The organism is Rhabdothermincola sp. (assembly GCF_036846205.1).
Taxonomy (GTDB): Bacteria; Actinomycetota; Acidimicrobiia; order Acidimicrobiales; family Acidimicrobilacustridaceae; genus Rhabdothermincola.
Map to the genome: position 1 here is coordinate 1 of NZ_DAIUCK010000002.1, position 57394 is coordinate 57394.

Genomic DNA, 57394 nt, shown 5'->3' on the forward strand with positions numbered 1-57394 from the left:
GAGTGGGGCTCGTCGCCGGGGCCGCGATCGCGGCGGGGGTGGTCGCCGGTCTGCTCCCGGCCTGGCGAGCCGGCCGGCTCGACGTTCTCGCCGCGATCGCTCAGGAGTGATCAGACCTGAGGCGTGGTGGTGGCCCGCCCCGGCGAGCGACGCGCTCGCGGTCAGGCCGCCGTCGGCGAGACGACCGCTCGGCCGGCGATCTCCCCTGCAGCCAGCTTCTCGTAGACCGCCGGCGCCTCGTCCAGAGAGAAGCGGGTGACGTGCGGGCGCAGGTGGCCCGCTTCCGCCAATGCGATCACCTCCACCAGCTCAGTGATCGACCCCCAGTACGTCGTGGCCAGTGACACCTCGTAAGGCTGGCTGAAGAAGCTGAACGGGATGCTCCCACCCGCGATCCCCACCAGGGTCACGTGGCCCAGGGGGCGAGACACCGCGGTGGCGAGGGACAAGGTCTCATCGGAGCCGACGACGTCGAGGATCACGTCGGCGCCGCGACCCCGGGTGAGGTCGCGGATCTGATCGGCGGCGTCGGCCCCTGGTGCGACCGTGTGGTCGGCACCGCTCTCGGACGCGAGCTGCAACGCCTCGTCGCGGGGGTCGACGGCGATGATGCGGGAGGCGGTCAACGCCCGCAGGATCTGCACGGCGAGGTGCCCGAGCCCGCCGATGCCGATGACCACCGCGGTCGAGCCGGGCTCGAGAAGGTGCAGCGATCGCTTGATCGCGTGGTAGGGCGTGAGCCCGGCGTCGGTCAGCGGAGCGGCGTCGACCGGGTCGAGCGTGTCGAGGGGGACCAGCAGGCGGGAGGAGGGCACGAGCATCAACGGTGCCATGCCGCCGTCGAGACCGAGACCGCCACCGAAGACACCGATCTCCCCCTGGCGCTCGCAGTAGTTCTCCATCCCCAGCCGGCAGCGCTTGCACCAACCGCACCCCCACGGTCCGTAGACCGCGACGGGCTGGCCGACCTCGAGCCAGTTCACTCCCGCCCCGATCGCATGCACCCAACCGGCGTTCTCGTGGCCGAGGGTGAACGGCGGGCTGAACGGGAGCATGCCTTCGTCGAAGTCGTGCAGCAGATGCAGGTCTGAATGGCAGGCTCCTGCCCCGCCGATGCGCACGACCACCTGCCCCGGGCCGGGTTCGGGCTCGTCCACCTCGACGATCTCGGGTGATGCCTTCCATCGCGTGATCTGCAAAGCCTTCATCGGGACCTCCCTGTGTTCGCGGCGGAGGGATGCCGGGGTCTCCGTCCAGTGCTAGCACCGCCTGCGCCGCTCACGCTCGCCGGCCTTCACCGGCAACCCTCCGATAGACGAGCAGGGCGATGACCGCACCGATCACCGATCCGATGAGTCCCGACGCCTGGACCGCACCGTGCTTCAGGTCGGCGCCGAAGAGGAGCCAACCGAGGAAGCCGCCGATGTAGGAGCCGACGATGCCGAGCAGCAACGTTCCCCCGACGCCCATCGGATCGGGCCCGGGGACGAGCAGTCGAGCCAGATAGCCAGCCACGAGGCCGATCACGAGCAAGCCGAGCAGGAACCACAACATGGGCGTCTCCCCGATAGGTGTCAGTCGATTCGCCTGCTCCCTACCCACGCTCGGGTCGTTCTCGCGCTCGAAGAGTGGTCGGTCGTGCTTCGATCGGTGCCGGCGAACGTGGGTAGAGGCCTGGACGGACTCGCGGGAGGCGCGAACGAACCGTGGTCAGTGAACGAGATCCCATCGCGGGCCGGCGCTTTCGCGCCGGCGTGAGACGAGGGCGGTCCCGGTGACCGTCTGGGTCGGGACGTCGGGTTGGCAGTACCGCCATTGGCGAGGTCGCTTCTATCCCGAAGGCCTATCCCAACGGCGGTGGTTCGGGCACTACGCCTCCTGCTTCGAGACGGTCGAGGTGAACAACACCTTCTACCGGTTGCCCGAGGCCGCGAGGTTCCAGCAGTGGCACGACGCGGCGCCGGCGGGGTTCGTCTTCGCGCTGAAGATGAGCCGCTTCCTCACGCACGTCAGGCGGTTGCGTGATCCGGACGAGCCTGTCCGCCGATTCCTCGAGAGCACACGACCACTCGGGTCGAAGACCGGGCCGGTGCTCGTCCAGCTCCCACCGGACCTGCCGATCGATCTCGACCGTCTCGAGGGGTTCCTGTCCGGCTGGCCCCGGTCACACCGGGTCGCGGTGGAGTTGCGGCACCGGAGTTGGCTCGTGGGTGACACCTTCGACCTGCTGCGAGCGCACGACGCAGCGCTGGTGCTCACCGATCGCGACGGTCGACCGCAGGAGCCACTGGAGCGCACGGCGGGGTTCGGCTACCTGCGCCTCCACCACGGCACCGCCACGCCGAGGCCCTGTTACGGCGAGGCGGCGTTGCAGTCCTGGGTCGACCGGATCGCGAGCCTCTGGGCGCTCGGCGAGGACGTGTACGTGTACTTCAACAACGATCCCGAAGGCTGCGCGGTGCGCGACGCGGCCTGGTTCGCGGAGCTGTGCAGGCGGGACGGCCTCCACCCCAGCGCGGCACCCGACCGCGGCGCCATCACAGTCGGACCCTGGCCGTCGCGAACCCGGGTACGGTGACCGCTCGTCCGTTCGGTATCCGACAGCTTTCGGGGGAACCATGACCTATCGCGTGATCCAATGGGCGACGGGCACGGTGGGGGTACACGCCGTGCCGGCCATCGCAGCCCATCCGGACCTCGAGCTCGTCGGCTTGTGGGTGCACTCGGACCGCAAGGCCGGTCGTGACGCGGGGGAGATCTGTGGCAGCGACCCGGTGGGGGTGATCGCCACCCAGGATGCCGACACACTGCTCTACGACACCGACGCCGACTGCATCTGCTACATGGCCAACTCCGATCTCCGGCCCGAAGGCGTGATCGACGACCTGTGCCGGATGCTCGAGGCCGGCAAGAACGTGGTGAACACCTCGTACGTACCCCTGCTCTACCCCCAGGCCGCCGGGCCCGGGGTCTACGAGCGGCTGCAGGCGGCCTGCATCGAGGGGGGCAGCTCGATCTACACCTCGGGCATCGACCCGGGCTACGGCAACGCCGGCATCACCGTCGGCGCGCTCGCCTTGTGCAAAGAGGTCCGGACCGTCCGCATGATGGAGATCGTCAACTACGCCACCTGGGACAACCCGTTCACCATGTTCGAGATCATGGGCTTCGGGAAGCCTGACCCGTCGGCGTCGTTGCTGCTGGCACCGGGCTCCACCACCCTGGCGTGGGGGCCGGTGATCGAGATGGTGGCCGCGGCGCTCGACGTCGAGCTCGACGGCATCACGGAGCGGCACGAGGTCATCCACGCCGACGAGGAGTTCGACATCGCCTCCGGCACCATCGAAAAGGGGACCATCTCGGGCATGCGATTCGAGATCAGGGGGATGATCGGTGACGAGCCGCGGATCGTCGTCGAGCACGTCACCCGGCTACGGGACCAGGACGCGCCCAGCTGGCCCCAGGGCAGCGGCTATCGCATCCACATCGACGGTGAGCCCTGCGTGCGGATCGACCTCGAGCTCTCCTCCCACGTCGGTGACCACAACCACGCGGGCTGCCTGGCAACGGCCATGCACGTGATCAACGCCATCCCCCACGTCGTGGAAGCCGATCCGGGGGTGCTGACCTTCCTCGATCTGCCCGTCTACAGCGCCCGGCACCTGATGCCCCGTTGACTCGCAGACGGGTGGGCTCGCCAGCCCGGTCGTGGTCTGCCTCGCGGCCTGGCGAGTGACCGCTACGAGAGGTGCACCCGCACCGGCAAGGTCCGGGGGCCTCGCACCTGGCCACCAGACCAGGTGACGGCAGCCGGGTCGGCCAGCTCGAAGCCGGAACGGCCGAACCGCTCGATCCAGACCTCCAACGCCACCCGCAGTTCCATGCGGGCCAGGTTCGATCCCGCGCAGCGGTGGATGCCCAGACCGAAGGCGGCGTGCCGGTTCTCGGCCCGATCGATGACCACCTCGTCCGGCCGGTCGAACACCTCGGGGTCGCGGTTGGCAGCCGGGAAGGGCAACAGGACCCACTCGTTGCGCCGCATCGGGCACCCGTTGAACTCGAAGTCCTCCTTCACCAGGCGAGCCATCGTCACCGGCGCGTAGGCCCGGAGCAGTTCCTCCACCGCGGTGGGCATCAGTTCCGGTTCCGCCACGAGTCGCCGCAGGTCGTCGGGGTGCTGCGCCAGGTGCCAGATCGATGCGCCGATGGCGCTCCAGGTGGTGTCGATGCCGGCGATCAGCAGGAGCGCGATCGAGCCCCGGACGTGGTCGGCGTTGAGACGCTCACCGTTCAGCTCGGCCTCGAGCAGGAACGTCGTGAGGTCGTCCCGCGGGTTCTCGAGGTGATCGCGGACCTGCTCCTCGAGGTACGCGTCGAGCTTCTCGAAGTTCGCCATGCGCTGCTCCACCGGCAGGTCCACGGCTTCGAGCGCGTTGTGCACGAACTCGCGGAACTGGTCGGCGTCCTCCGGCGGGAAGCCGAGCATCTTGGCGATGACCCGGACCGGGATGTGTTGCGCGTATTCCTTCGCGGCGTCGACCACCTCCTGCCCGTCGACCGCGTCGAGCAGCTCGCGGCAGTAGTCGCGGGTGAACGGCTCGAGCGGTGCGATGGCTCTGGGTGAGAAGGCCGGCAACAGCAGGCGCCTCGCTTCGTGATGGAAGGGCGGGTCGGAGGAGATCGGTGGAGCGATGCCCTGCGGCGCAGGGACCATCGGGCGACCCTCGCTCACGATCACGCTCTGGGAGGTGAAGTGCTCGGTGTCGTAGGCGATGGCGGCCACGTCCTCGTGGCGGGTCGGCAGCCACACGCCGCCGTAGCGATCCGAGTGGGCGATCGGGCAGCGCTCGCGCAGCTCAGCCCAGATGGGATACGGATCGGCAGCCCAGGCCGGGTCGGTGTGGTCGAAGTCGGTCGCCCAGTCGGTGACCGGTGGGTGATGACCGCTCATACGTCTTCCTCGATCGTGATGGCGAACTCAGGGCAGTTCGCAGCCGCCAGCCGGGCCTGCTCCTCCCGCCCCGCAGGCACCACGCCGTCGTTCAGTTCGTGCGCGTAGCCGTAGTCGTCGACGTCGAAGAGATCCGGCGCCAGCGCGTAGCACCGGTTGTGGCCCTGGCACTTGTCACCGTCAACCCTGACTCGCATGTGCCCCCCTGGCGAGTGATCGTCTGGAACGACCTAGCCTCGCTCGGGTAGGCGAGCCCTGCCATTCGGGAAACGGTCCTTTCCCAACTGCCCGCGGCAACCGACCTGGAGAGACGGGTCCATGCACTGTTCGTCCTTCCATCCCGGGACGGGGAGCGGTTCGGATTGTCATCCAGCGCGGCCCTCGGCGTGGGGTCGGCCTCGCGACCGGGCAGGCCGTCTGGGGCTGATGGAGAATGGAGCAGTCCGGTCCGCGCATGTCGGGGACCGGACAACCCATCGAACGCTCTGCCCGCAGCGGGCAGGCGACCACCCTGCCGGGTAGGGGAGAGCGCCGTGAGCCCACCATCAACGGGGAGGTAGAGGAGCGTGACCGAGAGCCTCAGCCTGGGGCGGATCTTCGGGGTGCGAGTCGGGATCAACTGGAGCGTGCTCGTCATCTTCGGCCTGATCACGCTCGGGCTGGCTGGCGGCAGTTTCCCCGAGCTCTACCCCGGCTACAGCGGGTTCGTGTACCTCGCGGCCGGCCTGGGCGCGGGGATCGTCTTCTTCCTGTCGCTGCTGGCGCACGAGCTGTCGCACGCCATCGTCGCCCGGCGCAACGGCGTGGCGGTGGAGGGCATCACGCTCTGGCTCTTCGGGGGGGTGGCCAAGCTGGAGGGCGAGCCTGGCGATCCCGGGGCGGAGCTGCGCATCGCCGGGGTCGGTCCCCTCGTCAGCGTCGCCGCCGCCGGGCTGTTCGGCGTGGTGGCCGCGTTGCTGGCGCTGGCCGGCATCGCCGAGCTCACGGTGGGCATCTTCGTCTGGCTGGCCGGTATCAACGTGATCCTGGCGGTGTTCAACCTGGCTCCGGCGGCACCACTCGATGGAGGGCGCATCCTGCGGGCGGTGCTCTGGCACGTGTGGGGCGACCGCCGGCGTGCCGGCGCCGCGGCCGCGCGCGCCGGCCAGGTGTTCGGGTGGTTCCTCATCGGGCTGGGCATCTTCCTGTTCGTCGGTGGCGCGGGACTGAGTGGGATCTGGCTGGCGTTCATCGGCTGGTTCCTCACCACCGCCGCTCGGGTGGAAGAGGAGCAGGCCGAGGCCCGCGACCTGCTGGCAGGCGTTCGGGTGCGCGACGTGATGACCCCGGACCCGGTCACCGTGCCCGCCGGCATCACCGTCGCGGAGCTGCTCGACGGCTACATCTTCCGCAGCCGGCACTCGACCTTTCCGCTGGTGGACTCCTTTGGCGGGTTCGCAGGTCTGGTGACCCTCAGCCGGGTGAAGCTCGTCCCACCCGACCAGCGCGGGTCGATCCGTGCCCACCAGATCGCCTGCCCTCCCGCCGAGGTCCCGGTCGCGCACCCCGACGAGCTGCTGCTCGAGCTCCTGCCACGGATGGCCGGGTGTTCCGACGGGCGGGCGGTGGTGCTCGTGGGTGACCGGATCGTGGGCATCGTGTCACCGGTGGACGTCGCCCGGCAGTTCGAGGTGGCAGGCCTGCGTTCGACTCCCTCCGGCGAGCCGATCTGAGCGCTGGCGACCTCCGGATTGCGCGACGCGCTCCCGCTTTCGCAGACTGCGACGGTGCGGTCCGGGGGAGTGGCACACATCGCGGGGGTCTTCGAGCACCCGAGGCGTGAGATCCCGGATCGGACCCTCGCCGAGATCCACGCGGAGGTGGCCGCTGGCGCGCTGGCGGACGCCGGGCTGGGTTTCGAGGACGTCGACGGGTTTCTCTGCGACTCGACGGCGCCGGGCTGGAGCCCGTTGTCGATGGCCGAGTACCTGGGGCTCGATCACCTGTCGTACTTCGAGTCGACCGAGTCAGGTGGTTCCTCGTACCTCCAGCACGTCGGCCACGCCGCCGCCATCGCAGCAGGCATGTGTCGGGTGGCGTTGATCACCCTGGCGGGCACGCCTCGCAGCGACCGGGGGCGAGTGGCTGGGCGCGGCACGGAAGGCCCCGAGACCGGCTTCGAATGGCTGTGGGGCTTCACCGGGCCGGTCTCCCAGTACGCCCTGGTGGCCCAGCGCCACATGTACGAGTTCGGGACCACCAGCGAGCAGCTCGCGTGGGTGAAGGTCGCCGCCTCCCGGCATGCCAAGCACAACCCGCACGCCTTCCTTCCCCAGGAAGTGACGGTGGAGGAGGTCCTCGAGTCCCGGCTGATCTGCGACCCGCTTCACCTGCTGGACTGCTGCGTGGTGACCGACGGGGGTGGGGCGGTGGTGGTGGTGAGCCCCGAGGTGGCCCGTGCGCTGCCGCGCCAGACGGTCGAGGTGCTCGGTCACGGTGAGACCGCCAAGCACACCGGCAATGGTCGTGCCGATCTGATCATGACCGGGGCGGTGCGCTCCGGACCGCTCGCCTTCGCCGAGGCCGGTGTCACGCCCCGAGACATCGATTACGCGTCGATCTACGACAGCTTCACCATCACCGTGGTGGTGACCATCGAGGATCTCGGGTTCTGCGAGAAGGGTCGAGGGGGCGCGTTCGTGGCTGACGGGGCACTGGAGGCACCGCACGGCCGGCTGCCGTTCAACACGGACGGCGGTGGCCTGTGCAACAACCATCCCGGGAACCGGGGTGGGATGACCAAGATCATCGAGGCGGTCCGCCAGCTCCGCGGCGAGGCCCACCCCGCGCTGCAGGTGCCGGACTGCGAGCTGGCACTGGTGCACGGGACCGGCGGGTCGCTCGCCACCCGATCGGGTGCGGCGACGCTCATCCTCGGGAGGTCCGGCCGGTGAGCGAGCTGCCCGCGCCCGACCCGGTGACCACCCTCGAAACGGAGCCGTTCTGGCGTGCGACCGCCGAGGGGCGGCTCGTGCTGCCGCGCTGCGACAGCTGTGGCGCGGTGATCTGGTACCCGCGCCGCTTCTGCCCCGAGTGCCACCGCTCGTCCATCTCGTGGTTCGAGGCCAGCGGCCAGGGCACCGTCTACAGCTTCACCGTGGTCCGCCAGGCCCCGGAGCCCTGGCGGAAGGTGGTGCCGTACGTGATCGCGCAGGTGGAGCTCGACGAAGGCCCCAGGGTGCTCACGAACATCGTCGGCTGCGACCCCGGTGAGGTGACCATCGGTCAGCCGGTGGAGGTGGTGTTCGACCGGTCGGCTTCGGGCCGTGGCATCCCCCGCTTCCGGCCTCGGCCCTGAGCGGGGTGGGACGGGAGGTGGCGGCACCTCACGGTCGGGTCTCGGCCCCGAAGCGGACGAGCTCGTCGTGGAGCAGGTCGAGGCCGATCGGTCCCAGGTCGAGCGCGAACCGGTGGAAGGACTTGAGGTCGAAGCCGGCCCCGAGCTGGCGGCGCACCTCGTCCCTGGCTCTGAGCCACACCCGCTCGCCCACCTTGTAGCTGATGGCCTGACCGGGCCAACCGAGGTAGCGCACGATCTCGCTGGCCATGAAGTCGAGCGGGAAGCGGGATCGCTCGTTCACGAAGAGCTGCCCCAGGTCCGGGGTCCACTGCTCGCCCGGATGGAAGTCCTGACCCCTCGGGATCGCCAGCTCCAGGTGCATGCCGATGTCGACGATCACCCGGACGGCTCGCATGGCCTGGGCTCGCAGGTACCCGAGCCGGTACTCCGGCCGATCGAGGTACCCGAGCTCGTCCATCAGGCGCTCGGCGTAGAGCGCCCACCCCTCGGCGTGCCCCGACACCCCCGAGGTGCGCTGGAAGCGATTGAGCCGGTCACGCAGGTACCGCACCTGCCCGATCTGGAGGTGATGGCCGGGCACGCCTTCGTGGTAGGCGATCGACACCTCGCCCCAGAGCGGGAACCGGGTCTTGCCGAGCGTGGGGTACCAGGTGCGGCCCGGGCGGCTGAAGTCCTCCGAGGGCCCGGTGTAGTACATGGCCGCGGCCCCGCCGGGGGGTGCGATCATGGCCTCGACCCGCCTGACGGGACCGGGGATGTCGAAGTGCACCCCGTCGAGCTCGTCGATCGTGCGGTCCATGAGGTCCTGCAGCCAGGCGCGGAGTGCGTCCTCGCCCTCGATGGCCAGATCGCTGCGGGTCTCCAGCCACTCGATCGTCTCGGCGATGGTGGACCCGGCGCCGATCACCCGGCAGACCTCGACCATCTCGGCCTCGAGACGGGCCAGCTCCTCCCAGCCCCACTCGTAGGTCTCGAACAGGTCGATGTCGGCGCCGAGCGACCCGCGGGCGAACAGGGCGTAGCGGTCGGCACCCACCGCGTCGCGCTCCGAAGCCTTAGGGGCATAGGTGTCGCGCAGCCAGCCGGCCATCTCGCCGAAGGCCATGGCCGCCTCGAGCGCTGCCTCATCGAGCTCGGTGCGCAGCTCGGCTGGCAGCCCGAGGTCGGGATCGACCGAGGCGACCAGGCCTTCGAAGAAGGATGACCCGTCGCCGGCGCCGGCCCAGGCCTGCGCCTGCTTCGCAGCTTCGAGAGCCTGCCGCCGGGCCGCGGTGAGACCGCGGGTGAGGCCCTCGGCCAGACTCGCCCGGAGGCTGGCGAGCGCGGCTGGCACGGCTTCCATCCGCCGTGCGATCAGTTCCCAGTCGGTGACCGACGCTCGGCCCATCAGATCGAAGACCTGTCGGATGGACTGCAGCGGGCTGGCGATGTTGCGCAGTGCTCGGAGGTGCTCATTCGCGTCGGCGAAGGCCAGGGAGGTGCCGAGCCGCTCCGTCATGAACGCCGCCGCGATGCGGTCGCGCCCGTCGGCGGGCTCGATCGCCGCCAGCCGGGTGAGGGTGTCGCGGTCGAGCGCCACCCGCTCCTCCACCCCGTCGGGGGAGTAGTCAGTCAGCCGGTCGTCATAGCCCGGCACGCCGATGGCGGTGGCCTTGATGGGGTCCAGCTCGCAGGAGCGCTCGACGTAGGCATCCGCGAGATCCCAGATCGGTGACGCCGGGCCCGCCTGGTCTCTCCTGAGCTCGCTCATCGCGCTCCCCTCGTCACGGCTCAGGTCCCGGCCAGGATCGCTCGGGCGACCGCGGCAGGGGTCTCGATCATCGGCAGGTGGCCGACACCTTCCAACCGGACCAGCGTGGCATCCGGGCGGGCCGCGACCAGGCGCTCGGCCATCGCGTACACCGCGATCGGGTCCTGGTCGCCCCACAGGACGGTGAGGGGTGACGGGTGCTCCTCGATGGCGCCGGTGAACCGCCCCTCGTTCGCCCGGCGCTCCTCGATGTAGCGGATCAGGCGGGGGAGGAGTTGGTCCCCACCTTCGCGGCGGGTGAGCCACCACTGGGCGTCCAGCTCCTCGTCGCTGGCCGGGTGCTCGGCCGAGAACACCCGGGCGAGGCCCGCTCGGAACCCGGTGCCTCCAGGGTCGAAGGGGCTGGCCAGCCGCTCGTCCGGCAGGGCCAGCAGGAACAGTTGACCGTCGGACAGGTTCGCCATCTCGATGTAGATGCTCCCGTTGGTGATCACCCGGCGCAGGATCTGGAACGGCAGGGTGCCCTCCAGTGAGCGGGCGAGCAGCTCACCGCCCACCGTGTCCCCCATGTCGTTGGTGACCAGGCTGACGCCCTCGAGGCCACGCGACTCGACGAACGCCTGGGCGACGTCTGCCTGCAGGGCCATCGTGTAGGCGAGATCCGGCTTGGAGGACAGCCCGTACCCCAGGAAGTCGAGCAGCAGCACCCGCCGGTGGCGGTTGATGGCCGGAAGGACGTGGCGCCAGTCGAACGACGAGGTGGGGAAGCCGTGCAGCACCAGCAGCGGAGGCCCACTCTCGACCTCGGTCGGAGCGGCGTCGATCACGAACACCTCATGGCCGGCGAGCACCTCCCGCCGGCCGCGCGCTTCCCAGTTGCGTACGCTCTTCGGTTCGGTTCCTGCGGCTGCCACGCCTGCATCCTTGCCGATCGGCGGCGCCGGTGTGGCCTCAGCGAGGGTCGGGCAGCAGCCTGGGGTGCGCCAGCGTCGCCGAGGGTGCGCCGATGTGGAGACCCTCCGCGAGGTCGCAGCCCATCTCGCGCAGCCGCCGCAACTGCGACTCGTCCTCCACGGCGGTCGCTCGCGCCAGCAGCGCCCGCTCGTGGGCCGAGCGGACGAGCTCCGCCACCAGCTGGGGCCGGGTGTCGAGGGCCCGGATCCAGCCGGGAGCGAACCGCAGCTCCGAGAAGAGCTCGCTGGAGAGGGCCGGGGCTTCGGGCCGGGTGCCGTGGGGGAGGTGGAGCACCACCCGAGCACCTGCCTCCCGCAGTGCCCCCAGCGTGTCCTGCACGGCGAGCGCCCGGTGCCCGAGCAGCTGCCGGGGCACGACGATCGCCAACCTCCCGGCATCGAGGCCCGCGTGCTGGACCACTTCGGTGACGAAGCGGTCGACGCCCGGCTTGCTCAAGAACCCGGCGGACACGTGCACGTAGAGCGTGGTGGCGAGCCCGCTGGCCGCCAGGTCACGGGCAGCCTGGCGCAGGATGGCCAGGTCCAGCGAGAACGCCACGGCGGAGCCCTCGACCACTCCGATGAAGTCGGGCGCCCCCAGGGGCTCGCCTCGGGTGCGCACCCAGTGGGCCAGCGCCTGGAACCCGGCCAGCGCGCCGGTCGCCGTGCGCACCACCGGCTGGTAGTAGGGCACGATCGCCATCTGGGTCACCGCGACCGCGACGTCGTGCGAGGTGACCGCCCGGAGATCGACGAGGTGGTCGGCGCTGGTGCCGAGCGCGATCGAGCGGCGCTCGCCCTTCTCGTGGTACATGGCGGCATCCGCCTCGCTCAGCAATCGGTCCCCGTCGTCGTCACCCGAGCCGACCGCGACGCCGACGCTGGCCGAGACGTTGACCTGGTGCTCGCCGATCTGCATCGCCTCGGCTTCCAGGCACGCATGGACCCTGGTGGCGAGCGCTCTTGCTTCGTCCTCGTCATCCACACCGTCGAAGAGCACCACGAACTCGTCACCCCCCACCCGGGCGACCGTGTCGATGGCCCGTACGGAGTCGCGGAGCCGTCGAGCCACTTCCTCCAGCACCTGGTCCCCCGCCCGATGCCCCCACCGGTCGTTGACGGCTTTGAGCTCGTCGACGTCGACGAACATCACCCCCACCTGGTTTCCGGTGCGCCTGGCTCGTGCCAGCGCGACGTGAAGGCGGTCCATGAGCAGAGCCCGGGTGGGGAGACCGGTGAGATCGTCATGGGTGGCCCTGCGGCTCAGCTCGTCGCGGACGTGGCGCCATTCGGTCACATCCCGGGCCGAGACGACGAGCCAGGTGATCTCACCCCCGGGACCGGTGCCTCCGACGATCGTCACCCACATCTCCATGGGAGTCCCACGACGTGCCCGCACCGGGAGGTACCCGTTCCACGCCTCACCGCCCAGCAGCCTCGGCCGGATCTGCTCGTAGTAGAGGTCGAACACGGTGCCGGGGAAGAGATCGGCAGTGGTCACGCGACCGGTCGCCGGGTCGAGGCCGAGGCGCTCCCGCGCCGTGCGGTTCAGGTAGACGACCTCCCCCCGCTCGTTGGTCACCCCGACCAGGTCGGTGGTTCGCTCCAGGTACGCGAGGAGGTGCCCAGCCACCTCGGGCGTCGGGTTGCGAGCCCCGGAGGATGCGGTGCTCATCGCCGGCTTCCTACCCCGGACCCGGGGTGATGCGACCGCCCGTTCCCGTGTCGAGCTGAGCGGTGTGCCCCCTGGACGGCCAGCGCCCGGATGGATCACCCGGGCCCCGAGAGGCTGCGGACCCCCTCGAGGAGGAAGGATCGGGGCCGGGTCCCGAGGACCTGCCGTACCCGATCGACCGCCGCGTCGGGGTCGTGGCCGTGATGGCGGACCAGGTAGGCGGCAGCGACCGCCGGGGTGCGGTTCTGGGCCTGCACGCAGTGGAGGAAGACCCGCTTGCGCTCGCCGATGATCACGTCGAGGAGATCCGCGGTGTCGGCGAGCACGAAGTCCACGTTCGGGTTCTCGTCCAGGCTCGTATCGAGGAGGCCGATCACGTGGTGCTCGACCGAGGGTGGCACGTCCTCGCGTCCCATCCGGCACAGCGATACCACGGCATCGACGTCTGCCAACACCTCGGGGAGCGCGTGCACGTTCCCGATCACGAGTCCGTCCACCAGCTCGACCGCCTGCGCGGGAGCGGTCCAATCCTTCCGGTAGGCCGGCAACATGGTGGCCGCAGTGGGCCAACCGTCGCGATCGACCCGTCCCTGGTCGAAGGCCAGCCTGGCCAGCCGATCGAGATCGGCCGGGCCGAGCGCTGGATGGCCGTAGATGAATCGGCCGTGGAGCGGCCGCCGCCAGGACGCCGGCACCGCGGTGGCCCCCCACCGGGCACCGGCCAGCGCCCCGGCGATCGTCGCCACGGTGTCGGTGTCACCGCCCGCCCGCACCGCTCGCTCGATGGCCCGCCGCAGGTGGGTGCAGGCTGGCGCCCCCGGGTCGGGCTCGCTCTGGCTGATGGCGGCCAGAGCTGCCTGCAGCGCGGCCACCACCCACCCGTTGGGCTCGAAGGCCTCGGGTGGCTCGGTCCGGCAGCGCTCGAGCCGAGCGTGCCACGGGCGTCGTCGCGGTTCGGGCAGCGTGTCGATCCCCTCGACCACGAGGTCGACCCAGTCGAGCGCCGCGCCTGGCGGGGTCCACATCGCCCGCCAGATCGCCGCGCTCCACAGCACGCAGGCGTCGACCGCGTCGGGGTGGGGATGAGTGAGCTCGGACACCTGGGCGGCGATGGCCGCGATCGAGCGGAGGCTGCGGGGCGCCAGCAAGGCGGCGACCGGTCCGGTTCGCATGAGGCTGCCGTTGCCGGCGCGTTCGCCGTTCGCCGCCTGCCAGCGGGCGGCGGTCTCGATCAACGCCCTCGCGGTCGGGTCCCCCGTGACGGGGGCGAGGACGGCTCGGGTCTGGCCACCGACATCGCGGGGACGGCTCCGGTACCAGGCCACGAGTGACCCGGCGATGGCATCGACCGGTTCCCGCTCGTCGGACGCAGCGGCATGCAGGACCGCCAGGGCGGTCTGGGTGTCGTCGGTCCACTCGCCCGGCTCCCACCCGAACGGCCCTCCACCGGTCATCCGCAACTCGTACCCCTCGGGAAGCGGTGGCCCGAACTCGTGGGGCGCTCCCAGCGCATCGGCGGCCGCAGCGGCGACGACGACGCCCACGGCGCGGTCACGCACGACCGGTGGGGGTGGGCCTGCGGGGACGTTCATGGTCGCTCCTCGGTCTCGGTGTTCGTCACCGGTGTAGCCGCCCGTCGTGACGCGGGAGTGACCACCGATCGCTACGGTGTCGCCGGTGCACGCCGATGACCCGACGCCGGCGACGCTGGACGTGGACGCGTACCTCGCCGACCCCGAGGACGAGCTGCGGCGGCTCGCCGAGTCCTACTGGTACGCGAAGGGGGTCGACGCGCACGGCCAGCCGGTGCCGTTCGTGCTGAGCATGGACGGGGTGCGCGAGGTGCTGCGCGACCGGCGCCTGTCAGCCCGGTCGTTCGTGGAGGACATGGTGGCCGGTGGCATCTCGCCGGAGACCGCCGCCCAGTTCACCCCGCTGTTCGGCCGCGACGGCGAGGAGCATTGCCGGTTCCGGGCCCTGTTGTCCGCCGCGTTCACCCCACGGCAGGTCGAGCGCCTCCGCCCGGTCGCGGCAGCGACCGCCGACCGTCTCGCCGGCGGTATCGCCGAGGCAGGAGGCGAGTGCGAGTTCGTGGGGTCCTTCGCCGCGCCCCTGCCACCGGAGGTGTTCGCGGTGCTGTTCGGTCTGCCCGTCGAGGACGCCGACCGGCTGGCTCGTTGGGCGACCGTCATCGCTCGGGCGTTCATGCCCCCCCTGGCCCCCGATGACCTCGCGGCGGTCGAGGAGACGGCGGCGTCGATGCGCGACTACGCCCGGGCGCTCATCGAGCAGCGTCGGCGCGCGCCAGCCGATGACCTCGTCACCCACCTGCTGGAGGTGGACCTCGACGGTGACCGGCTCGGCGACACCGACGTCATCGCCGTGATCACCGGCTTCGTGTTCGCCGGATCGGAGACCACCAAGCAGCAGCTCGTGGAGCTGATCCTGGCGTTCGCCGAGCACCCGGAGCTGTGGGAGCGGGTGGAGCGCGACCAGGCGCTCATCCCCGCGGCGGTCGAGGAGGTGCTGCGCCACCGGCCGATCGTGCCGGGCCTCTCCAGGCTGGTGATCGAGCCGGCGAGCCACCGCGAGCTCGAGCTGGCGCCCGGCGACCGGCTCATGGTCTCCTTCGTCACCGCCAACCACGACCCTGCCCAGTTCGCCGAGCCGTGGCGCTTCGACATCTGTCGGTCCAACGCCTCGGACCACGTCACCTTCGGTTGGGGCCCCCACTTCTGCCTCGGTGCCGGCCTGGCCCGGGTCGAACTCCAGGAGGCGCTGCGTGCCCTGGTCGAGCGGTTCGGCCCACCCCGGGTCGAACCGGAGCTGCTGGCATCGTCAGCGGTGCGCGGCTGGTCAACCGAGCTCCCGGTGGCCTTCGAGCTGCGGGCGCGCTGAGCCTCTGAGCTTTCAGCTCACTGGGAGGAAAGGATGGCGGCCAGCTCGGCCCGCAGGTCGTGGTAGGCATCGCCGCCCACGTCGATCACCGCCCGGTGGATGGTGCCGGTGAACCGGAACGGGGCGTCGTAGTCGAGCGAGACCGCAGGGCCGACCTCGTAGCCGCAGGTGAGCCCCGATCCGGCGATCGAGAACCGGGCCGGGGTGGTGAACGGCAGTTCGGCCTCACCAGCGAGCCGGTCGTCGACGTAGAGCCGGCCGATGCCCGCGAACTCGGCGGTCTTGATGTACTCGAAGCCCAGCCGGTGCCGGCCGGGCTGGAGAGGGGGATGGTCGCCGAGCACCCGGTGGCGTTGCGCGCCGGCCACGTTGTGCTCGTAGCGCAGCACGCCGCCGAGCAGGTAGAGCGTCCAACCTCCGAGCACCGACCCCTGGGCCAGCAGCACCCCGCTGGGGTCACGCCCAGGCTCCACGGTCACCTCCACCACCATCACGTGGGTGCGGTTGCGGACCTGCACCGAAACCGCCTCGGGCACCGGCGCGGTGTGGGGGAAGTAGACGTAGCGCCGCCGTTCCCGGATGCGGCTGGGCCGGGGGGCCTCCAGGGCGGCCAGCGGCCGGTTGTCGAGCGGCAGCACCTGGTGGGCCTCGGCCTCGGCCCACCAGCGGTCCACCAGATCCGCCAGCCGGTCGGGCTCCGCCTCGGCCAGGTCGTGCACCTCCGCCGGGTCGACCGCCACGTGGTACAGCTCCCACCGGTCGTCGTTGAAGGGTGCGTCGGGGTCCAGCCCGTCGTCGTAGAGGCCCCCCAGCGGCTTGAACGTCACCGCCTTCCAACCGTCGTGGTAGATGGCCCGGCTGCCCAGCATCTCGTAGTACTGGGTGGTCCGCGTCGGTGGGGCCTGGCCGTCCCGCAGCACCGGCAGGAAGCTCCGGCCTTCGATCGGCGACTGCGGGACCCCACCGAGGGCCTCCGGGGCGTCGACACCGATCGCGTCGAGGATGGTGGGGAGCACGTCGATGGCGTGCGCGTACTGGTGGCGAACCGCCGACGGCTCGGCGTCGAGGCCCCGGGGCCAGCACACGATGCAGGGATCGGCGATGCCTCCCTCGTGGACTTCCCGCTTCCAACGGCGGAAGGGGGTGTTGCCGGCCATGGTCCAGCCCCACGGGTAGTTGTTGTGCGTGCTGGCGGTGCCGATCTCCTCCAGCCGGGCCCGCAGCTCCTTGCGGCCGGCCGGGACGCCGTTCCACGTGCGGGCGTCGTTGATCGAGCCGTTCCGCCCTCCCTCGGAGGACGCGCCGTTGTCCGACACGACGACCACCATCGTGTTCTCGAGCTCACCGAGCCCCTGCTCGATGAACTCGATCACCCGGCCGAGCTGGGCGTCGGCGTGGCTGAGGAAGCCGGCGAAGCACTCCATGAACCGCGCGGCGACCCGCTGGTCCTCGGGATCGAGCTCGTCCCAGGCGGGCACCCACGGCGGACGCGGAGAGAGCTCGGTGCCGGGCGGCACCACCCCGAGCTCGAGCTGCCGGGCGAAGGTGGCCTCCCGCCAGCGGTCCCAGCCGCCGTCGAAGTGGCCCTGGTAGCGCTCGATCCACTCGGGAGGGGCGTGGTGGGGTGAGTGGCAGGCGCCGAAGGCGAGGTAGGCGAAGAACGGGGAGTCGGCGTCCACCGACCGCAACTCGGCCAGGTACGAGATGGTGCGGTCGGCGAGGTCCTCGCTCAGGTGGTAGCCGTCCTCGGGCCCGGCTGGTGGCGGCACCCAGTGGTTGTCCTCGAAGAGGGTGGGGACGAACTGGTGGGTCTCGCCTCCGTGGAAGCCGTACCAACGCTGGAAGCCCCGACCGACCGGCCAGCTGCTGCGGTCGGCCGCCATGTGGGTCTGGTCCTCGGGGGTGAGGTGCCACTTGCCGACGGCGATCGGCAGGTACCCGTTGGCGGCGAGGATCTCGGAGGCGAAGCCGTGCTCGCGACCGATCATCCCGTTGTGGCCCGGGAACCCGATGGCGAGGTCCGCGATGCGGCCCATGCCCACCGTGTGGTGGTTGCGTCCGGTCAGCAGGCACGCTCGGGTCGGTGAGCAGAGCGACGTGGTGTGGAAGTTGGTCAGCCGCACGCCCCCGGCGGCGAGGCGATCCATGACCGGGGTGGCGATGTCCGAGCCGTAGCAGCCGAGCTGGGCGAAGCCCACGTCGTCGAGCACCACCAGCAGCACGTTCGGCGCGCCCGCTGGCGCTCGGACCTCCGGTGGCCACCAGGGCGTGGACTCCCGCCAGCTCGGACCGATCACACCCTCGAAGCTCGTCATGGCCGGAGTCTCGCGGATGCCGGCCGTTCACGCGGCCGGTGATGGCCCGGTGGTCAGCCCCCCGTCATCTCCTGCATGGCCTGTCGCATCTCCTCGGGGGTGACGTCACGGATGTGGGTGTGCAGCATCCACTGATGCCCCCACGGATCCTCGACCAGGCCCGCCCGGTCGCCGTAGAACTGGTCCTCCGGCTCTCGCAGCACGGTGGCGCCAGCGGCCGCGGCTCGCGCCACCGCGGCGTCCACGTCGTCGACGTAGCGGTGCAGCAGCACTGACGTGCCACCCAACTTCTTCGGGTTCGACGCGATGCCGGGCATGTCGTCGGGGGCGTCGGCCAGGTAGACGGCGGCGCCGCCGACCACGATCTCGGCGTGGGCGATCTTGCCGTCGGGGATCTGCAGCCGGTAGCGCTCCTCGGCACCGAACGCCGCGGTGTAGAAGGCGATCGCCTCGGCGGCGCCGTCGATCATGAGATACGGGGTGATGCGGTCTTCGAGACCGGGTGGGATCGGGTTCGTCATCGGGGGCTCTCCTTCTGCCGTGCGACCAGGCTAGAGACCGCTCCCTGCGGTTGCCGCGGGCAGCTGGGATTCGGGCGCTCTCGATCGAGGAGGGGCTCGCCACCAGGCCTCCTGACCGTTGTCACCGGCTCCCCCGTAGCCTGGCGGGTATGGCTGGCGTGCTGCGCGACGCGTTCCCCCTCGGCTTCCAGTGGCGGACCTTCGACCCGTTCCTGTTCTGCGCCCATCACCTCGACGAGTACCCCGCGGGGAACGAGCAGATGGGTCCCGCGGCATCGCTGCAGGGACGTGAGCTGGGTATGGACTTCGCGGGTATCGACGGCTGGCGGATGTACCACGGCACCGTCGTCCCGGGATTCCCCGGCCATCCGCACCGGGGCTTCGAGACCGTCACCTACGTCCGCCGTGGGGTGATCGACCACGCCGACTCGCTCGGTGCCGCGGCCCGGTTCGGCCGCGGTGACGTGCAGTGGATCACCGCCGGCTCCGGACTGGTGCACGCCGAGATGTTCCCCCTGCTGGACCGCGAGGGGCCCAACACCCTCGAGCTGTTCCAGATCTGGCTGAACCTGCCCGCCGAGGACAAGATGGCCGAGCCGTACTTCGCGATGCTGTGGGATCACGACATCCCGCGCCACGTGGTGGAGGAGGCCGGGCGCCGGGCGGAGATCACCGTGATCGCCGGCGCGTTGTACGGCCTTCGCCCCCCGCCGCCTCCCCCTCGCTCATGGGCCGCCAGGCCCGAGGGCGACGTGGCCATCTGGCACGTACACCTCGAACCCGGCGCTCGTATCGACCTGCCCCCGGCAGGGTCCGCGGAGACGACCCGCACCCTGTACCTGTTCGAAGGAGGTCCGCTCGCGGTGGCAGGGGAGGCGGTCGAGCCTGCCACCGGTGCCGTCGTCCAGCCCGACGTCTCCGTCGAGCTCGCCGCGCCCAGCGGGGCGGAGGTGCTCGTGCTGCAGGGCCGACCGATCCGGGAACCGGTGGCGCAGTACGGGCCGTTCGTGATGAACGACCGGGCCGGGGTGCAGCAGGCGCTGGAGGACTACCGGCGCACGGGCTTCGGCGGGTGGCCGTGGCCCACCGACGATCCGGTGCACGGCCGGGAGGAGACCCGCTTCGCCCGGTACCCCGACGGTCGGGTGGAGCGGGCCCCTGCCTGAGCGCCCACGATCGCAGACTCGTACCAGGCGATCTACAGTGCCGCCGGCCCGCATCCGGCGAGAGGACATCGACATGGCTTCCATCCGCTACCACGCCCGCATCAACCGCTCACCCGACGAGGTCTGGGCCCTGGTGTCCGACGCCGGCGGTCTCGACACGTGGTTCCCGGGCGTCGACGCCTGCACGTTCGACGGTGAGGTGCGCACCGTGTCGACGATGGGCATCGAGATCGAGGAGCGGGTCGTCCTGTCCGACCCCGACCTGCGCCGCTTCCAGTACACGATCGTCGGGGGACCGATGGTGCCCGAGCACCACCTGGCCACCATCGACGTGCTCGAGGACGGTGACGGGTCGCTGCTGGTCTACGCCTGCGACGTTCGTCCCGATGACGCGGTGGCCCTGCTCGCCCCGGTCTACGAGAGCGCGACCCGGGCCGTGAAGGACCACCTCGAAGGCACGTCCGGCTGACCGGCCGGCACCTCGGGGCTCACCCCTCGGGGGCCCGTACGATGTCGATGATCGTGAGGTCCTCCGCCACCACGACATCCGGGAAGACCTCGGCTGCTTCCCGCAGGTGGCCCTCCGCGCTCGGGTATCGGGACGAGAGGTGGGTGAGCACGAGCTGACCGACCCCTGCCTCGCGGGCGATCGTCGCGGCCTCCCGAGCCGTGAGGTGCCCGTACTCGACCGCCAGGTCCACCTCCGACTCGAGATAGGTCGCCTCGCACAGCAACAGGTCGGCGCGCTCCGCCAGCGCCACCGCGTTGTCGCAGGCCCGGGTGTCCATGACCACCGCCACGGCCATGCCGCGACGGATCTCGCTCACGTCGTCCACGTTGATCCGGCGCCCATCGTGTTCGACCCATCCCCGCCGTTCCAGCTCGCCGACGGCCGGACCGGCGAGACCGAGCGCCTCGAGTTCGGATCGAAGGAAGTGCCTGCTCGCCGGCTCTTCGAGTCGCCACCCGAGCGTATCGACCCGATGGTCGAGGGGCAGGGCGGTGATGCGCAGCGGCGGTCCCTCCTCGATGAGGCCGCCGGTCACGGGCACGGGATCGAGGCGCACGGCCTGGCGGCGGCCGATGCTCGCGTCGCAGAGTCGCTCGACGTAGGGCGAGCCGCTGGCGGGGAAGTGGATCGGGATCTCATCCGCGCTCGCGTCGAGGGCCAGTCTCTGCAGGATCCCGGGCAGCCCGAGGCAGTGGTCGCCGTGCAGGTGCGTGAGGCAGATCCGGTTGATGCGGCCGGCGGACACGCCGGCGAAGGTGAGCTGGCGCTGGGTTCCCTCACCGGGGTCGAAGAGGATGGCCTCGCGGTCCCACCGCAGGAGGTACCCGTTGTGGTTACGCGATCGGGTCGGCACCTGGCTGGCGGTCCCGAGCACGACAAGGTCACGTCCGCTCATCGTGTGAGTCTGGCCGACCGTGCGTCGTAGGGGTGTTGGGTGGACTGGAGTGCGCCGGGTGATCAGACGGGATGGCCGATCTCGGCCCAGGCCTGCGCCAGCGATGCGGACGGGATCACCGGATCGGCGGCTTCCCCCACGTCGAGGTGCAGGCCGACCAGGTGCGCGGTCGCCACCTCGATGGTGCCGGTGAGTGCCTCCACCCGGGCCCTGAGCGCACGGACCTGTTCGTGGGCTGCGCTGGTCTCCGGGTCGGGCGCGATGACGGAGCCGACCGCGCACAGGCGCGCCGCGTCACTCACGCAGGTCCCCACCGCCTTGCGTATCGACCGGGCGCGCTCGGCCAGCGGCCCGTCGGGCAGCAGGTTGGCGACCGCGGCGAATCGCGCCGCCGCCTCGTCGACCAGGGATTCCAACTCGGCCCAGGAGCTGGCCGAGGTCGGAGGGGCAGGGGGAGGCGCGCCGTTGAGCCGCGCCGCCACCGCGAGACCCCAGCGGCCGTTCTCGTCGCGCACGGCCTCGAGCGAGTAGGTGCCCTGGTAGCGGAACGGGCGGGGGCGATGGCGCCGGGGCCGGCCAGCGGCGCGGAACACCACCGCGCGCCAGCTGGCGGCGAGCTGCTCGGCGGTGCGGCGGTCGGTGCATCGCCGCTGCAGGGCGGCCAGCGGCGTCACGGTCGAGCCGCAGAGGGCCCGCACGAAGCGCTCGCCGTCGAGGTCGGCCCGATCCTGGGGGCTCATCGCCAGGTCGAGCAGGCACCCATCCACCCCACGGGGCCCGCCGACGAGGCGGATGACCGTGCTCGGGCTCGTCGTGGCTGCATCCATGGGGACCTCCTTCACGGGCGGGGGAGACGACCGCTACCCACCTTCGACCGTCGAGAGCCCGGTAGCAAGCCCCTCGTCAGGGCTGGAGCGCCGCGGCGGTGGCGGCAGGCTCAGCTGTCGGAGTCGACCCCGTTGAGCTCGTCGACGACTCGGAGCAGGTCTCCCTGGTCGTAGAAGTTCACCCCGACGATGTTCGGGAACAGGTTGCGCTCTGCTCGGCACTGCTGCACCCGGGCCATCAACACGTCGTAGGCGTTGACCTCCCGCGCCTGCTCCACCGATGGCGGTCTGGTGTTGGTGATCCAGTGGTTGATCTGGAACAGCGGTGCGTTCGCCGGGCCCCGATTGTGCGCGCAGCTGAACTGGCTCGGGTCGGCGAACGTGTAGGGGGTGTCCTGCCAGAGGCCGTAGCCCTGGACGTTCCATGGTGGGGGCGGGCCGGAGTTCTCCTCGAAGAGGAGGATGTTCTGCTTGGACTCGATCAGCTGCCGGAGCGTCGGCAGTGGCTGGTCGGGGTCGTACTGCCAGAGCCGGTCGAGCAGTCCCGCCTGCTGGAACGACGCCTGTGTGTCCTCGGTGGTGATGTAGTCGCCGGCGAAGAGGATGATCACCTCGTTGGGGTTGCGAGCGAGGAATCGCTTGATCGAGGCCAGCACGTCGCTGAACTTCGTGGCCCCGAGCTCGCAGTAGACGTGGCAGAGGTACACCTGCCTGCCCACGTTCGGCACCTGGGCGTTGGCCGCGATCTCACGGGCCTTCGCAGCGGCTGCGGGTGAGATCTCCTCCTCCGAGGCTCGGGGCCGGGCCGCGGTCTCGGCCGCCTTGTCCGTGACCACGATCTCCGCGCCACCGACCTTGACCCCGGTCGGCACCCCGTAGTGGGTCTTGATCAGGAACGCTCGGATCCCGTACTCGAGTTGCTGGGGGATCCCGAACAGGTTCTCGGCGAACAACCAACCGGGATCGGACGCGGCCGACATGGCGTTGTGGGCGCCGGCGAAGGCGACCTGGTCGATGCGTCGATCGCACAGCTCGGTCGAGCCGTTGCAGCGCAGCTCCGTGGACGCCCGCGCTTGGGCCCGTGCCCGCTCGGACGACACGTAGAGCCCCACCCCCAGCACGCCGATGACGACGGCGGTCGCCCCGACGAGGGCCGTGCCCTGCCGGAGCAGCTTGCGTTGCCCGGCGGTGGGCTCGAAGCGGGCCCGAGCATCGGCTCGGCTGCGCGCGCCGGTGATCTGGAGCACCCGGAACAGCCCTCGGTACACGAGGTAGGCGCCGGTGAGGCTCAACAGCATCGGCACCAGCGCGTCACGCAGCCCGACCACCAGGAGGCCCCCGACGATGATGGCCAGGCCTTTCGCCACCTCGAGGCCGGGGCTGGCCTGGTGCTGGGTGGAGACCCGGGCCCAGGCCCGCCGGGCCAGCTCCACCGGATCGACCGGCTGGCCCTGCGGCGCCACGGCAGCGGCGAGGGCGATGGCCACGGCGCCGAAGCCTGCGAGCCAGAAGCCGAAGGTGTGGAGATCGCCCATGAATGCCGCCGAGCCGTCCTCGACCGCTCGGGACAGATCCGGGTTGCGGAAGGCGTCGCCGGCCGCGATCGGCACGAGCGTGGTGATGCCCACGACCACGATGCCCGCACCGACCACCGCGAACCCCGCCTTCACGAACCCGCGAGCCCGGTGCGGGTCGAGCGCGACCGTGCCCGCCAGCGCGCCGATCGCGATCAGCAGGAGCGCCGCCGTGTCCCGGGGGAGGGCCGGTTCGAGCCGCCACAGACCGAGAGCTCGGAGCTGGTCGGACACGTCGACGATGATCGACTGGGTGTTCTGCGGGAGGCGTTCGGCCACCTCGGGGTTGATGATCTCGAGCGTCGAGGTGACCACCTCGAGCGAGTTGCTCAAGTTGAGGAAGAAGTTCTGCCCGCCCTCGGTGAACACGATGCGGTGGGCCTCGCGCAGGGCGTCGAACAGGATCTCGCGGAAGCCGTCCGTCGCGGTGACCTCCTCGATCACGGTCACGAGCACGGAGCGGAACTCGACGAGCACCGAGGATGCCTCGATCAGCTCGTCGGTGATCTCCTCCGCCAGGGCGTGGCGGACCGTGCTCGACTCGAGCATGGCGATCGTGCGGCGAGCGAACTCGTCGCCATTGAAGATGGCATCGTCGACCCAGGCCACGACCACCGCGGCGACGAGAGCGAACGTCGCGAAGACCGCGAGCGCGGTCGACCCGTGCTGCCGCCACCGGATCTGCCGATGACCCGTCTCGACCGTCCTCGCTGGTGCCAGGCCCCCGTTCATCCCACTCCCCTCGGGCTCCGGGACAGGCACGCTAGCTGGCCACACGGGGCGACGGCCGGCAACTCGGCATGGTCGGGGCTACGGACGAGCGAAGGGAGTCGTTCGGACGAGGCTCACGGGACCTTCGGCCCTAGGGGGTGACGGGAGCGTGCCGTGAAATGCAGAGGCAGGATCCGTCTCGCGTCAGCGCACGGGATCTCGTCGGGGTGCCGGCCCATCCCCTTCCCCTTCTGTCGGCCGGCGCCCCGGCGCTCGCCTGGCTGGTGCGTGGATCGTGCTCACCATCCGGCCCGTGCTCCTGCTCAGAATCGGATCGTGAACACCGAGCCCGGGCCGGGGACGGCGTCGTCGACGCTGACCGTGCCGTCATGGGCCTCGATCACCTGCCGCACGATGGCCAGTCCCAGGCCGGAACCAGGCATCGCCCTCGCGGCATCGGTGCGATAGAAGCGCTCGAAGATGCGCTCGCGCTCGGCGGGGGGGATGCCAGGGCCGTGATCCCGCACCGAGAGGGATCCCTGCTCGACCACGATCTCGATCGACTCGCCCGGAGGATTCCATTTACAGGCGTTGTCGACCAGGTTCTGCACCGCCCGCTCCAGCATGGTCGGGCGTCCCCAGGCCAGCCAGCCCGGCCCGCTCACGGTCACCCTCTGGCCGGTTCGCTTGCTGGCCCGCTCGGCCACCCGCTGGGCGAGGGCTCCCATGTCCACCTCGACCTCCTGCTCGACCTGGCGGGTGTCGGTGGCGAGCTGCACGAGCTCGGCGGTCAGCTCCGTGAGCTCTTCCACCTCGGCCCGGATATCGGAGACGATCTCGGTCCGGGTGGCGTCGTCGAGATCGCTGCGCCGGAGCAGGTCGACATTCGTCCGGATGCTGGTGAGCGGGGTCCGCAGCTCGTGGCTGGCATCGACCACCAGCCGTTGCTGCTGCTCGCGGGAGAGCTTCAACGCGGCCAGCATGCGCGAGATGCTCGCGGTCAGTCGACCGATCTCGTCGTCGTGGGTCGCGGCCAAAGGAACGTCGAACTCGAGCGTGTCGGCCACGTGCTCGGCGGCCCGGGTCAGCTGCTCGACCGGGCGGGCGGAGCGGCGCGCCACCCACCAACCAACTGCGGCGGCCAGGACCGTCCCGGCGATCGACACCAGCACCAGGGCCAGCGCGAACCGGGAGAGAGTGGCTTCCACCTCGCGGAGCGGGCGGGCGATCTGCACCGCCACCTGCCGGCCGGTGGACGCCGTGACCATCCGGTAGCGCTCGCCGTCGATGGAGACGGTACGCAGCCGGGTGGTGCCGTCCGGGCGGGTGGCGATGGCCTCGTCGGTCGCGTCCACCGGGAGCTCGTCGCTCTGCGTCGGTGGTGTGGTGATCGAGCCGTCGGCGCGCACCACCTGGAAGAGCACGTCGGTGGGCAGGGGCTGTCCCCGTCGCGCACGGAGGGCCAGCCCCGGGCGCCGGGCCTCACCGACCGCGGCCAGCTCCGGCAGGGCCAGCGGCTCGTCGGTCGCACGCCGGAGGAGGTCACTGTCGATCTGGGCCACCATCTGCCGACGCACCGTGAGGTAGCCGGCGACCGAGCAGGCGATGACCGCGGCCACGAACGACAGACCGGCGAGCAGGGCGATGCGCCGGCGGAAGGTCATTCGCCACCGGCTCTCAGGACGTAGCCCACGCCTCGCACGGTGTGGATCAGCCGCGGATCCCCGTACTGCTCGGTCTTCCGGCGCAGGTACCCGATGTACACGTCGAGCGAGTTGGAACTGGTCTCGAAGGAGTACCCCCAGATCCGCTCGAAGATGAGGTCACGGGTCAGGACCTGGCCCGCGTGCTCGGCCAGCAGCGACAGCAGCTCGAACTCGGTCTTGGTGAGCAGGAGTTCTCGCTCGCCGCGCATCACTCGTCGGGACCGCCGATCGATGCGCAGGTCGCCCACCTCGATCACACCGTCGTTCACCGGCGAGGCGCGGCGGATGAGGGCCCGGAGGCGAGCCAGGAGCTCTTCCAGCGCGAACGGCTTCACCAGGTAGTCATCGGCGCCGGCATCGAGGCCTGCGACCCGATCGGCGGTCTCGTGCCGCGCGGTCAGCATGAGGATCGGGGTGCGGTTGCCCCGCTCCCGCAGGCGGCGGCAGACGTCGAGGCCGCTCAGGTGGGGCATCATCATGTCGAGCACGACCGCATCCCACTCGGACCCCTCGATGCGCTCGAGGCCGGCCAGCCCGTCACTCGCCTCCTCGACGTCGTAGCCATCCAGGTTGAGGGCGCGCTGCAGGGCATGTCGGAGGTGTGGATCGTCTTCGACCACCAGGATCCGAGGCATGCCCGTGTGACTGTATTGAACGCCCCCACGGGTCTCCCGGGTTCTTAGGAGCTTCTTAGTTGACCTTCACGGAGATCTGAGGTCAGCTCGCCACGATGGGCGTCGAAGCGTGAGAGCCACGCCTCAGACAAGGAGGTATCGATGAACAGCACGGTCCGAAGCCTGCTGGTCAGTACCGCACTGGTCGGCGGCCTCGCGGTGACCGGCGCCGTCGCCTTCGCCCAGGACGGCACGACATCGACCACATCGACGGAGGTCCCGACCACGGAGGCCCCCTCGACCACGTCCCCGTCGGCGGAGGCCCCCTCGACGGAGACCCCGTCCACGGAGGCCCCCGCTCCGGATTCCGCTCCTGACAGCAGCTCACCGAAGGGTTGCGGGCGGGGCCATCGGGGTGAGCACCGGGACCAGTTCGATCAGGCCCTGGCGGACCAGCTCGGCGTTTCGGTCGATCAGCTCCGGTCCGCACGGGAGGCAGCTCATGAGGCGGTCGTGGCGGAGTTGGGGGAGCCGGAGCGCCCCCAGGATCGGCCCTCCACCCAGGAGGAGCGTGACGCGCTCCGTCAGCAGTTCGAGCAGCGCAAGGCGCTGTTCGACCAGAAGCTCGCCGAGCAGCTCGGTATCTCGGTGGACGACCTGAAAGCCGCCCGGCAGGCGGTGGCCGAAGCTGGGATCGCTGAGAAGGTGGCGAGTGGCGAGATCACCCAGGAGCAGGCTGATCGGATGCTCGAGGCTCTGCGCAACGGTGACGCTCCACCGTTCGGGCTCGGTGGTCACGGACCGGGCGGCTTCGGTCGGGGGTTCGGCCGGGGCCCACGCTGAGTTCCGGCTCGCTCTCGTTCGACATCGTGGTCGTGGATCGTGGGTCTCCGGGCCCGGGATCCACGACCACGAGCGCGTAGGGTGACCTACGCTCCGGGGGTGAATGAGCTGCCCGCATCCGGAGGCGACCCGGAGTTCCTGCAGCGGCTGGTCGACCTGCTCCCCGCCGCGGCGTTCGTGATCGACGCCGGGGGGACCGTCCGCTTCGTCAGCGAGCCGGCGGCGGCGCTCGTGGAGCGGGACCGCTCGGAGCTCGTCGGCGAGTCCGTGCTCTCGTTCGTGGACGAGGGTACCGCGTGGGCCTATGCGGCGGCCGTGGCGATGGCCGGGGACTTCGGCCACGTCGTCCTCGGTCCGCTGCGAGTCTCGTTCGTCACGGCCGGAGGCCAGTCCCGGGCGGCCGACCTGTGGGCGATCAACCAGCTCGACGACCCCGTGGTCCGCGGCATCGTGTGTCTTCTGACGCCGGAGACCGCGGCGATGGGGTTGAGCGAAGCCATCACCGCGCTGGTGGGCGACGCCCCGTTCGCCACCGTGGCGGCCCGGGTCGTGCGAGCCATGCAAGGTCACCCGACGGTGGCCCGGGCCGCGCTGCTCGCCGCCGGGTCGTCGGGCATGCGCCTGGTCGCAGGCAGCGACGACGACCTGCCCGACATGAGCGGGGAGGGACCGTGGGAGCACGCGGTTCGCACGGGTGTGCGTCAGCTCGCCGCCGACCTGGACGAGGTGCCGCCAGCGCTGGCCGACGCGGCCCGGGCTGCGGGCTGCGCCACCGTGTGGGTGGAGCCCGTCGCCAGCGGGGAGCTGCCAGCGCGTGGAGCACTCGTGCTGTGGCGACGGGCTACCGGTCGGCCCACGCCGAACGAGCTCAACGCCATGCACCAGGCAGCCGCGGTGCTGGCGCTGGCCTGGGAGCGCCACGAACGGATGGCGTGAGGGCTCGCCGGTCTCAGGCCACCACCCCGCGGGCGCGCAGATCGTCGATGCGGTCGGCGTTCACGCCGATCCCCGCGAGGACCTCATCGGTGTGCTGGCCGATCTCCGGCGCAGCCCAGCGCCCCTCGATCGGTTCCCCATCGAACTGCGCTGGGCTGGCCACCAGCCGGGTCGTGCCCCGAACCGGGTGCTCCACCTCCACGAGGTACCCGTTGGCCCGGACCTGGACGTCGTGGACGTACTCCGACGGCGGTTGCACCGGAGCCCACACGATGTCCTCGGCGTTGAACCGCTCGGCCCACTCGGCCCGTGGCCGGGTGGCGATGATCGACCGGAGCAGGTCGTGCAGCTCGTCGCTGGCGGCGGCGCGCTTCTCGGGTGTGTCGAATCGCGGGTCGCTGAGCAGGTCGACCTCGAGCGCCCGGCACACCGCGGGCCAGTACGCCTCGGGGTTCATCATGGTGAAGACCAGCCGCTTGCCGTCCTGGCACTCATACCAGGTCATGAGCGGGCCGGCGCCGCGCCCGTCGGGTCCGCTACGGGGCAGCTCGAAGCCGTTGGTGAGGAAGTTGGCGATGTCCGGGCCGATCATCCAGGCGCCCGACGCCAGCAGGGATACCTCAACGTCGATCCCCTCCCCGGTTCGTTCCCTGCGGACCAGCGCGGCCGCGATGGCCCCGGCGAGGAAGTTGCCCGCCGTGGTGTCGACGAACCCGGCTCGCTGGCCGGTGAGTGGGCCGCCCTCCGGGGTGAGCCGATCACCCACCCCGGCCCGGGCCCAGGCCGACACGTAGTCGTAGCTGGGACGCTCGGCGTCGGGGCCCTTGCTGCCCTGCCCGGTGGCCAGCGCGTACACCAGGCTCGGGTTGACGGCGCGCAGATCCGCGGGCTCGAGGAGGAACTTTCGCCGCAGCGGCGGCAGGTAGTTGGTCAGGAACACGTCGCTGGAACGCACGAGGTCGTCAAGCAGCGCCCGCCCCTCCTCGGTGGCCAGGTCGATGCCGACGGAGCGCTTGTTGCGGTTCCACTGCTCGTGGAGGAAGTTGACCATCGCCCCCTCGGCGAAGCTCACCGCGCCGAAGATCCCCCGCAGGGGGTCGCCCCGCCTCGGATCCTCCACCTTGATCACATCCGCGCCCCAGTCGGCGAGCACCGTCCCCGCCGAGGGGGCGAAGCCCCAGTTGTCGACCTCCACCACCCGGATGCCCTCGAGCACGCGCGTCATCGGATCCCCCTGGTCTCGTCAACCGCTGCGACGGCGGTCGCGAGCCTACGGTGTGGTCTCGGGGCGCGTGTGTTCGCCGTCCTCGCCGGCGATCACGGAGAGCTGGCCGGGCGCGTCGAGCCGGGCCGCGACACCGCAGCACTCACGGTCCGCGAGCCGAGCTGCGAGGCCGCGGTCGCTCGATACCGCCACCGAGCGGTACCCACCGGCTTCGACCACGGCCACGGCCCGACCCGGCTCGCCCCGGTCGTGGATCACGGTGCAGGCGACGATCACCCCGTCGCCGGTCAGGTCCGGATCGAGTGACAGGACCTCGGTGGCCGCCGCCGCTTCGGCGGTGACGTCCCGGGCGTGGAAGGGACCCTGGGGTGGCTCGGACGACCACAGACCGATGGCCGGCTTGGTGAGCATGCCGCTCACCGAGGTGACTGCTCCCCGAGATCGGGGATCGGCGCGCAACCGCTGCGCCATCGCCACCATCGCCTGCAACACGTAGTTGTTGAGCGGGCCGCCGGCAAAGGTCATTCCGCCGGTCACCGTCAGGCCCCGGGGGTCGTCCAGGCTCAGGCCCAGCTCGGCAGCCTGGACCTGCACCGCGGCAGGGAAGCAGCTGTACAGGTCAAGGTGCGCCACGTCGTCGACACCGCAGCCCGCGGCCTCGAAGGCGGCTCGGGCGCAGGCCCGGAAGGCCGGCCACCGTCCGATCGAACGCCGGCACGGAAGCGGCACCATCAGGTTCGACTCAGCGGCCACCAGCGGGAACACCCACCGGTCGCGCTCGATGCCCAGCGCGCCAGCCACCTCCACCGAGCACAGCAGGAGCGCGGCCGCCTGGTCGACGTTCCACTGCGAGCAGAGCAGCTTCGTGTAGGGCGTGGCCACCATGCGGTTGGTCGCGGTCGGCGTCACGATGACCTCCGGGGAGAGGGCGTCGTGGCTCCAGGCGAGGGGGTTGCTCGCCGCCACCGCCGCGAACCGGGACCACAACGCGCCGAGCTCGGCCCGGTGCTGGGCGGGCGAGCGATAGGCGGCGGCTCGCAGCGCGCTCTCGATCAACGCGTACTGGTGCGCCGGCACGGCCAGCTCCCGTTCGATCTCGGTGGCGGTGAGGATGTCCCCGTCCGGCAGGAGCAGCTCGTCGGGTTCCGTCCCAGGGGGCTGGCTGGTCTCGGGTGCCTCGGTGCTGGTGATCGCCGCCCGCAGCGCCCGGTGCTTCGCCTCGCCGCCGCAGATCGCCACCACCCGTGCCCGTCCGGCGGCGATGTCGGACGCAGCCCGGGTGATGAGCGTCTGCTGGAGCACCCCCACCTCGGCCAGGACGGTCCGAGCGGATGCCCCGACTCGTTCCGCCAGGAGCCGACCCGGGTCGGGGTAGCTCCAGGTCCCGTTGGGTACCGCGATCACGTCGATCCGATCCAGCAGCGCTCGGGAGCCGGCATCGTCGGCCGCGGCGAGCAGTGCCTGTTCCATCAGCACGATCGCCTCTGCAGCGGCGGACGGGTCGCCCACGCGTTGGGTGTGCGCGGCCGCGCCCACCAGCACCGGTGTGCGGGGATCGAGTGCCATGCCGGCGGCGTCCTCCTTCGCTCGTCGCTCCCCCCGCTGCACCCTAGGCTGCCAGCCGATGGTCTCCGAGCTGTTCGATCCCGCCGCCTGGCGCCCCATCGAGGGCTTCGACTTCGCTGACATCACCTACCACCGGGCAGTCGATCACGGCACGGTGCGCATCGCGTTCGACCGGCCGGAGGTCCGTAACGCCTTCCGGCCTCGCACGGTCGACGAGCTGTACCGGGCGCTCGACCACGCCCGCATGACCAGCGACGTCGGGTGTGTTCTGCTCACCGGCAACGGGCCGTCGCCGCGGGACGGCGTGTGGGCCTTCTGCTCAGGAGGCGACCAGCGCATCCGAGGCCGGGACGGCTACCGGTACGCCGAGGGGGAGACCGCCGACACCATCGACCCCGCCCGCACGGGCCGCCTGCACATCCTCGAGGTGCAGCGGCTCATCCGCATGATGCCGAAGGTGGTCATCTGTGTGGTCCCCGGCTGGGCTGCGGGAGGGGGCCACAGCCTGCACGTGGTGTGCGATCTCACCTTGGCGAGCCGCGAGCACGCGCGCTTCAAGCAGACGGACGCCGACGTGGCCAGCTTCGACGGCGGGTTCGGTTCCGCGTACCTGGCTCGCCAGGTCGGCCAGAAGTTCGCCCGGGAGATCTTCTTCCTGGGCCGCGAGTACACCGCGGAGCAGGCCCACGCCATGGGAATGGTCAACGAGGTCGTGGCCCACGAGGACCTGGAGCGGGTCGCCCTGGAGTGGGGCCGGATGGTGAATGGCAAGAGTCCGACCGCGCAGCGCATGCTGAAGTTCGCGTTCAACCTGATCGACGACGGCCTCGTCGGCCAGCAGGTCTTCGCCGGGGAAGCGACCCGGCTCGCCTACATGACCGAAGAAGCTGTCGAAGGCCGTGACGCGTTCCTGGAGAAGCGCCCCCCCGACTGGTCGCGTTTCCCCTGGTACTTCTAGCGCGCCCGGCGCGCGCATCCGCCCCGATCGCGGGCCTGGGCCGGCCTCCGGAGGTCGGGTGGCGCGCCCGGGTCACTTAGGCTGCGGGCATGGCAGACCCGCGCACGATCGCTCCCGCCACCGGCCGGCTCGGCGTCCTCACCCCTGGTCTCGGTGCGGTGGCCTCCACCTTCATCGCCGGGGTGATGGCGGCCCGGGAGGGCCACGCCGTGCCCGTCGGTTCCCTCAGCCAGCTCGCGCACATCCGGCTCGGCGATCGCAGCGAAGGACGCAATCCCCTGATCCGCGACTTCGTGCCGCTGGCCTCACTCGATGACCTGGTGTTCGGTGGTTGGGACCCGATTTCGCCCAACGCGCTCGAGGCGGCCCGCACGGCGGGGGTGCTGGAGGAGCGCGACCTCGCCCCGGTGTCCGCGCAGCTCGAGGGTGTGGTGGCGATGGACGCAGTGTTCGACCGCCGATGGGTCAAGAAGCTCGACGGGCACCGGGTGAAGCCCCAGACTTCGAAGTGGGACCTGGCCCAGGCATTGATTGACGACATCGAGCGGTTCCGCGCCGACAACGACTGCGACCGCCTGGTCATGGTGTGGTGCGGTTCGACCGAGGCGTACCAGGAGCCGTCGGCGGTGCACGCGTCGCTGGAGGCGTTCGAGCAGGGGCTGCGCGACGACGACGAGAACATCGCACCGAGCCAGATCTACGCCTACGCGGCCATCGCCTCCGGGGTGCCGTACGCGAACGGCGCCCCGAACCTCTCGATCGATCTCCCCTGCATGCTCGAGCTGGCCGCCGCCCGGCAGGTCCCGATCTGCGGGAAGGACTTCAAGACCGGCCAGACCCTGATGAAGACGCTGATCGCACCGGGGCTCAAGGCCCGGATGCTCGGCCTGCGGGGGTGGTACTCGACGAACATCCTCGGCAACCGCGACGGCGAGGTGCTCGACGACCCGGAGAACTTCAAGACCAAGGAGATGTCCAAGCTGGGGGTGCTCGACACGATCCTGCAGCCGGAGCTGTACCCGGAGCTCTACGGCAACATCGACCACGTCGTGCGCATCAACTACTACCCGCCCCGCGGTGACAACAAGGAGGGGTGGGACAACATCGACATCTACGGCTGGATGGGGTACCCGATGCAGATCAAGATCGATTTCCTCTGCCGGGACTCGATCCTCGCCGCCCCGCTGGTGCTCGACCTGGCGCTGTTCCTCGACCTCGCGGCCCGTGCCGGGCAGAGCGGGGTGCAGGAGTGGCTCTCGTACTACTTCAAGTCGCCGCAGCCGTCGGGCGGCCTGCCCCCGGAGCACGACCTGTTCATCCAGCACATCAAGCTCAAGAACACCCTGCGGGAGTGGATGGGGGAGGAGCCCGTCACCCACGCCGAGGACGGCTGATCCCGTCTCGACGGCTGTTGAACAGAACCTCTAGTCTGTTCAACAGTTGGACCGAGGGGGGGAGCCGATGACCACGACCGCGCTGGTGTACGACCCGACGGACCCGGCGACGATCCGGTCTCCGTTCGACACCTACCGGCGTCTGCGCGAGGAGGCGCCGCTGTACCACCTCGGGGGCGGGTGTGGGTCCTGTCCCGCTTCGCCGACGTCTTCGCCGCCGCGCGGGACACCGAGACCTTCTCCTCTGCCCAGGGACTGTCCTACGAGGGTGGCGACATCGAGGTCCTCGGGCTGCTCCCCACCATCGTGATGATGGACCCACCCGAGCACACGGCCTACCGGAGGCTGGTGAGCCGGGGGTTCACCCCCCGCAGGGTGGCCGGCATCGAACCCGCGGTCCGGGCCTTCGTGGTCGAGCGGATCAGTGCGATGCGCGACGTGATCCGCGACCAGGGAACGGCCGACTTCATCGCCGAGCTGGCCGGCCCCCTGCCGAGCTTCGTGGTGGCCCACTACCTGGGCGTACCGCAAGCCGATCGAGGCCGGTTCGACGGCTGGACCAACGCGATCGTCTCGGCCAACGCGGCCGGCGACGTGATCGGCGGCGCCCAGCAGGCCGTCGGCGAGTTGTACGAGTACTTCACTGATCTCGCCGAGCGGCGCCGCCACGACCCCGGTGACGACATCATCTCCCAGCTGGTGCATGCCTCCCTGGGGGACGAGCCGGTGCCGATCGAGGCCGTGCTCGGGTACGCGTTCGTGATGGTGGCCGGCGGGAACGACACCACCACCGGCATGCTCGGTGGTTCGGCCGAGTTGCTGACGCAACGCCGGGACCAGCGCCAGCTCCTGCTCGACCGGCCGGAGCTCATCCCCGATGCGGTGGAGGAGCTGCTCCGGTTGACCTCCCCGGTGCAGGGGTTGTCGCGCACCACGACCCGCGACATCGAGCGGTACGGCCAGACGATCCCCGCCGGCAGCAAGGTGCACCTGCTCTACGCGTCGGCGAACCGCGATCACCGCGAGTTCGGTCCCACGGCGGAAGAGCTCGACGTCCAGCGCCGCATCGACCGCATCATGACCTTCACTAGCGGGCCCCATCACTGCCTGGGCGCCGCGGCGGCCCGGTTGCAGTCGCGGGTGGCGCTCGAGGAGCTGCTCGCTCGCCTGCCGGACTTCGAGGTCGATGGGGACGCCGGGGCGTACGCGCCGGGCGCGTTCGTGCGACGGTTCACGTCGCTGCCCATCACCGCCTCGGTATGAGAGGAGCGATCGGCGCCGAACCACGGTGGGGTCGCGAGGACGACCCCGGCCAGGCGGTCGAGCGACTGCTCGATGCGGCGGGGATGGTGTTCGCCCGCCACGGGGTCTTCACGGCCAAGGTCAACGACGTCGCGGTACAGGCAGGGTGTTCGCGGGGCACGCTGTACCGCTACTTCCCCGACGGCGATGCGCTGCGCTTCGCCTTCGTCGAGCGGGAGGCCCGCCGGATCGGTGCGGAGGTGGCCGGGCAGGTCCGTTCGATCGTCGATCCGGGCCAGCGGCTCGTCGCCGCCATCCTCGTCTCGCTGGATGCCGTCCGCGGGGACGAGGTGCTCCGGGCGTGGTTCGATCCCACCGCCGCAGGCCGTACCAACCAGCTGGCGATGCAGGTGGAGGTGGTCTCCTCGATGCTTGAGCCCCTGGTGCGGGACGTGCACGGGCGGGCCGGCAGCACTCTCGCGACCGAATGGGTGGTGCGGGTCATCCTCTCCCTGCTCGCGCACCCCGCCGATCCCGCCGACGAGCGCCGCATGCTCGAGCGGTACCTGCTCCGGTCGCTGTCGTAGGCTCGGGTCGTGACCGACATCGTTGCTTCCCCCACTGCGCTGCTGGGTGAGCGCCTCGATCAGCTCCTCAGCGAGATGGACCCGGCCACGGCTGATCCCGTGGCGTTCCGCGGTCGTCAGTACGATCTCGGGCTGGCCTGGGTGCACTTCCCCGAGGGGTGGGGTGGCCTCGGCATCGCACCGAACCACCAGAAGGAGGTCGACCGGCGCCTCCGCGAAGCTGGTGCGCCACCTGTCGATGCCCGCCTGTTCTTCGGGTTGACCATGGCCGGACCGACGGTCGTCACGCACGGGAGCGACCAGTTGCGGGCTCGGTTGCTGCGGCGGATGTTCACCGGGGAGGACGCCTGGTGCCAGCTCTTCAGCGAGCCCGGCGCCGGTTCGGACCTCGCGGGTCTGTCCACCCGGGCGGTGCGTGACGGTGACGAATGGGTGATCACGGGTCAGAAGGTCTGGAACACCCTGGCCCACCTGGCCGATCGAGGGATGCTCGTGGCCCGTACCGATCCCGAGGCGCCCAAGCACAAGGGGCTCACCTACTTCGCGCTGGACATGCACGCCCCGGGCGTCGAGGTGCGCCCGCTGGTGCAGATCACGGGTGAGGCCGAGTTCAACGAGGTGTACCTCACCGAGGTGCGGGTGCCCGACGCGGACCGCATCGGTGAGGTGGGTGAGGGTTGGCGGGTCGCCATGACCACGCTCATGAACGAGCGCACCACCATCGGCGGAGGCTCCGGCCCTCCGGCCAAGGGGTCGGGGGCGATCGCCGAGGCCGTGCGGATCTGGCGGGAGGAAGCGGTGGAGCGCACGCCAGTGGCCAAGGACCGGCTCATGCAACGCTGGATCGAGGCGGAGGTGCTGCGGCTGACCAACATCCGCGCCGCCCAGAACCGCAAGGCCGGCAATCCGGGGCCGGAGGGCTCCATCGCCAAGTTGATGTTCGCCGAGGTGAACAAGGACATCTACGAGCTGTGTGTGGATCTGCTCGGTGCTCAGGCCCTGGTGGGCTACGACTACTCGCACCAGCGCACCGAGAGCTTGGGGTTGGTCGGCCCGCCGGGCTCGGCGCGCAAGATGTTCCTGCGGTCACGGGCGAACTCGATCGAGGGCGGCACGTCGGAGATCCAGCGCAACATCATCGGCGAGCGGGTGCTGGGGCTCCCCGGCGAGCCGCGGGTCGACAAGGACCTGCCCTGGTCGCAGGTCCCCCGCAGCTGAGCGCCCCGCGGCCCCAGCGAGCCGGTGTCGACCGGGCACGCCGGACGCGGCCCTGCCGGCACGGGCTCGGGATCGGGGCGCTCAGCGGTGCCAGCGCCAGGAGCAGGACACGCGGGGGCCGGCACGGCGGACCTTCGGCACGGCGTGCTCCCAGTCGGCCTGACAGCGGCCGCCCATGACCAGCAGGTCACCCGAACCCGGCGAGAGGTCACGGGAGCGGCCACCTTCCCGGGGCCTCACGAGGAACGGACGGCGGGCACCCAGGGTCAGGATGGCGACGAGGGTGTCGTCGAGCCGACGGAGCTCCCGGTCGGCGTGGGAGGCCACGCTGTCCCGACCGTCCCGGTAGTAGTTGAGGCCGAAGGCCCCGAAACGCACGCCGTAGCGCTCCTCCAGGAGGCGCTTCACCTCCTCGAGAGCGGGATGGGGTGCCGGCTCGCCGGCCCGGTACCAGCGGGAGAGCCGAGGGTCATCGACCACCCGGTCCCACATCCGGCGGCGTCCCTGCCGCCAATCCACGGAGTCCAGCAGCTCGTCGAGGACCTGATCGGCGCCGATCAGCAGGTGGCGGGAGAGGTCGACCCACGAGTGCTCGTCGAGCTGCACCCGCTCCACCGTCGCCTCGCGGCGGACCGAGGGCTCACCGGAGCCGAACAGGTCGCGCTGGTGGAACGCCATCTCCGACAGGATATCGAACGGGTGTTCGGCAACCGTGGTGCTTGCTCGCCCTGGCGAGGCACGCCACGATGCGGCGATGAGCGAGCAGCCGAACGAGACCCTGACCCGCTCCAGTCGCGACCCCGAGGAGCTCCGGGAGCGACTCGAGCGCTGGCTGACCGGCACCCTGGGCGACCAGGCCGCGCCATCCGTGATCGGTCTCGAGGTGCCGTCCTCGAACGGGATGTCGAGCGAGACCCTGCTGTTCGACGCGGTGTGGGCGGAGGACGGGAGGGAACGGCGCGGCTCGTTCGTGGCCCGGGTGGCGCCCGATCCCGGCGACGTCCCGGTCTTCCCCAGCTACGACCTGGAGCTGCAGTTCCGGGTGATGCAGCTGGTCGGCGAGCACAGCGACGTGCCGGTGCCGAGAGCGGTATGGCTCGAGCTGGATGATCGGGCACTCGGCGCGCCGTTCTTCGTGATGGAGCGGGTGGAGGGCCGGGTGCCGCCGGACGTCATGCCGTACAACATGGGCAGCTGGCTGCTCGAGGCGGAGCGGGCCGAGCAGCGGGCACTGCAGGACGCCAGCGTCGCGGTGCTGGCGGGGATCCACGGGATCGATCGGTCGAAGGTCGACACGGCGTTCCTCGAGTACGGCACCCCGGGTGACACGCACCTGCGCCGGCACGTCGAGCACTGGCGCCGGTACTACGACTGGGTGCGCGGCGAGGCGCGCTACCCGGTGCTGGAGGCGACGTTCGACTGGCTGGAGCGGCACTGGCCTGCCGACGAGGGCGAGACCGTGATCAGCTGGGGCGACGCCCGGATCGGCAACATGATGTTCGACGGGTTCCGGCCGGTCGCCGTGCTCGACTGGGAGATGGCGGGCCTCGGGCCCCGGGGCATCGACGTCGGGTGGATGGTGTTCCTGCACGGCTTCTTCGAGTTCGTCGCCCACCAGCTGGAGATGGAGGGGATGCCGCACTTCCTGCGCGCCGACGACGTCCGTGCCACCTACGAGGAGGTCTCGGGGAGCGAGCTGGGTGACCTGCGGTGGTACGAGGTGTACGCCGCCCTGCGCCACGGCATCGTCATGGCTCGGGTGCACGCCCGCCAGGTGCACTTCGGTGAGGCGGAACCTCCCGCGGAGCCCGACGACGCGGTGATGCACCGCCCGGTGCTGGAGCAGATGCTCGAGGGCAGCTACTGGGACTGACGGTGATCGGCTCCGCCGTGCCGGGACCCTCGCCAGCGCCCGAGCGCGTGCCTGCTCGGTGATGGCGACGCAGCGGTTCGACCGCCGGTACTTCGATCACTGGTACCGGGAGGAGGGGTTCGGGTCTCCTGCTCGCCTGGACCGCAAGGTGCGCTACGCGCTCGGTGCAGCCGAGTACCTGCTCGAGCGGCCGGTGCGCTCGGTGCTCGACGTGGGCTGCGGGGAGGGCTCGTGGTTCGGGGCGATCCGGGCGGCACGCCCGAGGGCCCGCTACGTGGGGGTCGACCCGAGTGAGTACGCGGTGAGCCGTTACGGGCGCTCGCGCCACCTGCGACTCGGCGGGCTCGCGGATCTCGACCGGCTCGGTCTGCGCGGCCCGTTCGACCTGGTGGTGTGCGTGGACGTGCTCGCCTACGCGCCCGATGCCGACGTGCGGGCCGGGCTCCGCTCGATGTCGCGCCTGCTGGGGGGCGTCGCCCTGATCGAGGTCTTCACCAGCGAGGACCACTTCGTCGGGGACACCGGGGGCTACCGGCGCCGGCGCCCGGCGACCTACCGCCGGTGGTTCGCCGAGGCCGGGCTGTGCCGCATCGGCCCCAGCCTCTTCGCCGGCGAGTCGCTGCGACCGCACCTCAGCGCGTTCGAGCGTGGGTGGTGACTGGTCGGCCGCGCTCGCGGCCCGACCCTCACACCTCGGCCGCGCTCGCGGCCTCGGGCAGCGCCGTCGGGACGGCAGGGGCCCGGGCCGCTCCGGGGTGCTGGCGGATCGCCAGGGTCATCGGTGCGGCGGACAGCGCGGCCAGGGCCCCTGGCAGGGCGTACGCCCAACCGAAGCCGGCGGCATCGGCCACGGCCCCCACCGCGTAGCCGCCCACACCCTGCCCGACGTCCATGAACGCCACCAGCGATCCCAGCGCACTGCCGCGCTGGGATTCGGGCACGATGGCCGACATCCAGGCCACGACCGCGGGGAACACCAGCGCCCAGCCGGCGCCGACGAGTGCCACCCCGGCGACGGCGGTGACCGGGCGGTCCAGGAGTGACAGGACGAACAGGCCCAGGGACAGCGAGGCGATGCCGGGGAAGATGACACGGACCGGGCCGACCGCGTCGGCGAGGCGCCCCGAGCCGAGCCGGACGGCGAGCACCGAGATGGCGAACGTGGCGTACAGGACGCCGGACGAGCCGAGCCCGATCGAGCGGGCGTACAGCGCCGAGTGGGCGGTGATCGACGTGTAGCCGACGCCGAGGGCCAGCAGCACGATTCCCGGGAGGACCGCTTCGCGGTGCAGGAGCGGCTGCCGAGCGTCGCCGGCCGTGGCGCCGGACGCCGCCGCGGGCGCAGGTGGCCGGGTCTCGGTCATGGTCGTCGCGATCGCCGCCCCCACCACCATCACCAGGGCCAGAGCGGTCCACGCCGTCGCCGATCCCCGGTCCATGAGCAGCTCGCCCAGCGCCGGGCCGCAGGCGAAGCCCACGTAGATGGCGATCGACAGGCGGGCCACGGCGGAGGCTCGCCGCGCGGGTGGCGCCAGATCGGTCGAGGCGGTCACCGCTGCCACGTAGAACGCCGAGCCCGCCGCACCTTGCACCACCCGCAGCGCCAGGACCACGGGCACCCACCGGGCACCGTGGAAGCACAGCATCACCCCGGCCATGACGAACGGCGGCCCGACGAGGAACGGGCGGCGGCCCACTCGATCGATGAGACGACCGGCGACCGGGCGGGCCAGCACCGCGGCGAGGAAGAAGATCGACACGGAGAACCCGGCGACCGCCCGGGTGCCACCCAGCTCCTCGGTGACGAAGCGCGGTGTGGCCGAGAACATCGCGCCCAGCGCGAGGTAGATGAACACCGCGCCGAGATCGAGGCGCCATTGGCGGGTCACGGGGTGACCGTAGCCGTCGCCGTGCCCGCCGCCCTCGAGCGCCACCGGCCCTACACTCCGGCCGTGACCACCCCGGACCCGAGCGCCTCGTCGACCCCACCCGTGGCGCTGGTGACCGGCGCCAGCCGGGGCATCGGGCGGGCGGTGGCCCTCGAGCTGGCCAGGCGCGGCTACGCCGTCGTCGCCACCATGCGCGACCCGTCGATGGGTGCGTCTCTCACCGACGAGCTGCCCGACGGCACCGGCGGGATCACCGTCCGGCGGCTCGACGTCACCGAGCCCGGCAGCATCGAGATCCCGCCCGTGCTCGACGTGCTCGTGAACAACGCGGCGGTCGAGCTCGGCAACCTGCCCGTGGAGCACACGCCGCTCGAGGATTGGCGCACCACCTTCGAGACGAACGTGTTCGGGGCGGTCGAGGTCATCCGGCGGTCGATCCCTGCGCTGCGCCGCAGCGGCCGGGCGGTGATCTGCAACCTCACGTCCAGCGGGGTACTGGTGCCCATGCCGTTCTTCGCCGTGTACCGGGCCAGCAAGGCCGCGCTGAGTGCGGTGGGTGAGTCGCTGCGGGCCGAGCTGGCGCCGTTCGGCGTGCGGGTGGTGGAGGTCCTGCCGGGACCGATCGACACCGACATGCTGGCGGCGTCGATGGTCCTGCCCGAGGCCGCCCGCTACGAGGACTACCGGCGGCTCGCCGAGCGGGTGGCGCACCTCCGTGCCGGCACGGTCGAAGGCTCGACTGCGGCGGAGGGCGCGGCCCGGGCGATCGTCGACGCCATCGAGGACCCGCAGTCACCGCTGCGGGTGGCCTGCGATCCGATGGGTGCTGCTCTGCTGGAGGCCTGGCGGGCGTGCAGCGACGAGGAGTCGATGGCCGGGTACCTGGCGGCCTTCGACGTGGGTGGCGCTCAGTCGGCCCGGCCGAGCAGGACCTGACCGGGCCGGCAGGCGACCAGCAGCTCGTCGCGCTCCTCCACCGGTAGCGTGCCCAGGCGTGCCGGGGGCAGCCCTCGCACCATCGCACCGGCGCGGTCGACGAACCCGTCGTCGGCGGGAAGCTCGAAGAATGACGCGATCTGCGCCAGCACGTCCTGCGGGGTGGCCACCAGGTCCTCGAAGCGCACCTGCAGGAACTGGTCGCGGTCCAGCCGAGGCAGGGCCCGGAAGCCGCGCAGCACCTGATCGGTCCAGTACCGGCCCACTGCCCAGCACGGTGGTGGCGTGCCGACCACGCGGTCGATGATCGCGGCGTCGTCCTCGCCGTCGGCGACCTCAGGGAAGAGATCGAGGAAGAACGTCACGCCGAGCCGGAAGAACGGGTGCTCGCGGATGGAGAGCGCAGCTTCGGGCCCGTCGCGATGGATGTGGACGAACCGGGCGCTCGGGTACAGGTCGATCAGCCCGTCGAGGTAGTCGAGCGACGAGCCCGATCGTTCGATCCAGACCGACCCGCCGAAGCGGGCGGTCAGCAACTCGAACAGCGAGCGGTAGTGATCGGCCAGTGGCGCGTCCGGTCTGGCCCGCGCGAACGCCAGGACCTCCTCGAAGAGTGGATCGGGATCGTCGGTGAGGCGGCTCAGCATGGTGATCAGGAGCCACGGCACGGGATCCCCCGGCCGGTAGCGCGCCTGGGGCGCGCCGAACGGGTAGCGGATCTCGTCGCTGGTGTATCCCCGGGCCAGGACGGCAGTGGTGACCGGCTGCTCCGCCCCGATGAGCTCGGCGAACTCGGCGCCACTCACCGGACCGGGCGCGAACCGGCGAGCCCGGTCGAGTCCGGTGAAGAACTCGTGGATGCTCACCACCTCTCGGTGCTCCGCCAGCATCGTCGACAGCAACGTCGATCCGCACCGCCCCGTGCCCACCACGAACCGCTCCACGGCACTACCTCCGGTACCGGCGCATCACGGCTCGCCGCCGCCGCTCGATCACCGCCCGCCGCCCGGCGGGATCGAGGCGGGGTGTGTCGGCGGGTAGCTCTCCCTCGAGGTCGTGGCGGGCCACGGTGCGGTACCGCATGGTGGGCAGGTCGCCTACCTCGGGCAGCAGGTAGCGCAGCGCCAGGGTGCCTTCCCGGTGCCCGGCGGGGTCCAGCCAGTTCGCCACCCCGGGGTCGTCATGGCTGATGACCCCGACGAAGCGACCGCCGTCCGTGAGCGCCGCCTGAGCGGAGTTGAGCGATGACTGGTGGTTGGCGAAGTCGATGCTCTGCCAGAAGCGGTCGCACAGCGACACGCCCCACATCCGACACGGTGGCGGGTCGAGCGTGAGGATCACCGCCTCGTCGGGCTCGCAGCGCCACGCGCCCATGCCGTAGGCCTGGCCCTTGAGCCCGGATGCCTCCGCCGGTGGACGGAAGGGCGTGAGATCGCCGGGCGTGCCGGCGAGGATGGCCCTGCTGATCGCCTCCCAGCAGCGTGCCCCCACCTCGAGCCACTGGCAGAGCAGCTCGACCCGGGCCCCGATCGCCCCGGTGCTCAGCGGTGCGGGCGGGTAGGGGAAGCCGACCTGCTCGATGACCAGCTCGGCCGGGCGTTCGTGCTCCCAGTCGTCGAAGTACTGGCGGACCAGCAGGAAGCTGGCTGTGTCGTCGAGGCGCATCCAGTTACCGGCGGTGTGCTCCTCCGGCGACAGGATCAGCTCGAAGTTCCCGCCGGGGTCGGTGGCCAGCTCGTCACCGGACATGGCGGACACCGCCCGCCAGCCGGCGAAGTCGCCGTCGGCCATGTGGCCGGTGTTGACCTGCAGCTCGAGGTGGCGGGCGGTGCCCCGGTTGCCGCTCACGCGGTAGGTCGTGTCGCCGCGGATCCGGGTGTAGGAGTAGTTGCAGTCGGGGTTGTCGAGACCCCAGCTCATGCGGTTCTCGATGTAGCGGCCGAGCTCCGGGGCCTCGGTGTCGTCGTACTCGACACACGCCGCGATGCCCGCGGCGACAAAGCGCAGCAGGTAGCGCAGACCCTCCGCCCGCACGACCGGGTCCGCCGGTACGTCGTCGCCCCACACCAGGGACCGGAGTCCGGCGAGCTGGTCAAGCAGGAGGTCCCACAGCTCGCCGTCGAGGACCCGGGGGTCCGGTGGTCGCTCGGTCGGGTGTTCCACGGGGCGCTCCTCGTCAGCGGTCCTGGAAGTCGGGCCGCCGGCGCTCGGCGAACGCCAGCCCGCCTTCCACCGTGTCGTGCATGGCGACCAGCGCCGCGGCCTGCCGGTGGCCGAGGGCCAGGGCATCGGCTGGGGGCATCCAGGTACCCTTGACGACCAGCTCCTTGAACGCTCGCAGCGCCGCGGGGGCGAGGGCGGCGAGCCGATCCGCCCAGCGCAACGCCTCGTCGAGCGCCTGGCCTGCGGGCACCACCCGGTTGAGCCAGCCCATCTCGTAGAGCCGGGCCGCGGGGAGGCGCTCGTCGGCGAGCAGCGCCAGTTCGAGGACGTGGGCGGGGAGGAGTTGGCGGGCCAGCGCCCCGAGCCACTGCGCCGGGAGGTTCCAGCGCGCTTCGGGGAGGCCGAACTCGGCGGTGTCGCCGGCGATGCGCAGGTCGCAGCCGGTGGCGATCATCATGCCGCCGCCCAGGCAGCGGCCTTCGATGGCGGCGATCACCGGCTTGCGGGCCAGGCCCTCCGCTACCTCCGGGTACGGCGGGTCGTCGAAACTGCCGCCCGCGGCGGCGGCCACGTCAGCGCCGGCACAGAAAGCTCGCCCACCTGCGCCGGTCAGTACCCCCACCCGGAGAGCGGGGTCGTCATCAAGCCGGCTCCACACCGCCCCCAGGGCTTTGAGGCCGGGGCCGTCGTACGCGTTGAGCTTCTCCGGGCGATCGAGGGTGACGAGCAGCACCGGTCCATGAGCTTCGGCGGTGAGGTAGTCACCTTGCACGTGGCACACGGTAGGTGCTGGCGTCGGTCTCAGCCCGGCGTGGGATCGGCAGCCAGGTGCCAGCAGCCCCTGCCTCGCCGCTTGGCCTCGTACAGGGCGCGGTCGGCGCGCTCGAGCAGCTCATCGGCATCGAGGTCCGCGGTGTCGGCGGTGGCGATGCCGATGCTCGCCCCGATCCCGAGTGTCTCGGTGTCGACCTCGAACGGTTCCCCGAGGATTCGTAGCACCCGCTCGGCCACCGCGATCGCCGCGTCGTCGCTCCCGAGCTCGTGGCACACCACCGCGAACTCGTCGCCACCGATGCGCGCCACCGCGTCGCCCGGCCGGAGGGCGGCGGCGAGCCGGCGGGCGGCTTCGGTGAGCACCTGGTCGCCGACGGTGTGCCCGAGATGGTCGTTGACCCCCTTGAAGCCGTCGAGGTCGATGTAGAGCACACCGACCTTCGTGGGGCGAGGTTCCCGGCGGAGACTCTCCAGGAGTGCCCAGAACTGGGCCCGGTTGGGGATGCCGGTGAGCGGGTCGCGCCGAGCGGCGCGGCGGAGTCCGTCCACGTGATCGCGCCAGCGCAGCACCGCCCGCAGGTTCTTGCACATCACCTCGAGCGCGTAGCCGAAGATCTCGGGGGCGGGGCCGTCCCGGCGGGCGAAGGCGACCACCGCTGCGCTGTCGTGCAGCGGGTCCTCCACCGGCATCGCCCAGGTGTGGGTGAACCCGGCGCGCCGGGCCCGGGTGGCGAAGTCGGGGTGCAGGTCCGAGACGGCGGCGAGCCGCTCCTCGCGGGTGGCGACGGCTTCCGCCCACGGGGTGGTCGGATCCTCCAGACCACCGAGCTGGATCAACGCAGCCGAGCCCGTTGCCGCCGGGCAACCGTCGTCGTCGAGGTAGAACACCGCGTAGTCGACCGCAGGTTGGCGCCAACGCCCGAACTCCGGCACCATCCCGACCAGTACGTCGGTCGGGGCGTCCTGGGTGAACAGCTCGATGAGCCGGTCCTGCAGGTCGTGGTCGCCCGAGTATCGGCCGATCACCACCAGCAGATCACCGTCGGGACCAGGGACGAGTGCGGCGTTCAGCTCGACCCGCCGCCAGTGGCCGTCACCCGCCCGCAGCCGGTAGAAGGCGGGGGTCGTCTGGAGGTCTTGGTCACCGTCCCTGATGCGCCCGATGACATCGATCGCCCGTTGCAGGTCGTCGGGATGCACGACCTCCGAGACCGGACGGCCGATCACCTCGTCGGCCTCGAGGCCTAGCAGGTCGAGCGCATACGGGTTCGCGTGGAGGATGCGCCAGTCGGCGCTGACGACCACCGCCAGGTCGGTGATGGCTTCCAGGGCGTCCACGGCCCATCGGCCGCCGACGCCGAGACGAGTGCCTTCCGGGTCCGCCACACCCACGCCACTACTGTGCCAGAGAGCCTCCGGCCCTGCTCGGCGGCCTACGATCAGGTGAGGTCGTCCGCTCACCCAGGGGGCTTCGGTTGGAAGAGCTCGGTCATCCCGTCTTCGACTGCGACAACCACTACTACGAGGCGCTCGACGCCTTCACCCGCCATCTCGACCCCTCCCTCGGACCGAGGTGCGTGCAGTGGTGCGAGATCGACGGCCGCCGCTACCACGTGGTGGGTGGCCGGGTCAGCCGGGCGGTCACCAACCCCACCTTCGATCCGGTCGCCAAGCCCGGTGCGATGCACGACTACTTCCGCGGCAACCCCGACCAGCGCAACCCCCTCGAGTTCCTGCAGGACCGCGAGCCCATCCGTGCCTCGTACCGCGATCGCGACGCCCGCCTGGCGGCGATGGACGAGCAGGGCCTGCAGGCCTGCTGGTTGTTCCCCACCCTCGGCATGCTCTACGAGGAGCTGCTCAAGGACGACCCGGAGGCGGTGTGCCTCACCTTCCGGGCGTTCAACCGCTGGGTCGAGGAGGACTGGGGCTTCGCGTACCGCGACCGCATCTTCGCCGCCCCGTACCTCACGCTGGCCGACGTGGGCTGGGCGGTCGAGGAGCTGGAGTGGGCACTCGATCGCGGGGCCCGCACGATCGTGATGCGGCCAGCCGCACCCACCACCGCCACGGGTCGGTGCAATCCGTTCGAGCCGGCGTTCGACCCGTTCTGGGCCCGGGTGAACGAGGCGGGCATCACGGTGGTGCTGCATGCGGGCGACAGTGGCGGCTCGTCGAACGGCTACGCGCCCGACGGCTTCGGAGCCACCTTCCAGGGCGGATGGAAGCCGTCGATCAAGATGTTCGCCATCGAGCGGGCCATCTTCGAGTTCCTCCTGTCGTTGATGTTCGACAACCTGTTCGTGCGCTTCCCGAACCTGCGCATCGCCTCGGTCGAGAACGGCGCCGAGTTCCTCCCCGATCTCTTCGCCAAGATGCGGTCGATGGCCCGCAAGGTGCCCGGATGGTTCCCCGAGGATCCGGTGGAGCTGTTCCGGCGCCACGTGTGGATCAACCCCTTCTGGGAGGACGACGTGAACCGGATCGTCGAGTGGATGGGCGACGACCGGGTGATCTTCGGATCCGACTGGCCACACATCGAGGGCATGCCCTCCCCGCTCGACTACGTCGTGGAGCTCAAGGAGCTGCCCGCCGAGGCCCGGCGGCGCATCCTGTTCGACAACGTGAGCGAGCTCAACGTGCTGCGCCCGTAGAGCGGTGCGCATCCTCGTCACCAACGACGACGGCATCGGCTCGGAGGGCATCCACGTCCTCGCCGGGGCGCTGCACGACGCGGGCCACGACGTGTTCGTGGTGGCGCCCGCACACGACTGCAGCGGCGCGTCGTGTGCGCTGGGGAGGATGCACCCCGACGAGCACGTGGAGGTCACCCGCGTCGAGCTGCCCACTGCGCCGGAGGTCGAGGCGTGGTCGCTCGCGGGTCCCCCGGGCCTCGCGGTGCTGGCCACCGTGCTGGGCGGGTTCGGCGATCGCCGCCCTGACCTGGTGGTGTCGGGGGTCAACGCGGGGCTGAACACCGGACGGGCCATCCTGCACTCGGGCACGGTCGGCGCGGTGCTCACCGCCCAGAACTTCGGTCTGTCGGGGCTCGCGGTCAGCGTGCAGTCGAGCGAGCAGTGGTACTGGGAGACCGCGGCCGCACTGGCCGTCGAGGCCCTCCCGCTGGTCGCGGATGCACCGGCCCGGACCGCGCTGAACCTCAACGTGCCGGCCCTTCCGCGCCAGCAGGTCCGCGGGCTGCGATGGGCTCGCCTGGCGCCGTTCGGTGAGGTCCGCGCCGGCGTCGAGGGTCCGGCCCACGACCGGTTGCAGTTCGTCCTCCGGAGGGTCGAGATGGACCACGACGAGGACACCGACCAGGGGCTGGTGCAGGCCGGTTACGCATCGCTCACCACGCTCGTGGGGGTGGTCGAGGCCTGGCCCGACGAGAGCGGCCTCGAGGCCGGGCCGACCGAGCTGGCCGAGCGGCTGGTGCCGGGTGCGCCCGTGCATCCCGTGCACCGGGTGCCGGACCCGTCCAACGGCGGCGTGCTGCGGAGGCCTCGCCTCGGCGAGGGTTGACTACGCTGCTCGCCCATGCCGTTGCCGGCGCAGGGACGATCCAAGGACGACATCCTCGACGAGCTTCGGGCCAAGCAGGCTGGCGACGTGCGCTGGCAGGACGGCAAGACCTTCGGGATGGTCTACGACGGCGGCCCGTCGCTGCATGAGGTGCAGGAGGCGGTGGCGGTCGAGTTCCTGCACGAGAACGCGCTGAACATCCTCGCCTTCCCCAGCCTCGGGGCTATGCAGTCGGAGGTGGTGCGCATCACCGCCGACCTGTTGCACGGTGGGCCCGATGCCGCCGGTTTCATGACCTCGGGTGGGACCGAGAGCATCCTGATGGCGGTCAAGTCGGCGCGCGAGCGGGGCCGGGCCGAGCGGGGGATCGAGCAGGCGAACCTGGTGGTGGCGGAGTCGGCGCACGCCGCGTTCCACAAGGGTGCCCACTACTTCGGCCTGGAGATGCGGAAGGTCCCCGTGCGGCCGGACTGGCGGGCCGACGTCGATGCCATGGCGGCCGCCATCGACGACAACACCGTGCTGGTCGTGGGCTCGGCGCCCCAGTACCCCCAAGGGGTCATCGACCCCATCGCCGAGCTGGCGGCCGTCGCCGCCGAGGCGGGCGCGAACTTCCACGTCGATGCCTGCATGGGGGGCTTCGTGCTGCCCTTCATGGAGGAGCTGGGCTACGAGCTGCCGCCGTGGGACTTCCGGGTCGAGGGCGTCACCAGCATCTCGGCCGACCTCCACAAGCTGGGCTACGCGCCGAAGGGCGCGTCGGTGATCGTGCACCGCGACAAGGAGCTGCGCCGCTACCAGACGTTCGTGTTCGACGGCTGGCTCGGTGGCTTCTACGCCTCACCCGGCATGCAGGGCACCCGGCCGGGGCTGCCGATCGCCCTGGCGTGGGCCACGTTGCAGCACCTGGGGATGGAGGGCTACCTGCGGCTCACGAAGATCGCCATCGACGCCGCCCGACGGATGGTCGAAGGCATCCGGGCGATCGAGGGCCTCACGGTGCTCGGCGAGCCCGAGGCGCACCTGGTGGCCATCGCCGCCGAACCGGCACGGCCGGAGCCGCTGGACGTGTTCGCGGTCGGCGACGCCCTCCTGGCCCGGGGCTGGTTCCACGATCGGCAGACCCCACCGGACTCGCTGCACGCCACCGTCAGCGCGGGGAACGCGCCCGTGATCGACGACTACCTGCGCGACCTGGCGGCATGCGTGGCCGAGGTCGCCGGCACCCGGAGCGACGACCGCGCCACCACCTACGCCACCCTGGAATGACCTGAGGCGATCAGGGGCTCCGACAGACACCCCGTTCAACCTGGTGTCCGCAGCTCGCCCGTGAGCAGGCTGACCGCCAGCGCGCCGTTCGAGGAGCGGATTCGTTCCTCGAACGGCACGGCCGCCTGTGCAGCCAGGCGCCGGTCCGTAACCAGCAAGCCGATCGACCATCCCGCGAACAGGGTGCGAGCGACCTGGCCGAGGCGGGCGTAGAGGTCACGTAGGTCACCACCGGAGGCGATCCGCTTACCGTAGGGCGGGTTGGTGAGAATCCAGCCGGGCGTGCTGGCGGGCGGCTGGAGCTCGGAGATGCTGGCTCGCTGCAGGTCGAGGTGGTGCGCGACCCCGGCGCGCTCGGCGTTCGCCGTCGCCGCCTCGATGGCCCCGGCGTCTCGGTCGCGTCCGACGATCACCAGCGTTCCGCACCGCTTGGCGGCCTCGCGCTCGGCCCGGCTGGCAGATGCGAGCACGCTGGCCCAGGTGCCCGGAGCGAAGCTCGGCCACCGCTGGAACGCGAACGCCCGGTCCGCTCCCGGTGGCCGACCAGTGCCGAGCAGTGCCGCTTCGATGGGGATGGTGCCGGACCCGCAGAACGGGTCGACGAGTGGTCGATCGGGCTGCCATCCCGTGGCGAGCAGCATCGCCGCAGCGAGGGTCTCCCGCAGCGGCGCCTTCGCGGTCGCCAGCCGCCAGCCGCGCCGGTGCAGGGCCTCGCCGGAGCTGTCGACGCTGATCGTGAACGCGTCTCGCCGCACTCGGACCACAAAAAGCTGCTCGCTCGTCGCGTCGCCGGACGGCGCATGACCAGTGACGTGCTCCGCCACGGCCCCCAGGCGTTGCCCGATTGCGCCGGTGTGGTAGAGGCGCGACGAGCGCGAGCTCACTCGGAACACCGGCCGGGTACCTGGTCCGAGCCAGCTCGCCCAGTCCACCCGCCGCGCTGCTCGCTCCAGCTCGGCGAACGACCGGGCTTCGAACCGGGCAGCCCGCACCACGACCCGAGTGGCGACCCGCGACCAGAGGTTCGCGGCGTACAGCTCGCGGGTGGTGGCTCGGAACGCCACACCGCCGGTGCCGACCCGTCCCCGGATGCCGAGCCGTCTGAGCTCTCCCTCGAGCAACTGCTCGAGCCCGGGGGTGCACACCGCGAACGCGTCGTGGCGGGACGAAGGCGAGGGCACGATGGGTACGTCAGCCCCGCACCAGGTACTCGCTCATGGTGTAGGTCCGCAGGGTGGTCGAATCGCAGAAGACCTTCATGCTGTCGAGCATGACCCGGATGTTCTCCGCCAACTCGTCACCGTTGGCGGTACCGAAGAACCGGAACGGATCGGTCAGGTGCTCGACGGTCGGCCAATCCTCCTCCACGATGGCTCGCAGTGGGGGAGCGCCCGGGGTCAGCCGGCGAGCCACCGCGTTGCGCACGTAACGGACGCGGGGCTGCATCGCTGCCGACATGGTCGACTGGTGCTCGTACCAGTGAGCGTAGAACGTCTCGTCGTCGAGCCCGGGCTTCTTGTCGAACACCGTGAGCACGCACACGCCGGGGGAGCGATCGCCGTCCGGCCAGTCTCGGGCGCTGGGCCAGTGCGGGGTGGAGCCGTAGTCCTCGAGTAGCGACTCGGTGACGAGGTAGCCGGCACGGCGGACGCCCAGACCGCCCAGCACGGACTCGAACGGCCCGCGCCGATCATGGGCGTCGAGCCAGATGGAGAATGCGGCCCGGATCGGCAGCTCGTCGTCGGGCACCGGCACGGGCGGCGGGATCTGGGCACCGGCATCATCGACGGCGACCCAGAGTGCCGATGGTTCGAGATGGAGCAGCTCGCCGGTAATCTGTTGCACCTGTTCGCCGTACTCGGCGGGGTCGATGCTCGGTCGATCCCACACCAGGTAGACGAGCTTCTCCACGACGGACCTCCCCATTCAGGTGACGAGCGTGCGCTCGGCACGGTACTGGAATGCGAGAGAATGCAGCGATGATCGCTGGGGCCAGATGACCGCGCCGACCACCGCCTCGCTGACCACCGCCTCGCGCACTGCGGTCCCGCCGCTCTCGACCCGGCTGCCCTACATGCCGGGTCTCGACGGGCTACGGGCGCTCGCGGTCATCTCGGTACTCGTCTATCACGCCGGCTACGGGTGGGCTTCCGGCGGGTTCCTCGGGGTCGAGGTGTTCTTCGTCATCAGCGGCTACCTCATCACCGCGCTGCTGCTGGCCGAATGGCGCGACTCGGGATCGATCGCCCTTCGAGAGTTCTGGTTGCGCCGGGCTCGGCGCCTGCTCCCGGCGTTGTTCCTGCTGCTGGTCCTGGTCAGCGCGGTCGCGGTGATCTTCCTTCCCGACGAAGTGGCCAGCCTGCGCGGTGATGTCCTGTCCGCGATCGCCTACGTGACCAACTGGAACTTCATCATCGGCCAGAAGTCCTACTTCGAGTTCGTCGGCCGGCCCTCGCTCGTCACCCACCTGTGGTCGCTCGCGGTTGAGGAGCAGTTCTACCTGGTGTGGCCGCTGGTGTTCATCGGCGGCATGAAGCTGCTCGGCCGGCGCCTGTTCCCGGTGGCGGTCCTCGCCGCCGCGCTCGGCTCGGTGGCGCTGATGTGGGTGCTGTTCGACCCGAACGCCGGCGACCCGTCCCGCGTCTACTACGGCACCGACACCCGCGCTGCCGGGCTGCTCCTCGGATGTGTCCTGGCCTTCGTGTGGTCCCCCTGGCGGCTCCGGCGAGATGTCGGTCGCGGCGCGGCGGTTGTGCTCGACACGGTGGGAGCGACCGCCCTGCTGGTGCTCGGGTACCAGCTGATGTCGACCGGCGAGTTCGACCCGGCGCTCTACCAGGGGGGCTTCCTGCGGCTCGACCTCGTCACCCTGGTGGTGATCGCCGTGGCGGTCCACCCGGCGGCGCACCTCGGCCGGGTGCTCGGGATCGCGCCGATGCGATGGATCGGGGTGCGCTCGTACGGCATCTACCTGTTCCACTGGCCCGTGTACCAGCTCACCCGCCCGGGCATCGACGTCTCCTTCGACGGGGTGCCGCTGTTTGCGCTGCGGCTGGCGATCACCCTGGCGTTGGCCGAGCTGTCGTACCGGTTCGTGGAGCTGCCGATCCGGCGCGGGGCGCTGGGCCGGCGCTGGCGGGAGCTCCGCTCGGCGGTCGGCGAGCGGCAGCAGCAGCTCAGGTTGCGGTGGGTCACAGCTGGCACTGCCGGATTCGCCCTGCTCGGACTGCTGGCCGCGTCCGTTGCGCTGGCCAAGCCTCCCCCGCCACCTGACTACCTGGCAGTCGGCTCCACCGGGCCCATCATCGAGCTCCCGCAGCTCACCACCACCACCGACCCGGCGACCACGACCACCACCACCCCGACCACCACGGCGGTCGACCCCGCTTCGGTTCCGGTGGTCACCGAGCCTCCCACCACCGTCGCGTCCTCGCCGCCGCCGGTGACCATCGCGCCCACCGCGACGGTCACCGCCGTGGGGGATTCGGTGATGCTCGGTGCGGCATCGACTCTGCAGGCGCTCGGGCCCGGTGTGCAGGTCGACGCGGCCGTCGGACGGCAGGTGCAGGTGGGGTTGGAGATGCTCACCTGGTATCGCGACGCCGGGCTGCTGGGCCAGACCGTGGTGGTGCACCTGGGGAACAACGGTACGTTCACCGCTGCCCAGTTCGACCGCCTGGTGGAGCTGCTCGCCGGGCATCGGGTCATCGTGCTCACCGTGAAGGTGCCGCGCGGCTGGGAGGCGCCGAACAACCAGGTCATCTTCGAGGGGGTGCAGCGCCACCCCTCGGTGGAGCTGATCGACTGGAAGTCCATCGGGGAGGCGCACCCCGAGTTCTTCTACGACGACGGCATGCACTTACGCCCCGAGGGGGCCCGCTTCTATGCGGACACCATCGGGTACGTGCTCAACGGTTGACCCCGCTCGACCGGTGGTCGCCGGCGCGGGATCGTTCGCCGCATCGAGCTAAGGTGAGCGGCGTTCGTTTTTGTTGAGGGGAGACGGGGATGAAGCGGCTGTCGGGGGTCGTCGTGGCGCTGGCGCTGGTGGCGGCGGCGTGCACCTCGGGAGGCGGAGGAGAGAAGACGGTCGCTGCCGCCTTCTCCGTCACGCCGGGGGTCAACCAGGTGACCGTCACCGGGGCGCAGCCCGGCGAGCAGCTCACCCTCGTCTCACCCGCGGGGGAGGAGCTGGCCACGCTCACCGCGGATGCCCACGGCCAAGCGGTGTTCCTCTACCTGGAGGAGCAGGCGAGCGGCGTGGAGCCCGGCGACGGGTACACGGTGCGGGACGAGACCGCCTCACCGGTCGAGCAGGCAGGTCCCTTCCGAGTGCTCGGGGTCGGCGACACCCCGCCGGTCGAGCACTACGAGCGCCAGCGCATCGGTGAAGGATTCGGCTACGTGGAGATGCGCGACGGTGTCCAGCTGTCGGTGATGGTGCGCTTCCCCAACAAGGACCTCTACGGGGAAGGCCCCTACCCGACGGTGATCGAGTACTCCGGCTACTCGCCGTCGAACCCGTCGAGCCCCGAACCGGGCACCAGCATCGCCAACCTCCTGGGCTTCGCCACGGTCGGGGTCAACATGCGCGGCACCGGTTGCTCCGGTGGAGTGTTCGACATCTTCAGCCCCGCTCAGCAGGCTGACGGCTACGACGTGGTGGAGGCCATCGCTCGCCAGCCGTGGGTGCTGCACAACAAGGTGGGCATGGTCGGCCTGTCGTACTCGGGAATCTCGCAGCTCTACGTGGCGTCCACCCGCCCGCCGAGCCTGGCGGCCATCACCCCGCTGTCGGTGATCGAGGACCCGTGGCGTCAACTGTGGCCGGGTGGCATCTACAACAGTGGTTTCACTCGCCAGTGGTTGGCCGAGCGGGATCGCCAGGCCTCCCCGGGGGGCCAGTCGTGGGTCAGCGACCGGGTCGCGGAAGGCGATCAGACCTGCGCCGGCAACCTGGTGCTGCGGGAGCAGAACCTCGACTTCGAGGCATTCTCACGGCGGCTGGTCGACCGGCCCGACGCCATCGACGACCGCCGGCTGGCGCTGCTGGTGCCCAATATCGAGGTCCCCGTGTACCTCACGGGTGCATGGCAGGACGAGCAGACCGGTCCCGCGTTCGCCACCATGCTCGACCGCTTCACCGGTACCGACCAGAAGCGGTTCACCCTCTTCAACGGGCGTCATCCCGACGGCTACAGCCCGATGGTGCTCACCCGCTGGTACGAGTTCCTGCAGTTCTACGTGGCCCAGCGGGTACCGAGACTCTCGCCGCTGGTGCGGGCCGCGGCGCCGGCGGCGTTCAAGGACGCGTTCGGGGTCGACGGCTTGGGTTTCGAGCCCGACCGGTTCGCCCAGTACGGCGACGACCAGTACGACGAGGCGCTCGCCGCCTACCAGGCCGAGCCACAGGTTCGCATCCTGTTCGAATCCGGGGCGGCCGGCCCGGTACCGGGTGCGCCGGCCTACCGCTTCGAGGCCACCTTCGACACCTTCCCGCCATCGTCGGTCGAGGCACGCCGCTGGTACTTCGGGCCCGACGAGTCCCTCACCGACGCCCCGCCCGCAAGCGGAGGCAGTGACGGGTTCGTCTTCGACCCCGAGGCGGGCTCCACCCCCTACACCACGGCAGCGGCGCACGACTTCATCAAGCCCTTGGTGCCCGCTGACTGGACCCAGGCACCCGACGGCGCCTCGCTGTCATACCTGACTGCTCCGTTCGCCGACGATGTGGTCATGGCCGGTCCCGGCTACGCGGATCTGTGGTTGCGCACCAGCGAGTCCGACGTCGACCTGGAGGTGGTGGTCAGCATCGTGCAACCCGATGGCAGCGAGTACTACGTGCAGAACGGCCTGCTGCGGGCCAGCGGGCGAAAGATCGACGAGAGCCGCTCGCACGGGCTGTACATCGAGCAGAGCTTCCGGGCCGCCGACCGCGAGCCGTTGCCGGCGAACGAGTGGGTGGAGGTCAAGGTGCCGATCTACCCGTTCGCGCAGGTGTTCCGGGCGGGCAGCCGGCTGCGGATCCAGGTCAACACCCCTGGGCGCGACACCCCGCTGTGGCAGTTCGAGAACCCGGCGCCCAGCCGAGCGGATGCGGTCTACGAGATCGGCCGCTCCCCCGAGCATCCCTCGGGGGTCGTGCTGCCGGCGGTGAAGGCGTTCCCGGTGGCCATCCCCGCCGGCTTCCCGCCGTGCCCGTCGCTGCGGGGGCAGGTCTGCCGGCCGTTCGTGCCCACGAAGAACCGGGTCGTCAGCTGAGTCGGGTCGTCGGCTGAACCCGGCGAGCGCCCGGGTGCCGGCCGGACTCAGCCGTCGAGCACCGCGGAGGCGACCAGCTCCTCGAGGCGACGGTCGTCGTACCAGCTGAGCTGGAGTTGCTTGGCTCGCCGGAAGTAGAGCTGAATGTCGTATTCCAGGGTGAAGCCCACCCCGCCGAAGATCTGCTGGGCCACGGCGGTGACATCGCGGAACGTCTGGCAGGCGAACAGCTTGGCCATCGGTGCCAGCCGGTCGATCGGCCGGCCGGTTGACCGGGCCCACGCCGCCTCGTACACCAGTAGCGTGCCGCCGTCGACGGTGGTCTTGGCGTCGGCCAGGTAGTGGGCGAGGGCCTGGAACGCACCGAGCGGCTTGCCGAACTGCTCCCGGTCCTTGGCGTACTGGACGGTGATCTCCAGCGCGTACTGCGCGCCACCCATGGCCTGGGCCGCCAGGGGGATCAGCCCGTCGAGCATGGTGTCGGACCAGGTCTGCCAGCCGGAGCCCGCGGCGCCGATGCGGTCGTCCGTGTCGACCCGCACGCCGGAGAAGCTCACCGCGTACTGGGTGTCGGAGGCGATGGTGAACTGCTGCTCGAGACTCACGCCGTCCGTGTTCGGGTCGACCAGGAACAGGTCAACCTCGCCTCCGCCGGTGCGAGCCAGCACCACCAGGCGGTCGGCGGAGGACGCGAAGGGGACGTGCCACTTCGTGCCGTCGAGCACGAAGCCGTCACCATCGGGGCGGGCCCGGAGCTGCACACCCTCGGGACCGAAGCCACCGCGGGGCTCCAGCCACGCCGTGCTGAGGATGGCCTCACCCCGGGCGATCCTCGGGAGCCAGGTGCGCTTCTGGTCCTCGGAGCCTGATCGCTCCAGCACGCCGGCGCTCATCACCGCGCTCACGAAGTGCGGTGAAGGAGCGAGCGCCCGGCCGAGCTCCTCGTAGACGATCGCCGCCTCCAGCATGGTCATGCCGGAACCGCCGTACTCCGCCGGCAGGGCGAGACCGATCAGATCCAGCTCCGCGAGCTGCTTCCAGAACGGCGCCGGGTAGCCGACCGGGTCGTCCTCGAGCTGGCGGACGACCTCGAGCGAGGCGAGGTCACTGCACACGCCTCGGACCATCTCCCGGAGCATCTGCTGCTCGTCGCTGAAGTCCAGATCCATGCGGTCTCCTAGGGCTTCCACTGGTCGCCGCGTCGGCGCCAGGGGTTGTCGTCGGGGGAGGTGGGCACCGCCACTCGGGCGGTGCACTCGGTCTTGAGCTCGCCGTCGACGGTGAGCGTGATGCGCAGCTCGACCCAACCGCAGCCGGTGTCGTCGACGGTGGTGGCGTCGACCACGCCGGCGAGGGTCATGGTGTCGCCGGGGAACACCGAGCCCTTCATGCGGAACGTCATCCGGCCCAGCCGGCCGGTGGGACCGGTCCAGTCGGTGACGTAGCGCTCGAACCACGCGGCCTGGTTCGGGGTGTTCATGAAGATGTCCCGGGTGCCGTTGCGGTTGACGGCGAAGTCGTGGTCGTGGTGCATCGGGCGCCAGTCCCGGGCCGCGAGGGCGCCCAGCACGATCGTGGTGGCGGTCACGTCGTAGCGCAGCGGTGGAAGGGCGTCGCCCTCGCTGACGTCGCCGAGGGTCAGCCGCGCCGTCACGGTTCCCTCCGGTAGCCGAATCCGGTGTAGCTCTCGACCCCCACCAGCTCGTCGCGCTGGTTGACGTACTCGACGTCGATCACCCAGAAGCGACCCGTGCCCAGCTTGGTGGTCTTCGGGGCGCTGACCGAGCGCAGGATCTGACGGGTCCGCAGGCGGTCGCCGGGTCGCACGGGCTCGTGGAACACGATGGTGTTGTCGGTCATGACCGCCTCGGGCAGGCCGAAGCGCTCCTTCAGGTCGAAGTGCACCTGGAGCGGCAGCGCCTGCTCCGTGCGTCCCGGGGCCCAATGGTGGGGACGGAACCACACCGAAAGCATGGTGGGCGGCGCGATCGGCCCGCCGGTGATCTCCTCGGCCACCTCGTCGTCCCAGAACAGCGGGTTGCCGTTCTCCACCGATGCGCAGCTGGTCCAGATGTAGCCCCGCTCGACCGGGAACTCACCGGCTACCTCGTACTGGACTTGGCCGATGAGTGCCGCGACGTCCTCGGGCAGGTCGGTCTCGGTGGTCGTCACGCGATCACCCCTCTTTCGCGCAGGGCGCGGATCCGCTCGACGCTCACGCCGGCGGCGGCGAGCAGCTCGTCGGTGTCGGTCTCGCCGGCGTCGCGCACCTTGACGTGATGCCGGCTGGTGTCGGTGCCCGCCAGCAGTGTGCCGAGCTGGCGGAAGGTG

Annotated in this window: 51 protein-coding genes and 1 pseudogene (1 of these 52 cut by a window edge); 23 read left to right on the forward strand and 29 right to left on the reverse strand. The window is 70.9% G+C overall.

The genetic code is table 11. The features are described 5' to 3' along the window. Positions 1–161: 161 nt before the first annotated feature. Together V7004_RS00380 and V7004_RS00385 are read right to left on the reverse strand one after the other, a co-directional pair. Positions 162–1208 (reverse strand): NAD(P)-dependent alcohol dehydrogenase, encoded by a 1047-nt coding sequence (locus V7004_RS00380; RefSeq protein ID WP_334141063.1) that lies wholly within the window; start codon positions 1206–1208, stop codon positions 162–164. 70 nt (positions 1209–1278) lie between these two features. After that, a complete protein-coding gene (locus V7004_RS00385; RefSeq protein WP_334141065.1) occupies positions 1279–1554 on the reverse strand; it encodes a GlsB/YeaQ/YmgE family stress response membrane protein in 276 nt (91 codons plus the stop codon). 220 nt (positions 1555–1774) lie between these two features. Between V7004_RS00385 and V7004_RS00390 the strand changes: the two genes are divergently transcribed. Together V7004_RS00390 and V7004_RS00395 are read left to right on the forward strand one after the other, a co-directional pair. Next, complete coding sequence (locus V7004_RS00390) at positions 1775–2578, forward strand: DUF72 domain-containing protein (RefSeq protein WP_334141067.1); 804 nt, start codon at positions 1775–1777, stop codon at positions 2576–2578. A 40-nt stretch (positions 2579–2618) separates the two neighbouring features. Beyond that, the gene (locus tag V7004_RS00395) at positions 2619–3677 is read left to right on the forward strand and encodes an NAD(P)H-dependent amine dehydrogenase family protein (RefSeq protein WP_334141068.1); all 1059 of its coding nucleotides are present in this window, start codon (positions 2619–2621) and stop codon (positions 3675–3677) included. Between the two features lie 62 nt (positions 3678–3739). Here V7004_RS00395 and V7004_RS00400 read toward each other — a convergent pair whose 3' ends face one another. Then, a complete protein-coding gene (locus V7004_RS00400) occupies positions 3740–4951 on the reverse strand; it encodes a cytochrome P450 (RefSeq protein WP_334141070.1) in 1212 nt (403 codons plus the stop codon). Next, positions 4948–5148 (reverse strand): ferredoxin, encoded by a 201-nt coding sequence (locus V7004_RS00405; protein ID WP_334141072.1) that lies wholly within the window; start codon positions 5146–5148, stop codon positions 4948–4950. Before V7004_RS00405 ends, V7004_RS00400 begins: the two co-directional genes overlap by 4 nt. Before the next feature lie 369 nt (positions 5149–5517). On the opposite strand from V7004_RS00405, the gene V7004_RS00410 reads away from it, so the two are divergent. The 3 genes from V7004_RS00410 to V7004_RS00420 are packed head-to-tail and all read left to right on the forward strand — an operon-like array spanning position 5518 to position 8288. After that, entirely contained in the window at positions 5518–6663 is a 1146-nt protein-coding gene (locus tag V7004_RS00410; protein WP_334141074.1) for a site-2 protease family protein, read from the forward strand. 54 nt (positions 6664–6717) lie between these two features. Beyond that, the gene (locus tag V7004_RS00415) at positions 6718–7884 is read left to right on the forward strand and encodes a thiolase domain-containing protein (RefSeq protein WP_334141075.1); all 1167 of its coding nucleotides are present in this window, start codon (positions 6718–6720) and stop codon (positions 7882–7884) included. Beyond that, positions 7881–8288: a Zn-ribbon domain-containing OB-fold protein gene (locus V7004_RS00420; RefSeq protein WP_334141077.1), complete on the forward strand. Its 408-nt coding sequence runs from the start codon at positions 7881–7883 to the stop codon at positions 8286–8288. The genes V7004_RS00415 and V7004_RS00420 overlap by 4 nt, the downstream gene beginning before the upstream one ends. A 28-nt stretch (positions 8289–8316) precedes the next feature. Here the strand turns inward: V7004_RS00420 and V7004_RS00425 are convergent, their stop codons facing one another. The 4 genes from V7004_RS00425 to V7004_RS00440 all read right to left on the reverse strand — a co-directional run bounded on the left by V7004_RS00425 (position 8317) and on the right by V7004_RS00440 (position 14261). Then, entirely contained in the window at positions 8317–10041 is a 1725-nt protein-coding gene (locus V7004_RS00425; RefSeq protein WP_334141078.1) for a DUF885 domain-containing protein, read from the reverse strand. A 20-nt stretch (positions 10042–10061) separates the two neighbouring features. Beyond that, positions 10062–10955 carry an alpha/beta fold hydrolase gene (locus V7004_RS00430; protein WP_334141079.1) on the reverse strand — a complete coding sequence of 298 codons (894 nt, stop codon included), beginning with the start codon at positions 10953–10955 and terminating at the stop codon, positions 10062–10064. Positions 10956–10992: 37 nt separating this feature from the next. Continuing rightward, the gene (locus V7004_RS00435; protein ID WP_334141080.1) at positions 10993–12669 is read right to left on the reverse strand and encodes a diguanylate cyclase domain-containing protein; all 1677 of its coding nucleotides are present in this window, start codon (positions 12667–12669) and stop codon (positions 10993–10995) included. A 95-nt stretch (positions 12670–12764) separates the two neighbouring features. Next, on the reverse strand, positions 12765–14261 hold the full coding sequence (locus V7004_RS00440) for an ADP-ribosylglycohydrolase family protein (protein WP_334141082.1): 1497 nt from the start codon (positions 14259–14261) through the stop codon (positions 12765–12767). An 85-nt stretch (positions 14262–14346) separates the two neighbouring features. Here V7004_RS00440 and V7004_RS00445 point away from each other — a divergent pair, with 85 nt between their 5' ends. Continuing rightward, positions 14347–15567 carry a cytochrome P450 gene (locus V7004_RS00445; protein WP_334141084.1) on the forward strand — a complete coding sequence of 407 codons (1221 nt, stop codon included), beginning with the start codon at positions 14347–14349 and terminating at the stop codon, positions 15565–15567. A gap of 17 nt (positions 15568–15584) precedes the next feature. Here V7004_RS00445 and V7004_RS00450 read toward each other — a convergent pair whose 3' ends face one another. Next, a complete protein-coding gene (locus tag V7004_RS00450) occupies positions 15585–17882 on the reverse strand; it encodes an arylsulfatase (RefSeq protein WP_334141086.1) in 2298 nt (765 codons plus the stop codon). A 53-nt stretch (positions 17883–17935) separates the two neighbouring features. Then, positions 17936–18403 (reverse strand): VOC family protein, encoded by a 468-nt coding sequence (locus V7004_RS00455; RefSeq protein WP_334141088.1) that lies wholly within the window; start codon positions 18401–18403, stop codon positions 17936–17938. Between the two features lie 149 nt (positions 18404–18552). On the opposite strand from V7004_RS00455, the gene V7004_RS00460 reads away from it, so the two are divergent. Further along, on the forward strand, positions 18553–19569 hold the full coding sequence (locus V7004_RS00460; protein WP_334141089.1) for a pirin family protein: 1017 nt from the start codon (positions 18553–18555) through the stop codon (positions 19567–19569). A gap of 73 nt (positions 19570–19642) precedes the next feature. Next, positions 19643–20038 (forward strand): SRPBCC family protein, encoded by a 396-nt coding sequence (locus tag V7004_RS00465; protein WP_334141091.1) that lies wholly within the window; start codon positions 19643–19645, stop codon positions 20036–20038. A 19-nt stretch (positions 20039–20057) separates the two neighbouring features. Here V7004_RS00465 and V7004_RS00470 read toward each other — a convergent pair whose 3' ends face one another. From V7004_RS00470 to V7004_RS00490, 5 genes are all read right to left on the reverse strand, one after another. Further along, positions 20058–20975 carry a ribonuclease Z gene (locus V7004_RS00470; RefSeq protein WP_334141092.1) on the reverse strand — a complete coding sequence of 306 codons (918 nt, stop codon included), beginning with the start codon at positions 20973–20975 and terminating at the stop codon, positions 20058–20060. Between the two features lie 62 nt (positions 20976–21037). After that, positions 21038–21802, reverse strand: a complete 765-nt coding sequence (locus tag V7004_RS00475) for a hypothetical protein (protein WP_334141093.1) — start codon at positions 21800–21802, stop codon at positions 21038–21040. A 110-nt stretch (positions 21803–21912) separates the two neighbouring features. Continuing rightward, entirely contained in the window at positions 21913–24108 is a 2196-nt protein-coding gene (locus V7004_RS00480) for a hypothetical protein (RefSeq protein ID WP_334141094.1), read from the reverse strand. A gap of 302 nt (positions 24109–24410) precedes the next feature. Next, positions 24411–25751 carry a sensor histidine kinase gene (locus tag V7004_RS00485; RefSeq protein WP_334141096.1) on the reverse strand — a complete coding sequence of 447 codons (1341 nt, stop codon included), beginning with the start codon at positions 25749–25751 and terminating at the stop codon, positions 24411–24413. After that, a complete protein-coding gene (locus V7004_RS00490; protein WP_334141097.1) occupies positions 25748–26428 on the reverse strand; it encodes a response regulator transcription factor in 681 nt (226 codons plus the stop codon). Before V7004_RS00490 ends, V7004_RS00485 begins: the two co-directional genes overlap by 4 nt. Positions 26429–26569: 141 nt before the next feature. Between V7004_RS00490 and V7004_RS00495 the strand changes: the two genes are divergently transcribed. Beyond that, complete coding sequence (locus V7004_RS00495; RefSeq protein ID WP_334141099.1) at positions 26570–27250, forward strand: hypothetical protein; 681 nt, start codon at positions 26570–26572, stop codon at positions 27248–27250. A gap of 99 nt (positions 27251–27349) precedes the next feature. After that, on the forward strand, positions 27350–28186 hold the full coding sequence (locus tag V7004_RS00500) for a PAS domain-containing protein (protein ID WP_334141101.1): 837 nt from the start codon (positions 27350–27352) through the stop codon (positions 28184–28186). Between the two features lie 13 nt (positions 28187–28199). Here V7004_RS00500 and V7004_RS00505 read toward each other — a convergent pair whose 3' ends face one another. Then, a complete protein-coding gene (locus V7004_RS00505) occupies positions 28200–29411 on the reverse strand; it encodes a CaiB/BaiF CoA transferase family protein (RefSeq protein WP_334141103.1) in 1212 nt (403 codons plus the stop codon). Positions 29412–29456: 45 nt separating this feature from the next. Continuing rightward, the gene (locus V7004_RS00510; RefSeq protein ID WP_334141104.1) at positions 29457–30977 is read right to left on the reverse strand and encodes a hypothetical protein; all 1521 of its coding nucleotides are present in this window, start codon (positions 30975–30977) and stop codon (positions 29457–29459) included. 58 nt (positions 30978–31035) lie between these two features. Between V7004_RS00510 and V7004_RS00515 the strand changes: the two genes are divergently transcribed. From V7004_RS00515 to V7004_RS00535, 5 genes and pseudogenes are all read left to right on the forward strand, one after another. After that, on the forward strand, positions 31036–31935 hold the full coding sequence (locus V7004_RS00515) for a 1,4-dihydroxy-2-naphthoyl-CoA synthase (RefSeq protein WP_334141105.1): 900 nt from the start codon (positions 31036–31038) through the stop codon (positions 31933–31935). Between the two features lie 89 nt (positions 31936–32024). Further along, entirely contained in the window at positions 32025–33329 is a 1305-nt protein-coding gene (locus V7004_RS00520; protein WP_334141106.1) for an inositol-3-phosphate synthase, read from the forward strand. A 67-nt stretch (positions 33330–33396) separates the two neighbouring features. Continuing rightward, positions 33397–34592 (forward strand): annotated as a pseudogene (locus tag V7004_RS00525) (cytochrome P450). Further along, the gene (locus tag V7004_RS00530; protein WP_334141109.1) at positions 34589–35158 is read left to right on the forward strand and encodes a TetR/AcrR family transcriptional regulator; all 570 of its coding nucleotides are present in this window, start codon (positions 34589–34591) and stop codon (positions 35156–35158) included. The pseudogene V7004_RS00525 and the gene V7004_RS00530 overlap by 4 nt, the downstream one beginning before the upstream one ends. Positions 35159–35167: 9 nt before the next feature. Beyond that, positions 35168–36376, forward strand: a complete 1209-nt coding sequence (locus V7004_RS00535) for an acyl-CoA dehydrogenase family protein (RefSeq protein WP_334141111.1) — start codon at positions 35168–35170, stop codon at positions 36374–36376. An 81-nt stretch (positions 36377–36457) separates the two neighbouring features. Here V7004_RS00535 and V7004_RS00540 read toward each other — a convergent pair whose 3' ends face one another. Then, complete coding sequence (locus V7004_RS00540; protein WP_334141112.1) at positions 36458–37054, reverse strand: alpha-ketoglutarate-dependent dioxygenase AlkB; 597 nt, start codon at positions 37052–37054, stop codon at positions 36458–36460. Positions 37055–37130: 76 nt separating this feature from the next. Between V7004_RS00540 and V7004_RS00545 the strand changes: the two genes are divergently transcribed. Together V7004_RS00545 and V7004_RS00550 are read left to right on the forward strand one after the other, a co-directional pair. Beyond that, entirely contained in the window at positions 37131–38249 is a 1119-nt protein-coding gene (locus tag V7004_RS00545; protein ID WP_334141113.1) for a phosphotransferase family protein, read from the forward strand. 61 nt (positions 38250–38310) lie between these two features. After that, a complete protein-coding gene (locus V7004_RS00550) occupies positions 38311–38907 on the forward strand; it encodes a class I SAM-dependent methyltransferase (RefSeq protein ID WP_334141115.1) in 597 nt (198 codons plus the stop codon). A 28-nt stretch (positions 38908–38935) separates the two neighbouring features. Here V7004_RS00550 and V7004_RS00555 read toward each other — a convergent pair whose 3' ends face one another. Continuing rightward, entirely contained in the window at positions 38936–40183 is a 1248-nt protein-coding gene (locus V7004_RS00555; RefSeq protein ID WP_334141117.1) for an MFS transporter, read from the reverse strand. 18 nt (positions 40184–40201) lie between these two features. Between V7004_RS00555 and V7004_RS00560 the strand changes: the two genes are divergently transcribed. Beyond that, the gene (locus tag V7004_RS00560; RefSeq protein WP_334141118.1) at positions 40202–41074 is read left to right on the forward strand and encodes an SDR family NAD(P)-dependent oxidoreductase; all 873 of its coding nucleotides are present in this window, start codon (positions 40202–40204) and stop codon (positions 41072–41074) included. Here V7004_RS00560 and V7004_RS00565 read toward each other — a convergent pair. The 4 genes from V7004_RS00565 to V7004_RS00580 are packed head-to-tail and all read right to left on the reverse strand — an operon-like array spanning position 41047 to position 45403. Then, on the reverse strand, positions 41047–42018 hold the full coding sequence (locus V7004_RS00565; RefSeq protein WP_334141120.1) for a sulfotransferase family protein: 972 nt from the start codon (positions 42016–42018) through the stop codon (positions 41047–41049). The two genes, V7004_RS00560 and V7004_RS00565, sit on opposite strands and share 28 nt — an antisense overlap. 4 nt (positions 42019–42022) lie before the next feature. Continuing rightward, positions 42023–43237, reverse strand: coding sequence for a hypothetical protein (locus V7004_RS00570; RefSeq protein ID WP_334141121.1), 1215 nt, complete (start codon positions 43235–43237; stop codon positions 42023–42025). A gap of 13 nt (positions 43238–43250) precedes the next feature. After that, the gene (locus V7004_RS00575) at positions 43251–44009 is read right to left on the reverse strand and encodes an enoyl-CoA hydratase/isomerase family protein (RefSeq protein WP_334141122.1); all 759 of its coding nucleotides are present in this window, start codon (positions 44007–44009) and stop codon (positions 43251–43253) included. A gap of 29 nt (positions 44010–44038) precedes the next feature. Beyond that, positions 44039–45403: a diguanylate cyclase domain-containing protein gene (locus V7004_RS00580; protein WP_334141123.1), complete on the reverse strand. Its 1365-nt coding sequence runs from the start codon at positions 45401–45403 to the stop codon at positions 44039–44041. 83 nt (positions 45404–45486) lie between these two features. Here V7004_RS00580 and V7004_RS00585 point away from each other — a divergent pair, with 83 nt between their 5' ends. From V7004_RS00585 to V7004_RS00595, 3 genes are read left to right on the forward strand one after another with little or no spacing between them, the layout of a single operon-like run. After that, positions 45487–46665: an amidohydrolase family protein gene (locus V7004_RS00585; protein ID WP_334141124.1), complete on the forward strand. Its 1179-nt coding sequence runs from the start codon at positions 45487–45489 to the stop codon at positions 46663–46665. Positions 46666–46669: 4 nt separating this feature from the next. Beyond that, complete coding sequence (surE, locus tag V7004_RS00590; RefSeq protein ID WP_334141126.1) at positions 46670–47533, forward strand: 5'/3'-nucleotidase SurE; 864 nt, start codon at positions 46670–46672, stop codon at positions 47531–47533. A gap of 15 nt (positions 47534–47548) precedes the next feature. After that, entirely contained in the window at positions 47549–48802 is a 1254-nt protein-coding gene (locus V7004_RS00595; RefSeq protein ID WP_334141127.1) for a pyridoxal phosphate-dependent decarboxylase family protein, read from the forward strand. A 35-nt stretch (positions 48803–48837) separates the two neighbouring features. Here the strand turns inward: V7004_RS00595 and V7004_RS00600 are convergent, their stop codons facing one another. Continuing rightward, positions 48838–49983 carry a THUMP domain-containing class I SAM-dependent RNA methyltransferase gene (locus V7004_RS00600; RefSeq protein ID WP_334141128.1) on the reverse strand — a complete coding sequence of 382 codons (1146 nt, stop codon included), beginning with the start codon at positions 49981–49983 and terminating at the stop codon, positions 48838–48840. 10 nt (positions 49984–49993) lie between these two features. Beyond that, the gene (locus tag V7004_RS00605) at positions 49994–50728 is read right to left on the reverse strand and encodes a hypothetical protein (protein ID WP_334141129.1); all 735 of its coding nucleotides are present in this window, start codon (positions 50726–50728) and stop codon (positions 49994–49996) included. A 70-nt stretch (positions 50729–50798) separates the two neighbouring features. On the opposite strand from V7004_RS00605, the gene V7004_RS00610 reads away from it, so the two are divergent. Both V7004_RS00610 and V7004_RS00615 read left to right on the forward strand, forming a co-directional pair. Continuing rightward, on the forward strand, positions 50799–52721 hold the full coding sequence (locus V7004_RS00610) for an acyltransferase family protein (RefSeq protein WP_334141130.1): 1923 nt from the start codon (positions 50799–50801) through the stop codon (positions 52719–52721). Between the two features lie 89 nt (positions 52722–52810). Beyond that, positions 52811–55063: a CocE/NonD family hydrolase gene (locus tag V7004_RS00615; RefSeq protein WP_334141131.1), complete on the forward strand. Its 2253-nt coding sequence runs from the start codon at positions 52811–52813 to the stop codon at positions 55061–55063. 47 nt (positions 55064–55110) lie between these two features. Here the strand turns inward: V7004_RS00615 and V7004_RS00620 are convergent, their stop codons facing one another. The 4 genes in view from V7004_RS00620 to V7004_RS00635 are tightly spaced (at most 8 nt apart) and all read right to left on the reverse strand, a layout consistent with a single transcriptional unit that may run on beyond the window. Then, the gene (locus V7004_RS00620) at positions 55111–56232 is read right to left on the reverse strand and encodes an acyl-CoA dehydrogenase family protein (RefSeq protein WP_334141132.1); all 1122 of its coding nucleotides are present in this window, start codon (positions 56230–56232) and stop codon (positions 55111–55113) included. A gap of 8 nt (positions 56233–56240) precedes the next feature. Continuing rightward, a complete protein-coding gene (locus tag V7004_RS00625; RefSeq protein ID WP_334141134.1) occupies positions 56241–56717 on the reverse strand; it encodes a hypothetical protein in 477 nt (158 codons plus the stop codon). Beyond that, on the reverse strand, positions 56714–57235 hold the full coding sequence (locus tag V7004_RS00630; protein WP_334141135.1) for an FAS1-like dehydratase domain-containing protein: 522 nt from the start codon (positions 57233–57235) through the stop codon (positions 56714–56716). Before V7004_RS00630 ends, V7004_RS00625 begins: the two co-directional genes overlap by 4 nt. Further along, positions 57232–57394 carry the end of a CaiB/BaiF CoA transferase family protein gene (locus tag V7004_RS00635; protein WP_334141137.1) on the reverse strand. 1004 nt of this gene lie beyond the right edge of the window, so the window shows 163 of its 1167 coding nt (coding positions 1005–1167); the start codon falls outside the window, past its right edge — the gene reads right to left on this strand; its stop codon occupies positions 57232–57234. The genes V7004_RS00630 and V7004_RS00635 overlap by 4 nt, the downstream gene beginning before the upstream one ends.

Bases quoted from the DNA above. Each gene is read 5' to 3' on its own strand.
- V7004_RS00620 (WP_334141132.1), bottom strand. From the start codon at position 56,232: ATGGATCTGGACTTCAGCGACGAGCAGCAGATGCTCCGGGAGATGGTC.
- V7004_RS00395 (WP_334141068.1), top strand. From the start codon at position 2,619: ATGACCTATCGCGTGATCCAATGGGCGACGGGCACGGTGGGGGTACAC.
- V7004_RS00540 (WP_334141112.1), bottom strand. From the start codon at position 37,054: ATGGCGTTCCACCAGCGCGACCTGTTCGGCTCCGGTGAGCCCTCGGTC.
- V7004_RS00530 (WP_334141109.1), top strand. From the start codon at position 34,589: ATGAGAGGAGCGATCGGCGCCGAACCACGGTGGGGTCGCGAGGACGAC.
- V7004_RS00490 (WP_334141097.1), bottom strand. From the start codon at position 26,428: ATGCCTCGGATCCTGGTGGTCGAAGACGATCCACACCTCCGACATGCC.
- V7004_RS00455 (WP_334141088.1), bottom strand. From the start codon at position 18,403: ATGACGAACCCGATCCCACCCGGTCTCGAAGACCGCATCACCCCGTAT.
- V7004_RS00515 (WP_334141105.1), top strand. From the start codon at position 31,036: ATGGTCTCCGAGCTGTTCGATCCCGCCGCCTGGCGCCCCATCGAGGGC.
- V7004_RS00495 (WP_334141099.1), top strand. From the start codon at position 26,570: ATGAACAGCACGGTCCGAAGCCTGCTGGTCAGTACCGCACTGGTCGGC.
- V7004_RS00385 (WP_334141065.1), bottom strand. From the start codon at position 1,554: ATGTTGTGGTTCCTGCTCGGCTTGCTCGTGATCGGCCTCGTGGCTGGC.
- V7004_RS00425 (WP_334141078.1), bottom strand. From the start codon at position 10,041: ATGAGCGAGCTCAGGAGAGACCAGGCGGGCCCGGCGTCACCGATCTGG.
- V7004_RS00545 (WP_334141113.1), top strand. From the start codon at position 37,131: ATGAGCGAGCAGCCGAACGAGACCCTGACCCGCTCCAGTCGCGACCCC.
- V7004_RS00400 (WP_334141070.1), bottom strand. From the start codon at position 4,951: ATGAGCGGTCATCACCCACCGGTCACCGACTGGGCGACCGACTTCGAC.
- V7004_RS00475 (WP_334141093.1), bottom strand. From the start codon at position 21,802: ATGGATGCAGCCACGACGAGCCCGAGCACGGTCATCCGCCTCGTCGGC.
- V7004_RS00610 (WP_334141130.1), top strand. From the start codon at position 50,799: ATGACCGCGCCGACCACCGCCTCGCTGACCACCGCCTCGCGCACTGCG.
- V7004_RS00550 (WP_334141115.1), top strand. From the start codon at position 38,311: ATGGCGACGCAGCGGTTCGACCGCCGGTACTTCGATCACTGGTACCGG.
- V7004_RS00485 (WP_334141096.1), bottom strand. From the start codon at position 25,751: ATGACCTTCCGCCGGCGCATCGCCCTGCTCGCCGGTCTGTCGTTCGTG.
- V7004_RS00435 (WP_334141080.1), bottom strand. From the start codon at position 12,669: ATGAGCACCGCATCCTCCGGGGCTCGCAACCCGACGCCCGAGGTGGCT.
- V7004_RS00505 (WP_334141103.1), bottom strand. From the start codon at position 29,411: ATGACGCGCGTGCTCGAGGGCATCCGGGTGGTGGAGGTCGACAACTGG.
- V7004_RS00510 (WP_334141104.1), bottom strand. From the start codon at position 30,977: ATGGCACTCGATCCCCGCACACCGGTGCTGGTGGGCGCGGCCGCGCAC.
- V7004_RS00450 (WP_334141086.1), bottom strand. From the start codon at position 17,882: ATGACGAGCTTCGAGGGTGTGATCGGTCCGAGCTGGCGGGAGTCCACG.
- V7004_RS00520 (WP_334141106.1), top strand. From the start codon at position 32,025: ATGGCAGACCCGCGCACGATCGCTCCCGCCACCGGCCGGCTCGGCGTC.
- V7004_RS00440 (WP_334141082.1), bottom strand. From the start codon at position 14,261: ATGAACGTCCCCGCAGGCCCACCCCCACCGGTCGTGCGTGACCGCGCC.
- V7004_RS00380 (WP_334141063.1), bottom strand. From the start codon at position 1,208: ATGAAGGCTTTGCAGATCACGCGATGGAAGGCATCACCCGAGATCGTC.
- V7004_RS00480 (WP_334141094.1), bottom strand. From the start codon at position 24,108: ATGAACGGGGGCCTGGCACCAGCGAGGACGGTCGAGACGGGTCATCGG.
- V7004_RS00595 (WP_334141127.1), top strand. From the start codon at position 47,549: ATGCCGTTGCCGGCGCAGGGACGATCCAAGGACGACATCCTCGACGAG.
- V7004_RS00605 (WP_334141129.1), bottom strand. From the start codon at position 50,728: ATGGGGAGGTCCGTCGTGGAGAAGCTCGTCTACCTGGTGTGGGATCGA.
- V7004_RS00465 (WP_334141091.1), top strand. From the start codon at position 19,643: ATGGCTTCCATCCGCTACCACGCCCGCATCAACCGCTCACCCGACGAG.
- V7004_RS00470 (WP_334141092.1), bottom strand. From the start codon at position 20,975: ATGAGCGGACGTGACCTTGTCGTGCTCGGGACCGCCAGCCAGGTGCCG.
- V7004_RS00405 (WP_334141072.1), bottom strand. From the start codon at position 5,148: ATGCGAGTCAGGGTTGACGGTGACAAGTGCCAGGGCCACAACCGGTGC.
- V7004_RS00460 (WP_334141089.1), top strand. From the start codon at position 18,553: ATGGCTGGCGTGCTGCGCGACGCGTTCCCCCTCGGCTTCCAGTGGCGG.
- V7004_RS00615 (WP_334141131.1), top strand. From the start codon at position 52,811: ATGAAGCGGCTGTCGGGGGTCGTCGTGGCGCTGGCGCTGGTGGCGGCG.